A 57,671-nucleotide genomic window follows, 5' to 3' on the forward strand; every position below is an offset into this window, starting at 1 on the left:
GATTGCGAAAATTTGAGAGACTCGAACACACATGAGCTGTGTGTCGTTTCAATTTTCAGCTTGATCCAGATTTTTAAAGAGCAAAACTTCGCAGTGCACCTTTTCAGGTTCACTCTGAAGTTTTCTTGTGTTCGCAGTAAAGGATGGTGGAGCTATGCGGGATCGAACCGCAGACCTCCTGCGTGCAAGGCAGGCGCTCTCCCAGCTGAGCTATAGCCCCATCGTAGTTATCTCTCTACCGGTAATTTTTGTTGAGGCAAGGCGTGGTGACACGAAGCATACTCAGGTATGTGAGTGTCGCCGCAACGCAGCATCAGCAAAAATTTGGTAGGCCTGAGTGGACTTGAACCACCGACCTCACCCTTATCAGGGGTGCGCTCTAACCACCTGAGCTACAAGCCTGCAGAGATTTTTTACTGCTGTTTTTCATCAGACAATCTGTGTGAGCACTACAAAGGCAGGTTCTTTAAGGTAAGGAGGTGATCCAACCGCAGGTTCCCCTACGGTTACCTTGTTACGACTTCACCCCAGTCATGAATCACAAAGTGGTAAGCGCCCTCCCGAAGGTTAAGCTACCTACTTCTTTTGCAACCCACTCCCATGGTGTGACGGGCGGTGTGTACAAGGCCCGGGAACGTATTCACCGTGGCATTCTGATCCACGATTACTAGCGATTCCGACTTCATGGAGTCGAGTTGCAGACTCCAATCCGGACTACGACGCACTTTATGAGGTCCGCTTGCTCTCGCGAGGTCGCTTCTCTTTGTATGCGCCATTGTAGCACGTGTGTAGCCCTACTCGTAAGGGCCATGATGACTTGACGTCATCCCCACCTTCCTCCAGTTTATCACTGGCAGTCTCCTTTGAGTTCCCGGCCTAACCGCTGGCAACAAAGGATAAGGGTTGCGCTCGTTGCGGGACTTAACCCAACATTTCACAACACGAGCTGACGACAGCCATGCAGCACCTGTCTCAGAGTTCCCGAAGGCACCAAAGCATCTCTGCTAAGTTCTCTGGATGTCAAGAGTAGGTAAGGTTCTTCGCGTTGCATCGAATTAAACCACATGCTCCACCGCTTGTGCGGGCCCCCGTCAATTCATTTGAGTTTTAACCTTGCGGCCGTACTCCCCAGGCGGTCGACTTAACGCGTTAGCTCCGGAAGCCACGCCTCAAGGGCACAACCTCCAAGTCGACATCGTTTACGGCGTGGACTACCAGGGTATCTAATCCTGTTTGCTCCCCACGCTTTCGCACCTGAGCGTCAGTCTTTGTCCAGGGGGCCGCCTTCGCCACCGGTATTCCTCCAGATCTCTACGCATTTCACCGCTACACCTGGAATTCTACCCCCCTCTACAAGACTCTAGCCTGCCAGTTTCGAATGCAGTTCCCAGGTTGAGCCCGGGGATTTCACATCCGACTTGACAGACCGCCTGCGTGCGCTTTACGCCCAGTAATTCCGATTAACGCTTGCACCCTCCGTATTACCGCGGCTGCTGGCACGGAGTTAGCCGGTGCTTCTTCTGCGGGTAACGTCAATCGACAGGGTTATTAACCCTGTCGCCTTCCTCCCCGCTGAAAGTACTTTACAACCCGAAGGCCTTCTTCATACACGCGGCATGGCTGCATCAGGCTTGCGCCCATTGTGCAATATTCCCCACTGCTGCCTCCCGTAGGAGTCTGGACCGTGTCTCAGTTCCAGTGTGGCTGGTCATCCTCTCAGACCAGCTAGGGATCGTCGCCTAGGTGAGCCGTTACCCCACCTACTAGCTAATCCCATCTGGGCACATCCGATGGCAAGAGGCCCGAAGGTCCCCCTCTTTGGTCTTGCGACGTTATGCGGTATTAGCTACCGTTTCCAGTAGTTATCCCCCTCCATCAGGCAGTTTCCCAGACATTACTCACCCGTCCGCCACTCGTCAGCGAAGCAGCAAGCTGCTTCCTGTTACCGTTCGACTTGCATGTGTTAGGCCTGCCGCCAGCGTTCAATCTGAGCCATGATCAAACTCTTCAATTTAAGTTTGATGCTCGTGAATTAAACTTCGTAATGAATTACGTGTTCACTCAGAGACTTGGTATTCATTTAGTGTCCGGAGACATTAAGAATCCATGTCACTTTGAGTGCCCACACAGATTGTCTGATAAATTGTTAAAGAGCAGTTGCGACGCGCTTCAGCGCTCTGTCGCGAGGTGGCGTATATTACGCTTTCCTCTTTCAGAGTCAACCCGTTATTTCAGGATTTTTTCTCTTCAACCGACCGGGTAGTCTGTGAAGTGATTCACATCCGCCGTGTCGATGGAGGCGCATTATAGGGAGCCGCCGAGGAATGACAAGCGGAAAAATGCATTTTTATTTCAACCGCTCACCTTTTCACCAAAACGTCTATTTTTGGTGCTTTTTAATCTCTTTTGGCAGATCTGCCAGACTAGTTATCACCCAGTCAGCTGCATTTTCTGCTTCTGGGGTGACTGGTTTACCGGTCCGCACTAATACTTTGGTTCCCACACCTGCCGCCGCCGCTGCCTGCATATCTTCCAGTTTATCGCCCACCATAAAAGACGCGGCCATATCAATGTGCAGGAATTCCTGTGCAGAGATAAACATGCCCGGGTGTGGCTTACGGCAATCACATGTCTGACGATACGCTTCTACTGTTCCCTGTGGATGATGCGGACAATAATAGATGCCATCAAGATCGACGCCACGATCGGCCAGAGACCAGTCCATCCATTCCGTCAGCGTCTCGAACTGCGCTTCGGTGAATTTACCCCGGGCGATACCGGACTGATTAGTTACCACCACCAGCGCATAGCCCATCTCTTTCAGCTGGCGCATGGCATCTATTACGCCCTCAATAAATTCGAACTCATCAATCTCATGGACGTAACCGTGATCCACATTAATTGTGCCGTCACGATCGAGAAAAATTGCGGGTACAGATTTTGCCACCGGTTTGCTCCTGAAAAAGGCTTGTTCAGCTAGTATCTCATGAATCGCAGCGCAATAAAGTGCTCATCGCACAGAGGTGGATTGATTTAGACGTCTGGATGCCTTAACATCCATTTTGTTTACGGTCATTCCCCGTATCTGGCAGAAGAAAATGCCACGGCTAACTTACATACGATAAAAATAATCTAATGATTAAACTTTCCAATATCACCAAAGTGTTCCAGCAGGGGAACCGAACCATTCAGGCGCTGAACAACGTCAGCCTGCATGTGCCTGCTGGTCAGATTTATGGCGTCATTGGCGCATCGGGTGCGGGTAAAAGTACGCTGATCCGGTGTGTTAACCTGCTTGAGCGCCCGACCCAGGGCAGCGTAGAAGTTGGCGGCCAGGAGCTTACCGCTCTCTCAGAAAAAGAACTCACCAAAGCGCGTCGCCAGATTGGCATGATTTTCCAGCACTTTAACCTGCTGGCCTCACGCACGGTTTTTGGAAACGTGGCGTTGCCGCTGGAGCTGGATAACACACCAAAAGAAGAGGTTACCCGACGCGTCACCGAACTGCTGGATCTGGTTGGGCTGGGTGATAAGCATGACAGCTACCCGGCCAACCTCTCAGGCGGGCAAAAGCAGCGTGTAGCAATCGCTCGCGCGCTGGCAAGCAACCCAAAAGTGCTGCTGTGTGATGAAGCCACCAGCGCGTTAGATCCGGCCACCACGCGTTCTATCCTGGAACTGCTGAAAGACATTAACCGTCGTCTGGGCCTGACTATCCTCCTTATTACGCACGAAATGGACGTGGTGAAGCGTATCTGTGACTGCGTCGCCGTCATTAGCAACGGTGAGCTGATTGAGCAGGACACGGTCAGCGAAGTCTTCTCGCACCCGAAAACGCCTCTGGCTCAGCAGTTCATTCAGTCCACACTGCATCTGGATATTCCGGAAGATTATCTGGAACGTTTAAAAACAGACGCAACGCCTGACAGCGTCCCGATGCTGCGCATGGAGTTCACGGGCCAGTCCGTTGACGCACCGCTGCTGTCCGAAACCGCGCGTCGCTTTAACGTGAATAACAACATTATTAGCGCGCAGATGGACTACGCCGGTGGCGTGAAGTTCGGCATTATGCTGACGGAAATGCACGGCACACAGGAAGAAACCCAGGCGGCAATTGCCTGGCTGCAAGAACATCACGTAAAAGTAGAGGTGCTGGGTTATGTCTGAGCCGATGATGTGGCTACTGGTTCGCGGCGTTTGGGAAACGCTGGCAATGACCTTCGTATCGGGCTTTTTTGGTTTTGTGATTGGGCTGCCGGTCGGCGTACTGCTGTACGTCACGCGCCCGGGTCAAATTATTGAAAACGCGAAGCTGTATCGCACGCTCTCTGCGCTGGTGAACATTTTCCGTTCTATACCGTTTATTATCCTGCTGGTGTGGATGATTCCGTTTACACGCGTTATTGTCGGGACGTCGATTGGTTTGCAGGCGGCAATTGTCCCGCTAACCGTAGGCGCCGCGCCGTTTATCGCCCGTATGGTGGAAAACGCCCTGCTGGAAATCCCAACAGGCCTGATTGAAGCTTCCCGCGCTATGGGTGCGACGCCAATGCAGATCGTTCGCAAAGTTCTGCTGCCTGAGGCGCTGCCTGGGCTGGTGAATGCAGCAACCATCACGCTTATCACCCTGGTCGGTTATTCCGCGATGGGCGGCGCCGTGGGTGCTGGCGGTTTAGGACAGATTGGATATCAGTACGGCTATATTGGCTATAACGCTACCGTAATGAATACCGTTCTGGTATTGCTGGTTGTGCTGGTTTACTTAATCCAATTCTCTGGCGATCGTATCGTCCGGGCTGTTACGCATAAATAACGTTACAAACAACACAAACTCGACGAGTTAAGGATATAACATGGCGTTTAAATTTAAGACCTTTGCAGCAGTAGGCGCACTGATTGGTTCGCTGGCACTGGTGGGTTGCGGTCAGGACGAAAAAGATCCGAACCACATCAAAGTAGGCGTTATCGTCGGTGCAGAGCAGCAGGTTGCTGAGGCCGCGCAGAAAATCGCGAAAGAAAAATATGGCCTGGACGTTGAGCTGGTGACCTTCAACGATTACGTTCTGCCGAACGAAGCGCTGAGCAAAGGCGACATTGACGCTAACGCCTTCCAGCATAAACCGTACCTGGATCAACAGATCAAAGATCGCGGCTACAAGCTGGTTGCTGTCGGTAACACCTTCGTTTACCCGATTGCCGGTTATTCCAAGAAAATTAAATCTCTGGATGAACTCCAGCCGGGTTCACAGGTTGCCGTCCCTAACGACCCAACCAACCTTGGCCGTTCGCTGCTTCTGCTCCAGAAAGTGGGCCTGATTAAACTGAAAGAAGGTGTTGGCCTGTTGCCGACCGTTCTGGACGTGACCGAAAACCCGAAAAATCTGAAAATTGTTGAGCTGGAAGCCCCTCAGCTGCCACGTTCTCTGGACGATGCACAGATCGCGCTGGCCGTTATCAACACCACTTACGCCAGCCAGATCGGTTTGACCCCTGCGAAAGATGGCATCTTTGTTGAAGACAAAGATTCCCCGTACGTCAACCTGATCGTGACTCGCGAAGACAACAAGGACGCGGAAAACGTGAAGAAATTCCTGCAGGCATATCAGTCTGAAGAAGTTTACCAGGAAGCCAATAAGGTGTTTAACGGCGGCGCGGTTAAAGGCTGGTAATCTCACCTCAGTGTAATATCATCAAGACGGGCATTTGCCCGTCTTGTCATTTGTGCGGTCAACTGCTTCAATATCTGACGTTTTGATTATCCACTGAGGAACTATTATGCGTGCTTTACCGATCTGTCTTTTAGCACTGATGCTGAGCGGCTGTTCTATGCTAAGCAGATCTCCTGTTGAACCCGTTCAAAGCACTGCAACCCCGCCAAAAGCGGAGCCAGCAAAACCGAAAGCGCCTCGCGCTGCGCCGGTACGTATTATTACTAAAGCCGACGAGCTGGTCGGTAAGCCATTCCGTGAACTGGGCGAAGTGAGCGGCGAATCCTGCCAGGCAACGAATCAGGACTCCCCTCCAAATATCCCAACAGCCCGCAAGCGTATGCAAATCAACGCGTCGAAAATGAAAGCCAACGCGGTGCTGCTGCACAGTTGCGAGGTCACCAGTGGTACGCCGGGCTGCTACCGTCAGGCGGTATGTATCGGTTCTGCGCTTAACATCACGGCGAAATGAGTTCATTTCAGTTCGAGCCGATAGGCGTGATCCGCTCCCCTTATAAAGAAAAGTTCGCCGTGCCGCGTCAGCCGGGACTGGTCCTTAACGGCGGCGGCGAGCTGCATCTTGTCGCGCCGTATAATCAGGCCGATGCAGTGCGCGGGCTTGAGGCATTCAGCCATTTATGGGTGGTGTTTGTTTTTCACCAGACCATGGAAGGCGGCTGGCGTCCTACCGTGCGTCCTCCTCGTCTGGGCGGAAATGCCAGAATGGGAGTTTTTGCCACCCGCTCAACGTTCCGACCGAATCCAGTCGGGATGTCGCTGGTCGAACTGAAAGGGATACGCTGTCAGAAAGATCGGGTGATCCTGGAGTTAGGTAGCCTTGACCTGGTTGATGGCACGCCGGTCATCGATATTAAACCTTACCTGCCCTTCGCCGAAGCGCTGCCGGATGCCCGTGCAAGCTATGCTCAGGACGCCCCACAGGCAGAGATGCCGGTTTACTTCACATCTGAAATAACGACGCAAATCAGCCAGCTGGAAAAGCGCTATCCTCGTCTGCGTGACTTTATCGTCGAAGTCCTGGCGCAGGACCCTCGTCCCGCCTATCGCAAAGAGGAAGACGCAGGAAAAACGTACGCCGTCTGGCTGCTGGACTTTAACGTGCGCTGGCGCGTAACTGATGCAGGTTTTGAAGTGTTTGCCCTGGAACCCAGGTAATTTTGTTCTCCTCTCTTTTGGCATCTTTGCCACACTGGTAAACTAAACCACTTTTTTTGTGTCAGGCTGGTGTTTCAGCCTGTTCCAATCGTCGAAATGGAACCGTAACAACATGCGTACTAGCCAATATCTGCTCTCCACTCTGAAGGAGACACCTGCCGACGCCGAGGTGATCAGCCACCAGCTGATGCTGCGCGCCGGGATGATCCGCAAGCTGGCCTCCGGGTTATACACCTGGCTGCCGACCGGCGTGCGCGTCCTGAAAAAAGTCGAAAACATCGTGCGTGAAGAGATGAACAACGCCGGTGCTATCGAGGTGTTAATGCCGGTCGTTCAGCCCTCTGAACTGTGGCAGGAGAGCGGTCGCTGGGAGCAGTACGGTCCTGAACTGCTGCGTATTGCCGATCGTGGCGATCGTCCATTCGTCCTCGGCCCAACGCATGAAGAAGTGATCACCGATCTGATCCGTAACGAGCTGAGCTCTTACAAACAGCTGCCGCTGAACTTCTTCCAGATCCAGACCAAGTTCCGTGACGAAGTGCGCCCACGCTTTGGCGTGATGCGCTCTCGCGAATTCCTGATGAAAGATGCCTACTCTTTCCATACTTCTCAGGAATCACTGCAAGAGACCTACGACAAAATGTACGTGGCCTACAGCAAAATCTTCTCCCGCATGGGGCTGGATTTCCGTGCTGTACAGGCTGATACCGGTTCAATCGGCGGTAGCGCCTCTCATGAATTCCAGGTTCTGGCGCAGAGCGGCGAAGACGATGTAATTTTCTCTGACTCCTCTGATTACGCCGCCAACATTGAGTTCGCAGAAGCGCTGGCACCAAAAGAACCACGCGGCGCGGCAACGCAAGAGATGACGCTGGTTGATACGCCAAACGCGAAAACCATCGCTGAGCTGGTTGAACAGTTTAATCTGCCGATCGAAAAAACCGTGAAAACCCTGCTGGTGAAATCGGCTGAAGGCAGCGCTTACCCGCTGGTAGCCCTGCTGGTCCGTGGCGATCACGAGCTGAACGAAGTGAAAGCCGAGAAGCTGCCGCAGGTTGCCAGCCCGCTGACCTTCGCAACGGAAGCCGAAATCCGCGCCGTGGTGAACGCAGGCCCAGGTTCTCTGGGTCCGGTGAACATGCCTGTTCCTGTGGTCATTGACCGCACCGTTGCGGCAATGAGCGACTTCGCTGCGGGCGCAAACATCGACGGTAAACACTACTTCGGCATCAACTGGGATCGTGACGTGGCGACGCCGGAAGTGGCTGACATCCGTAACGTGGTCGCAGGCGATCCAAGCCCGGACGGCAAGGGTACCCTGATGATTAAACGCGGTATCGAAGTAGGCCACATCTTCCAGCTGGGCGATAAGTACTCGCGCGCAATGAACGCTGCCGTTCAGGGCGAAGATGGTCGTAACCAGGTTCTGACCATGGGCTGCTACGGCATTGGGGTAACGCGCGTTGTTGCGGCCGCTATCGAGCAGAACTATGACGAACGCGGAATCGTCTGGCCGGATAACATCGCGCCGTTCCAGGTGGCGATCCTGCCAATGAACATGCACAAGTCTTACCGCGTGCAGGAGCTGGCAGAGAAACTCTACGCTGAGCTGAGCGCGAAAGGTATCGATGTGCTGATGGATGACCGTAAAGAGCGTCCTGGCGTGATGTTTGCTGATATGGAACTGATCGGTATTCCACACACCATCGTCATCGGCGACCGTAACCTCGACAGCGATGAGATTGAATACAAGTACCGTCGCAACGGCGAAAAACAGATGCTCAAGACGGGCGACATTCTTGATTACCTGGTGAAAGCCATCAAAGGCTAAGAAACAAAAAAACCCCGCCAGTGCGGGGTTTTTTAATGGCTATAACTTATTTGCTTTCGCAGTCTTTACCCGCAGCAAACTTCGCGTCTTTATCTGCCACCAGCGTTTTCACCAGCTCACCGCTATCGGGGTTTGGCTCCAGCGTAAAATGCCCTTCAACCGTCAGCAACACTGGTTTGCTGTCGTTACCGCGCGCGACGGCATAGTCACGCTCCAGCTGGGCATTGTTCGCCACGCTGACTTTCTTCCCGGTTGCACAGTCCGTGAAGATCGCCGCATCCGCCATGTAGAAATACATCCCTCGCATCGCCATTGGGGTTGCAGGCAGGGTCGCTTTTACCGGGGCCAGCGTGTAGTTGAACTGGGATTCAATCGGATTGCCTTCGCGATCGAGCATCTCCATCCCCTCGCCTTTGGCGCGGAAATACGTTTTATCGCCCGTGGTATCAGTCAATACCAGCTTTTCAGCCGTACGCGCCCATGTTCCGTATGTTGCAAAAGAAGACGGCTCTTTCGCCCCCTGATAGCGCTGGTTCATCACCCAGGTGCCATCTTTTTGCAGGAACAGAGAGGTTTCGATGCCTTCACAATCTGCACATGGCAATACGCCGCGCCAGCTCTGCTGCATCGGCTTCAATTCTTCGTTTTGCGTTGGCTGTAGTACCTGTGTTTCTGAACGGTTGTTACAGCCAAAAAGCGCGAACAGGCTTGTCACGGCCAGCGCTGATAATAATGCTTTTTTCACAATACATTCCTTATGAAAAAGTGTGTCCCTTTCGTCACATTACGGGTGACGGACTTTGCCACGCAGTGACTTTACGGTGGATTTCTGCGCCTTCGATGACAACCGACGTTCTTTCGATGCCCGCGTTGGACGTGTTGCCCGGCGACTTTTTTGTACAGCCGTCAGCTCTTTTATGACCGCCGCCAGTCTGGAAAGTGCCGCTTCCCGGTTCATTTCCTGGCTGCGATATTCCTGCGCTTTAATCACAATCACACCTTCACTGGTGATCAGATGATGGCTGGCGGCAAGCAGACTTTCTTTATAATACTCTGGCAGGCTGGAGGCCCGGATGTCAAAGCGCAAATGGATAGCCGTTGAGGCCTTGTTAACGTGCTGCCCCCCTGCGCCCTGAGCACGGATGGCGGTGATCTCCAGCTCGTGATCAGGGATGCTGACGTTTCGGGACAACTCAATCATGATACGGGCTGCCAGGCCGTGAGATGAATTTCCAGATTATTCTGAGAATCGGAAAGCCAGATGGCGCCGTCCTGAATCGTTGCCTGAAGCGCCATTGTCCGGCTGGCGAATGCGCTCAGCTGTGCCAGTTGTTCATCATCCAGATACCAGACGGTAAGATTTTTGAACTGCGCACATTTATTTTTGTTTTGCTGCCACCAGATCTCCGCCGCGCGCTGGTTATAGGCAAACAACGCCACTTCAGCTGACTGGGTGCAAGCCTTTTTGATCCGGCGTTCATCCGGCAGGCCAAGCTCAATCCATAAATCGATACCCAGATGATCGTTGCGCAGCCAGGCTTCCGGTTCATCTTCCGCGCTTAAACCACGGGTAAATTGCAGACGCTCGTCGGCATACTTAATCCACGCCAGCAGGCGCAGCATCATGCGCTCCTGGGTTTCAGAAGGGTGACGCGCCAGCGTCAATGACGCATCCAGAAACTGGTTACGGTCAAGATCCGCCACATTGACCACAGCTTTATAAATTGTCGCTTTCAGCGCCATGAGAGAACTCCTTTCGAATCAGGCGTACATTGTAGCGAAAACCGCAGCAAAAGGCTGTTACGAGGTGGTGGCACCCCGTTATCAAGGCGCTGATATTGCTTAAATGAGTATGGTATAGTCACCTTGCTAAACCGAGTTTAACTTCGTAGGCTTAATGATATCTCACAGTAAGTCAGTACGCTGGCAGGAGGTGATGTGAATAATTATTGTGAGTTGATTCGCAGACGGTATGCGGAAATTGCCAGCGGAGATCTGGGGTACATCCCGGATGCGTTGGGCTGTGTATTGAACGTGCTGAATGAAGTGGCCTCTGATGAGAGCCTTTCTGAATCGGTCAGGGAAAAAGCAGCGTATGCTGCGGCGAATTTACTGGTGAGCGATTATGTCGATGAATGATATCTATCAACCCATCAATTGTGATGACTATGACAACCTCGAACTCGCCTGCCAGCATCATTTAATACTGACGCTGGAGCAAAAAGATGGCGAAGTGCTAAAGGCAAAGGCCAGCGATCTGGTTTCCCGTAAAAATGTGGAATACCTGGTTGTGGAAGATGCAGGTGCAACGCGTGAGCTACGCCTCGACAAAATTGCCAGTTTCAGCCATCCGGAAATCGGCACCGTCGTGGTGAGCGAATCCTGATAACCAACGGGCAGCCAGGCTGCCCGTTACGCTTTCCATTCAAAATTGACACCCGCTTCAGCCCACCCTTCCTGGGTAATAAACACACCTGCCGCCGCGATGAGCGTGTCGCCGTAAAACAGAAGCGGCGTGGTATCACGTTGCCAGGGCGGAACGTTCTGTTCCTGCCAGATTTTCTTCAGTTTACGCCCGCCGTTACGCCCAACGATATGCAGCATGCCGCTGGCCCTGAAGCGTATGGTGACGTTCTCGTCCGGCTCAGGTAGACGCACATTGCCCGAATGGCTTAACGCAACGACACCGGCATTCAACGGTAGCGTTAATGCTTTTTCCGGCGACGGCCAGTCAAGCACAACGTCAGCCAGCGACGGCACAGATTTCACCCACCAGAGTTGCTCTTTATAGCGCCTGACGTCATAACCATTCAGGCGTATACACGGTGCGGCATCTTCCCGCGCCTGTGCAACTTCTTCCCAGATACGGTTGAGCATCGCCCGGGACGGCATAACCGCACGGTGGGAAGCCAGCCAGCGACGAATCAGAGCAGCCCGACGCACGGGGCTCATCACTTTCAACGGCGCAATGTTAAGGGCACCGTCAGCGGTAGTCAGCGTATTCAGCTCCCCGCTCAGCAACTCATCCAGCAAGCTTTCCTGTTCAGCACAAAGCATGGCACTTCTGGCCACCGCTTCGGAAAAATGGGCCCAGCGCTCACTCAGCAGCGGTAAGACGCGCAGGCGCAGGAAGTTACGGTCGTAACTGTCGTCCTGATTGCTTTCGTCTTCAATCCAGCGCAGATGATGTTGCTGCGCCCAGGCTTCCAGTGATGCGCGCGTCTCACCCAGTAGCGGGCGGATGAGCTCTGTTTCAGCAAAACCAGCACGCTCAGGCATGGCGGATAAACCCGCAGGCCCGCTGCCCCGCTTGAGCGCCAGTAAAAACGTCTCGCACTGGTCGTCCAGATGCTGCGCGGTGACCAACGCTTCTCCAGGCTGTAACGCGCCGGAAAACGCGGCGTAGCGGGCTTTGCGCGCCTGCGCCTCAATACCCAGCCCTTCATCCTCAAGCGTGACGCGTTCAACGATTAGCGGGATCGCCCACCCTGAGCACACCGCTTCGCAGTGCGCCACCCAGTCGTCGGCATGGGGGCTTAAGCCGTGATGGATATGCATCGCCCGCAGCTGGACGTCAGGCTCACGGTCGCGCCAGAGCTTAAGACGGTGCAGCAAAACGGTGGAATCCAGGCCACCGCTGAACCCCACCAGCAGCTGGCGGTAGGGTGAAACGGCGTGCGCGATAGCGGGTAAGGTCATAGGAAATTACACATAAAAAATGCCCGAACTGAACGGGCATTATCACACATGACGGCGATTACTGCTGATAAAGCTCCAGCGGCAGACCGTCCGGATCGTTGAAAAAAGTGAAACGTTTATCGGTGAAGGGATCGATGCGAATTGCTTCACAGGCCACGCCGTGGGCTTCCAGATGCTTTACCGCGCTGTCCAGGTTATCGACGCTGAAGGCCAGGTGGCGCAGGCCGCAGGCTTCCGGGCGCGAAGGACGCGCTGGCGGGAAAGGAAAAGAGAACAGTTCAATCACATATTGTCCGTTTAACTCCAGATCGCCTTTCCAGGAATCGCGCTCCTCGCGGTAGGCCTCGCTCAACAGCGTAAAGCCGAGAATGTCGCAGTAAAAGGCCTTACTTTTCGCGTAATCGGTGGCAATGATCGCAATATGATGAACAGCTTTTAAACCCAGCATAGTTTCTCCTTTTTATGGTGCCCTGAACGTTACAACCGACAACCCGCCCCTGGCAAGCGGCCCCTTTTATTTTAGGACTCTCACCCAGTACACGCCGTTATCATCGCGTTTCGCACCGTGAATATCCGTCTCAAAGCCCGGATAGTGGCGCCCTATCGAACAAAGCATCAGCAGGAAATCGAGCACCGCCCGGCTCTCCTCGGTGATCATCTCGCCCGGCATCAGCAGCGGTACGCCCGGTGGATAAGGCAGGATCATGTTGGCTGATACCCGCCCGACCAGGTTCTCCAGCTCAATGGTTTCAACCTCCCCTTTCACCTGGCGCTGCCACGCCCTGTGCGGCGTCAGCTTCATTTCAGGCAGAACATCAAATGCCTGCAGCATCAGGCGCGGCAGATCGTGCTGGCGGATCAGCCTGTGGATCCCCTGGGCCAGATCCTGAATACGCATATTGCGGTAGAAGTCAGGATCTTCCGCGTAGAGATCCGGCAGCATATTCTTCACCCGCAGGTTAAGATCGTATGCGCGCTTAAACTCCATCAGTCCGCGCAGCAGCCCCATCGCGCGGGTTTTATCGATCCCGATACTGAACAGGAACAGCAAATTATAGGGGCCGGTTTTCTCCACCACCACGCCGCGTTCATCAAGGAACTTCGCCACCAGCGCAGCCGGGATCCCTTCCTCACCCATCACACCCTGCTCATCCATACCCGGCGTCAGGATCGTCACCTTAACCGGATCGAGGAACATGTGGTCTGCATCAGCATCCCGAAAACCGTGCCAGCTCTCCCCCGGCGCGACGGGCCAGCATTCTGCTTCATCAATCTCTTCCGGCTGCCAGATATCAAAGAACCAGCCGTCCGCTTCATCTTTAAGTCGCTGAACCTCTTTTCGGAAATGCAGCGCCCGCTCCACCGAACGATTAATAAGGCGTTTCCCGGGATTGCCGCGCAGCATCGCCGCCGCCGTTTCGATGGACGCCACCAGCGGGTAGCTGGGCGACGTGGTCGTGTGCATCATGAAGGCTTCGTTGAAGGTGTCCTCGTCGTACTCACCCTTGATGTGAATGAGAGACGCCTGGGAAAACGCGGCCAGCATTTTGTGCGTCGACTGCGTCTCGAAGAACACCTTACCCGGCACCCGCTCGCCGCTCATCCCACTTTTACCCGAGTAAATCGGGTGGAAATTGGTGTAAGGCACCCACGCGGAGTCAAAGTGAATCGACGGCACGTCCAGCGTCTGCTTGATCCAGTTCGTGTTGTAAAGCAGCCCGTCATAGGTGGAGTTGGTGATCACCGCATGCACAGGCCAGCTTGCCTCGGGGATCGCCGCGATCTTATTTTCAATGGCTTCATGCGCGAACTCACGGCGAGGAATGCCGCCGAGGATCCCCAGCGCATTACGCGTGGGAGACAGCCAGAGCGGCACGACGTCACTCATCATCAGCAAATGCGCCAGTGATTTATGGCAGTTTCGGTCAATCAGCAACGTGCTACCGGCAGGCGCGGCATACATCCCGACGATCTTGTTCGATGTCGAGGTTCCGTTGGTCACCATGTAGCTCTGCTCGGCACCAAAGGTCCGGGCGATGTACTCTTCGGCTTCCAGATGCGGGCCGGTATGATCCAGCAGAGAGCCTAACTCGGTGACCGAAATCGACACGTCCGCCTTCAGCGTGTTACCGCCAAAGAAATCATAGAACAGGCATCCCACCGGGCTTTTTTGATAGGCCGTTCCCGCCATGTGGCCTGGCGTACAGAAGGTGTACTTCCCTTCATTCACATAGGTGAACAGCGCACGCGTAAACGGCGGGGTGATGTTATCCAGATATTCGCCGGTGTACTGCTGAATGCGGGTCGCAATGTCCTCAGCCACGCCGAGCGCGTATTCGAAGAACCACAGCGCCATACGCATATCGTGGGCGCTGACGTCCATGGTCGAGTGAGTGTTGATAAAGGCGTACAGCGGAAGATATTCGTTGAGCTTATTGATCTCGCTGCACAACTCCATGTCGTATTCGTCCCAGTCGAATATCACGCCACAGATGCGCGGATTGTGTTCGATGAATTTCAGCAGGTCGGCGCTGTTTTGCGGCCAGATTAGCTGATATCCGCGTGCTTTAAGGGCCTGCTCAAGCTCCTTGATGGGTTCGTCTTTATAAAAGACGCCGTGTGGCCCCATGATGGCAATGATGTTCATGGTTTACCTCCTTGAAAAACATCAGATAAGCATAGTTAAGGTAAACGGCAGGTATAAAAAAAGCCGCAACAATGTGCGGCTTTTAGGATAATTGTGAGGCTTACGCGTAACCGTAGGTCATCAGACGCTGATAACGACGGTTGAGCAGATCTTCTGTGCTCAGCACGTCCAGATCCGCCAGATCTGCCAGCAGCTGCGCTTTCAGGGAAGCAGCCATCACTTCCGGCTTACGGTGCGCGCCACCCAGCGGTTCAGGGATAACGGTGTCGATCAGCTTCAGCTCTTTCAGACGTGGGGCAATGATGCCCATCGCTTCCGCAGCCAGCGGCGCTTTATCGGCACTTTTCCACAGAATGGAGGCACAGCCTTCCGGAGAGATAACGGAATAGGTGCTGTACTGCAGCATATTCACTTTATCGCCCACGCCAATTGCCAGCGCACCGCCGGAACCACCTTCACCGATAACGGTACAGATGACCGGCACTTTCAGGCGAGACATCTCACGCAGGTTGCGTGCGATGGCTTCAGACTGACCGCGCTCTTCTGCGCCAACACCCGGGTAAGCACCCGGTGTGTCGATGAAGGTGATGATTGGCATATTGAAACGCTCAGCCATCTCCATCAGACGCAGGGCCTTACGGTAGCCTTCTGGTGCTGGCATACCGAAGTTACGACGGATCTTCTCTTTGGTTTCACGGCCTTTCTGGTGACCAATGATCATCACCGGACGTCCATCCAGACGCGCGATACCGCCGACGATAGCTTTATCGTCAGCGTATGCGCGGTCGCCTGCCAGTTCGTCAAATTCGTCAAACGCCAGGCGGACATAATCCAGGGTGTACGGACGCTGTGGATGACGCGCCAGCTGGGCGATCTGCCATGCGCCGAGATCGGCAAAGATTTTGCGCGTCAGTTCTACGCTTTTTTCACGCAGACGATGCACTTCTTCGTCGATGTTAATATCCAGTTTTTCATCCTGACGGCTTACGGCTGTCAGAGAATCGATTTTCGCTTCCAGCTCTGCAATCGGCTGTTCGAAATCAAGGAAATTCAGACTCATAGTATTCCTGTATTAGTCAAACTCCAGTTCCACCTGCTCCGAACCAATGAGGCCACGGAGATCGTTCAGTAAACGATCGCTCGGAGAGACACGCCACGTTGCACCAAAGCGCAACCGCGCACGTGCATCCGCCCTCTGATAGTAGAGATGTACTGGAATGGTCCCCGAGCGGTGGGGTTCCAGAGACTGACGGAGTCGGTTTAAAAGCTGGTCATCAATTTGCCTGTCCGTCAGCGAGATAGCAAGCCCGCGAGCATATTTTTCCCGGGCTTCGTCAATGTCCATCACTTCGCGGGCGGTCATTTTAAGCCCCCCGCTGAAGTCATCAAAGCTGACCTGTCCGCTGACGATAAGTATGCGGTCTTTTTCCAGCAATTGCTGGTATTTATCCAGCGCGTCGGTGAACAACATCACCTCCAGACGCCCGGAACGGTCATCCAGGGTACAGATGCCGATACGATTGCCGCGCTTGGTGACCATTACCCTTGCAGCAATCACGAGCCCCGCAGCCGTGGTGATTTTACCACGTTCTGTCGGATGCATGTCTTTAAGCCTGTGGCCGCCGACATAGCGCTCAATTTCTTTCAGATACTGGTTGATCGGGTGTCCCGTCAGGTACAGGCCTAACGTCTCACGCTCCCCATCCAGCACCACCTGTTCTGGCCACGGCTGGCAGTTGGAATAGGACTGCTCGATCTGCTCTGGCTCTTCCGCCAGCACACCGAACATATCCGCCTGACCAATGGCTTCCGCTTTAGCATGCTGATCGGCCGCTTTCAGCGCATCGCCGAGCGAGTTCATCAGCGCGGCGCGGTGTGGCCCCAGCCGGTCAAACGCACCGGACATGATCAGTTTTTCCAGCACGCGCCGGTTCAGTTTTTTGGTATCGGTGCGGGCGCACAGGTCGAACAGCTCGCGGAAATAGCCGCCGTTGTTACGCGCTTCGATGATCGCCTCGATCGGCCCCTCACCCACGCCCTTGATCGCGCCGATCCCATAGACGATTTCCCCGTCATCGTTGACGTGGAAATGGTACAGGCCCGAGTTAATATCCGGCGGCAGGATCTTCAGCCCCATGCGCCAGCACTCGTCCACCAGGCCAACCACCTTTTCGGTGTTGTCCATATCGGCGGTCATTACCGCCGCCATAAACTCAGCGGGATAGTGGGCCTTGAGCCACAGCGTTTGATACGACACCAAAGCATAAGCGGCGGAGTGGGATTTGTTAAATCCGTACCCGGCGAATTTCTCCACCAGGTCGAAGATTTTCATCGCCAGTTCGCCATCGACGCCGTTTTTCTTCGCCCCATCTTCAAAGATAGAACGCTGCTTGGCCATCTCTTCCGGCTTTTTCTTACCCATCGCACGACGCAACATATCTGCGCCGCCAAGGGTGTAACCAGAAAGCACCTGGGCGATCTGCATGACCTGTTCCTGATACAGGATGATGCCGTAGGTTGGCTCCAGTACCGGCTTCAGGCTTTCATGCTGCCACTGCACATCCGGATAGGAAATCTCTTCGCGCCCGTGCTTACGGTCGATAAAGTTATCTACCATCCCCGACTGCAACGGGCCCGGACGGAACAGGGCCACCAGCGCGATCATATCTTCGAAGCAGTCTGGTTGCAGACGCTTAATCAAATCTTTCATGCCGCGGGATTCAAGCTGGAAGACGGCTGTCGTCTCGGAGCGTTGCAGCATGTCGAAACTTTTCTTGTCATCAAGCGGGATAGCCGCAATATCCAGCGGCGGCTCGCCGTTCTTCTCACGGCGGGCGTTGATCATCTCCAGCGCCCAGTTGATGATGGTCAGCGTACGCAAACCAAGGAAGTCGAACTTCACAAGCCCGGCGTATTCAACGTCGTTCTTGTCGAACTGGGTGACCGGATGCTGGCCCGCTTCATCGCAGTACAGCGGCGCGAAGTCGGTGATTTTGGTCGGGGCAATAACCACGCCCCCCGCATGCTTACCGGCGTTACGCGTGACGCCCTCCAGCTTGCGCGCCATGTCGATCAGCGCTTTCACCTCTTCGTCGGCTTCGTAGATTTCCGGCAGCTGAGGTTCAGCTTCAAAGGCTTTCGCCAGAGTCATGCCCGGATCGGGCGGCACCAGCTTAGAGATTCGATCGACAAAACCGTAGGGGTGGCCCAGAACGCGGCCCACGTCGCGGATAACCGCTTTCGCCGCCATCGTACCGAAGGTAATGATCTGTGAAACCGCATCACGACCGTACATATCGGCCACGTGCTCAATCACCTGGTCGCGTTTTTCCATGCAGAAGTCGACGTCGAAGTCGGGCATGGAGACACGTTCCGGGTTAAGGAAACGTTCGAACAGCAGGTCGAATTCCAGCGGATCGAGGTCGGTGATTTTCAGCGCATACGCCACCAGCGAGCCGGCACCTGAACCACGGCCCGGGCCAACCGGTACGCCGTTATCCTTCGACCACTGGATGAACTCCATTACGATCAGGAAGTAGCCAGGGAACCCCATCTGGTTGATCACCTGGAGTTCAATATCCAGACGCTCGTCATATTCAGGACGCTTCTCTTTACGGACCGCTTCATCCGGGAAGAGGAATTCCAGACGCTCTTCAAGGCCCTCTTTCGATTTCATGACCAGGAAATCTTCCGTGGTCATGTCGCCCGTCGGGAACTGCGGCAGGAAATATTCGCCGAGACGCACGGTGACGTTGCAGCGCTTGGCAATCTCTACGCTGTTTTCCAGCGCTTCCGGGATGTCGGAGAAGAGCTCACACATTTCCTCTTCGCTGCGCATGTACTGCTGCGATGAGTAGTTGCGAGGACGTTTCGGATCGTCGAGGGTGAAGCCGTCGTGGATAGCGACGCGAATTTCATGTGCGTCAAAATCGCCCGGCTCAAGGAAGCGCACATCGTTGGTGGCTACCACAGGCAGGCCACGCGCTTCCGCCAGGGCGACGGCCGCATGCAGATAGCTCTCTTCATCCGCACGCCCGGTACGGATTAGCTCCAGGTAATAGCGATCCGGGAAATACTCTTCGTAGAACGAGACGCACTGATCCACCAGCACGTTGTTCCCGCGCAGCAGACATTTGCCGACATCACCCATACGGCCACCGGAGATCAGCAGCAGACCTTCGTTCAGCTCCGCCAGCCAGTCGCGGTCAATCCATGGACCCAGCGCGCCGTAGCCGCGCTGGTAGGCTTTTGAGATCAGCAGAGTGAGGTTCTGATAGCCCGTGTTATTCATGGCTAACACGGAAATTTGCGTCATCTCATCGCCGAGCAGGTCGCTCTGCACGTGGAAATCCGCGCCGACGATGGGCTTTAATCCTGCGCCATGCGCCGTTCCGTAGAACTTCACCAGGCCACACAGGTTGGTAAAATCGGTGATCGCCAGCGCTGGCATGCCAAGCGAGGCCGCCTTCTTTACCAGCGGCCCGGTCTTTGCCAGCCCATCGATCATGGAGTAGTCGCTATGCACCCGCAGGTGTACGAAACGTGGTTCAGCCATCTTCAGATCCCGCGTTACTTAATTGCTTGCGTCTTGATTCAGGACACCAGTCCCAGCGCGCGTTTCACCGGGCCAAAGCTGCGCCGATGATGTTCAGTTGCGCCATGTTCAGCCAGCTTTTCCAGATGGAAAGCCGTTGGATATCCCTTGTGCTGGGCGAAACCATACGCGGGATAAGTGAGGTCCAGCGCGGCCATTTCGGCATCGCGCGTCACTTTGGCAATGATTGACGCCGCACTGATTTCTGCGACGCGGCTATCGCCTTTAACAACAGCCATTGAAGGCATCGGCAGCGTCGGGCAACGGTTACCGTCGATCAGCACATACTCAGGCACAATCTTCAGGCCCGCAACGGCACGCTGCATCGCCAGCATGGTGGCGTGCAGAATGTTCAGATCGTCGATCTCATCCGGCTCTGCGCGCCCGAGACTCCAGGCCAGCGCCTTCTCTTTAATTTCATCGAACAGCGCCAGGCGGCGCTTTTCGCTCAGTTTTTTCGAGTCGTTCAGGCCAGGGATCGGGCGGGCTGGATCGAGGATCACCGCCGCGGTCACAACGGCACCCACTAACGGACCACGACCGACTTCATCCACACCGGCAACGAGGTGGGTATGGGGATAAATAAATTCCATCATTGTGCTAACTCCAGCACCGCATCGGCCGCCTGCTCATCAGCATTACAGCGGATCAGTTGATGCAGTTCACGGAAAGTATCATGCATCTGGTGGCTGGTTTTACCGTTGGCCAGCAGCGGCAGTAATGCATCAGCCAGTGCCTGCGGCTGGCATTCATCCTGCAAGAGTTCTTTCACCAGCTCGCGACCTGCAAGCAGGTTTGGCAGGGATACGTAGTCTGTTTTTACCAGACGTTTTGCCAGCCAGAAGGTAAACGGTTTCATGCGATAACCGACCACCATTGGGCATTTTGCCAGCATACACTCCAGCGCAGCCGTGCCGGAAGCCAGCAGTGCGGCATCGCTCGCAAACATAGCTTGCCGCCCTTTCCCGTCCAGCAGGCGGACGTGAAGATCCGGGGCAACCTCGGCTTTGATACGCTCAAACTGCTCGCGGCGTTTGGCATTCACCAGCGGCACGACCACTTCAAGGTCTGGGTACGTCTTGCGGAGAATTTGCGCCGTTTTCAGGAAATCGGCACTTAGCATTTCAACTTCCGCACCCCGGCTCCCTGGCAGCAGCGCCAGACAGTGCACATCATGCGGGATGCCCAGTTCGTCACGCGCCGCATTTTTATCAGGGTCCAGCGGCATGGCATCCGCCATGGTATGACCGATAAAACGGCACGGGACATTAAACCTGTCGTAAAACGCTTTTTCGAAAGGCAGAAAAGCCAGCACCAGATTGGTGGACCGTCCGATTTTGAAAACGCGTTTCTGTCGCCACGCCCACACGGACGGGCTGACGTAATGGATAGTTTTGATCCCCTGCTTTTTCAGGTTCCCTTCAAGGGTAATATTGAAATCAGGTGCATCAATGCCGACAAAGACATCGGGCTTGAGGTCGGTAAAGCGGCGGGTAAGATCGGCGCGAATATGCAGCAGGCGACGCAGGCGGCCCAGCACCTCGACGATGCCCATCACAGCCAGCTCTTCCATTTCATACCAGGCTTCACAGCCTTCGGCCTGCATCAGCGGCCCAGCCACGCCCACAAAGCGGGCATTGGGTACACGGGCTTTAAGCGCGCGGATAAGACCTGCACCAAGAATATCGCCGGAGGTTTCTCCGGCGACCAGGGCGATAGTAAGCGGACGACTGTCGACCATTAACGAATCAGACCACGGGTTGAACGTTCAAAGAATTCCATGAACGTTTTCACTTCAGGGTGCTTATTCGCCAGCTCGGCAATTTCCGGCTTCGCCTCTTCCAGCGTTTTACCGCTACGGTACAGCAATTTGTACGCGTTGCGGATCGCGGTAATCGCTTCGCGGCTAAAGCCACGACGCTTAAGGCCTTCAATGTTCACGCCAAACGGCGTGGCATGGTTGCCCTGCGCAATCACAAACGGTGGGACGTCCTGCGCCACACCGGAGCACCCGCCGACCATCACGTGTGCACCGATGATGCAGAACTGATGGACTGCGGTCATGCCGCCAATAATTGCGAAATCATCGACCGATACGTGCCCCGCCAGCGTTGCGTTGTTGGCGAGAATACAGCGGCTACCCACGGTACAGTCGTGCGCAATATGCGCATTAACCATAAACAGGTTGTCGCTGCCCACCTTCGTCAATCCACCGCCTTGCGTTGTACCACGATGAATGGTGACGCTTTCGCGAATGCGGTTACGATCGCCGATTTCCACGCGGGTCGGTTCGCCAGCATACTTAAGATCCTGGTTAACTTCGCCGATGGAGGCGAACTGATAGATCTCATTGTTACAGCCAATGGTGGTATGACCATTCACGACAACGTGAGATTTCAGTACTGTACCCTCACCAATTTCGACATGGGGTCCAACAATACAAAACGGGCCAATGTGGACGTTTGCGCCAATGATGGCACCCGTTTCCACAATGGCGGTAGGATGAATAAAGGCGGATTTATCAATCACGTATCAGGCCTCCCGGCTACGCGCACACATCATTGTCGCTTCGCAAACAACTTTGCCGTCAACCATAGCTACGCCTTTGAAGCGAGTCAGGCCGCGACGCGTTTTTTCAAAAGTGACTTCCATGATCATTTGATCACCAGGCACGACCGGACGCTTGAAGCGCGCCTCATCGATACCCGCGAAGTAATAGAGTTCACCCGGCTCCAGTTTACCTACGCTTTTAAACGCCAGAATACCGGTAGCCTGTGCCATCGCTTCCAGGATCAACACACCCGGGAAGATAGGTTTACCAGGGAAGTGCCCCTGGAAGAATGGCTCGTTAACGGAGACATTTTTCACTGCGCGCAGAAAACGACCTTCTTCAAAATCCAGCACACGGTCTACCAGTAAAAACGGGTAGCGGTGCGGCAGAAGTTCTAAAATCTCTTCAATATGCAGAGTATGAGTGTCAGTAGTCAAAATACTCTTCCTGTCAAATGTACTAAGTAGCAATAATAACACGGCCTGCCGGTTTATAAACAAAGCCGACAGGCCGGGAAATTTAGCGTTAAACGGATGAACGCTTAGTCTTGTTGATCGATTTTGCGCTCAATCGCTTTGAGTCGCTTGCTCATATCATCAATATTCATCACCAGTGCAGCTGTTTTACGCCATACCTTGTTCGGTTGCAGCGGGATACCGGAGGAATAAACGCCGGGCTCAGTGATGGGACGCATCACCATACCCATCCCCGTCACCGTGACTTTGTCGCATATTTCCATATGGCCATTGATCACGCTGGCACCGCCTATCATGCAGTAACGGCCTATTTTCAGGCTGCCTGCCATGATAACACCACCCGCAACTGCGGTATTGTCGCCAATCACAACGTTATGTGCAATCTGGCACTGGTTGTCTATGATAACACCGTTACCAATAATGGTGTCGTCAAGTGCACCACGGTCAATGGTTGTGCAAGCGCCGATCTCAACGCGATCGCCGATAATCACGCGACCCAGCTGCGGGATCTTAACCCAGTTACCCCGATCGTTGGCGTAACCGAATCCGTCAGAACCAATCACCGTGCTGGACTGTACGAGGCAATTCTCGCCAATCTCAACCTCATGGTAGACAGAAACATTGGCCCACAGACGAGTCCCTGCGCCAATTTTCGTATTTTTTCCAACAAAGCAGCCTGGCCCAATCACCACGTTATCACCCAGCACAACGCCGGATTCGATAACGGCGTTTGCGCCGACTGCCACGTTGTTACCCAGCTGAGCCGTTGGATCAATCGCAGCGCTGGCTGCAATGTTCTGCGCCGGCTGCGGCGTGGTATCAAGAATTTGGGCCATGCGTGCATAGGTCAGGTAGGGATTTTTCACTACCAGTGCAGCGTTAGTGGCAAACGGAAGATCGTCCTGCGTCAGAACAACGGCAGACGCCTGGCACTGAGCCAGGTGTTCACGGTACTTAGGGCTTACCATGAAGGTAATAGTGCCTGCTTTAGCAGATTGCATGGACGCAACAGCGGTGATGACGATATCGCCATCACCGTGTAATTCTGCATCCAACTGCTGAGCTAAATCAGCCAGTCGAATTGAAGGCATTACTTATTTAACCTGTTTCAGAACATCAGCGGTGATGTCTTTAACATCGCTGCTGTTGAATGCAACGGCGTTCGCATCAACAACCAGATCGATGCTCTGATCGGCTGCTACTGCTTTAACGGCAGACTGAATACGCGTCACCAGCTTGCCACGCTCTTCGTTAGAACGACGCTGACGATCCTGCTCGAAAGCCTGCGCTTTCTGAGAGAAGGTCTGGCGCTGAGACATGACATCTTTTTCCAGTTTGCTGCGCTCGCTCGCTTTCATGGTAGAACCATCACGCTGTAAACGCTGCATCTTGGACTGAAGATCACCTTCCATACGTTGCAGTTCGCTCGCACGGCCTTTGAATTCGTTTTCCAGCGTTGCAGAAACGCCCGTTTTCTGTGCAACCTGCTGGAACAAATTACCCATGTTGACGATTGCAATTTTGTCCGCTGCCTGAGCAGAAGTTGCCATCGCTAAACCGAGACCTGCAGCTAATAACCACTTTTTCACAATTAACTCCTTACCATCCCATTGGCACCCGAGGGGTGCCGTTCTTTGCGTGGCAAGGCGACCGTTTTACCGATCGCCGGTTGTCAGCGCTACACTGCCAACGCATTCCATTGCAGCGGATTATTACCAGGTTTTACCAATGTTAAACTGGAACTGCTCCGCTTTGTCTCCATCGTATTTCTTGAACGGCTGGGCGTAGGAGAAGACCAACGGCCCCAGCGGTGACATCCATTGTAATGCGATACCTGCGGACATGCGAATGTTGCCCGGATCGCTGTAGTCCGGAACGCCCGCTGCACGCATCTGGGCGGTATTCTCCCAGTTGGTATCCCACACCGTACCTGCATCCATAAAGAAGGAGGTACGGACAGAGTTCGCGTACTTATCACTGATAAACGGCGTCGGCGTGATGAACTCGAGGCTCGCCACGGCCATGGCGTTACCGCCTACCGCATCATCAGAGCTACAGACTTGTTTTGAATCGCGGCTTGCGCAGTTATCTTCGTCATTACCGCCGTAGTAAACCGCTTTCGGACCAATGTTATTGGACTGGAAGCCACGAACGGTGCTTGAACCACCGGCGTAGAAGTTCTCATAGAACGGCAGCTCTTTGCTTCCGATACCGTCACCATAGCCCCAGCGGGTACGACCCAGTACGACCCACTTGTGGTCGTCATCAATTGGGAAGTAGGACGCCGTATCCAGCGTGACCTTGTAGAACTCGTTATCCGAGCCAGGGATCGTCACCTTACCGTTCAGGTTAACGCGTGAACCTTCCGTCGGGAAGTAGCCACGGTCAAGACGGTTGTAGGTCCAACCGTAGTTGAAGGTGAAGTCATCCGCGGCGAAACCGTTGTCATCGCTGGACGTACTTGCAGACTGACCGATGGAGTCCAGGTAACGCCACATCGCCACCTGCGGTTGCATGTTAGACAGGTCGTTATGCACGTACCCTAAACCTGCACGCAGGGTGTTGTATTCGTTAACCGGGAAGCCGAGCGTACCATCCAGACCGTAACTCTTGTTGGTATACGAGGAGAGGTCCGCGTCGTCCGCTTTAAAGTCGTTATAGAAGATACGACCACCCAGGCTTACACCGTCCACGGTGAAGTATGGGTTGGTAACGGAGAACTCAGAGTAGGTCTGGTAGTCGTTTTTCGTCCCGTTGATACCGACAGAGTAACCCGTACCCAGCCAGTTATCCTGCTGAACGCCGACCTGGAAGCTCACGCCACTTTCAGTACCGTAACCAATACCGAAGTTGAAACTACCGGTATTACGTTCTTTAACTTTATAAACAACATCCACCTGATCCGGACGACCTGGTACACGCTGAGTATCGGTATCGACCGTTTCGAAGTAGCCCAGACGGTTCAGACGCTCTTTACCCTGGTCGACCAGATCGCTTCCCAGCCATGCCCCTTCCATCTGGCGCATTTCACGGCGCAGAACGGAGTCTTTAGAGGTATCGTTACCTTCGAAGCGGATTTTACGCACGTAGAAACGGTTGCCCGCATCAACGTTAACGTGAAGCTTAACAGTCTTATCCGCGTCGTTAATTTCCGGCTGCGTTTGCACACGCGGATACGCATAACCATAGCGGCCGAGCAGCTTCTTAATGCTGTCTTCCATTTTGGTGACTTTAGATCCGCTATACAGATCGCCCGGCTGGATTTTGGTCAGAGATTCAATTTCAGCAGAATGTCCTGCCAGGTTGCCGCTGACTTCAACACCTGAAAGCGTGTATTTATCGCCTTCTGTGATGTTAACGGTAATGTAGATACCTTTCTTGTCCGGAGTCAGACTCACCTGAGTTGAATCGATGTTGAAACGGGCGTAACCGCGATCCAGATAGTAGCTGCGCAGGGTTTCAAGGTCACCCGCCAGTTTCTGTTTCTGGTATTTACGATCGCCTACCACGTTCCACCACGGCACTTCGTCACGCAGTTGGAAGTTGGAGATCAATTCGTCGGTGCTGAACGCGTGGTTACCCACGATGTTGATCTGCTGGATCTTCGCAGAAACACCTTCCTGGAAGACCAGTTTCAGGTCAACACGGTTACGTGGCAGCGGTGTAACAACCGCTTTAACGCTCGCGCTGTATTTACCGACGCTGTAATAGAAATCTTCCAGACCTTTTTCAATGTCTGCAAGGGTTGTGCGGTCCAGAGATTCCCCCACACGAACACCCGATGCCTCAAGGTTCTGCTTGAGCATGTCATCTTTCACCGACTTGTTGCCGGAGAAAGTGATGCTGGCAATCGTTGGACGTTCTTTTACCTGAACCACCAGCGTATCACCATCGCGCAGGACGCGGACATCCTCAAAGTTGCCAGTGGCAAACAGAGCACGGATGGTGTTACTGATATCTTCATCATTAACCGTATCGCCGGGGCGCACAGGCATACTGAGGAGGGCCGCACCAACGGCGACACGCTGAAGGCCTTCGAAATGAATATCTTTCACTACGAACCCGTCAGCACCGTATACGGTCGCGCTGCTAAACAGCAGCGACGCTATGAGCAACTTTTTCATCGCCATCGTTATTATGCGTTCTTCCTAACTAACTCTCTTACAACCGAGAGAAATCATTGAAAAGTGCAAGCCCCATTAACAGCACCAGCAAAATCGAGCCAATGCGATAACTAAAGTCTTGAACTCGCTCGGATACCGGTCCGCCTTTTAGCTTTTCAATCGCTAAAAACAGCAGATGGCCCCCATCTAATACGGGAAGCGGGAACAGGTTGATTATCCCCAGGTTCACGCTAATCAGCGCAAGGAACATGAGATAGTAAATCACCCCGAACTCCGCTGACATCCCAGCCCCCTGAGCAATCGAAATTGGCCCACTGAGGTTGTTCAGTTTCACATCACCGGTTATCAATTTCCCCAACATGTTGACCGTAAGCTTCATCAGCTGCCATGTTTTATCCGTGGCCTCAACGATGGCGCTAAACGGCCCATACTGGCGTATTGTCTTGTACTCATCTGGCAGTGGGATCACTTTCGGCACAACGCCGGCAAACCCTTCTGCCTTACCGCCGCCCGATTTGGTATCCGGGGTGAGGGTCAGTGAGAGCGAACTCCCCTGCCTTTCCACTTCCAGCGCGAGCGGCTTGCCTGGATTATCGCGCACCAGAGTAACAAAGGTCATCCATTGTGTTAATGGCTGACCATCGACTTTAACGATCCTGTCACCCGCTTGTAAACCTGCTTTACTCGCTGCCGAATTAGACTGTACTTCGGCTAACACCGGCTCGATCTGCGCGCTGCGCGGGCGAATCCCCAGTGTAGCGACTGGATCCTCTTTGTCTGGCTCAAAGCGCCAGTGGCGTAAATCCAGCACTTTTTCCTGCCGCTGGTCGGAACCAAAAGGCGATACGCTGACGGTTGTCTGCTCATCACCGATTTTCGCAACCAGTTGTAACCTCACGGCATCCCAATCAGGGGTTTCGATACCATCAATCGCTTTAAGTTCCATTCCCGGTGTAATTTGCGCCGTTGCCGCAATGGAACCCGTGGTGATTTCACCCACAACTGGGCGTACGCCAGGCACGCCGATAATAAACACCAGCCAGTAGGCGAAGATAGCGAAGATGAAATTGGCTACCGGTCCGGCAGCGATGATGGCAGCACGTTGGCCAACAGTTTTATTGTTGAACGCGCTATGTCGAAGTTCCGGGGCGACAGGCTCAACGCGTTCGTCGAGCATTTTGACATAGCCGCCCAGGGGGATCAGAGCAATGACAAACTCGGTGCCATGCTTATCGGTGCGCTTCCAGAGCGATTTGCCAAAGCCAATCGAGAATCGCTCTACCCGCACACCACAGCGCCGGGCAACCCAGAAATGGCCAAATTCATGCACGGTAATCAGTACACCCAATGCAACAATGAACGCCGCCAGATTCCAGAGAATGCTCAGCATAAAACCTTCCGTTATATCGTCCCAAACACCAGTAAAAGCAGGCAAGCAAATACGGGAACAGCCGCGGTAAGGCTGTCAATGCGATCCAGTATTCCGCCATGTCCTGGAATCAGGTGACCACTGTCCTTAATCCCTGCTTCACGCTTAAACATGCTCTCGGTTAAATCACCCAGTACCGATGCCAGCGCCGCGAAAATCGAACATACCAGCAGCGTGGAGGGGGCAACCTCAAGATTCGCCCAGACGCCATAGCCCCAGGAGATAATCGCTGCCGTAAACAGGCCGCCGATGAAGCCTTGCCAGGTTTTGCCCGGAGAAACCTTTGGCGCCAGTTTATGTTTGCCAAACAGTTTACCAAACATATAGGCTCCGGAGTCAGCCCCCCAGACGAGAATCATCACATAAAGCAGCCATATTGCGCCGCTGTAGTGGTTTTCGTCATAGTGCCAGGCGCGCAGCGCAACCATACCCCAGAAGAACGGAACAATCGTGAGCAGACCAAAAATAAGGCGCAACACTTTAGAGTTACGCCAGATCGCCGCAGAGCCCGGGTAGAAAAGCACTAAAACAAGCGCAGCAATCCACCAGGCCAGCGATATCCATAAGGATCCGGCAACCAGCGGCTGGTGAACATCGTGATGATATTCAGGCAAGGTATACAGCATCAGGGCCAGTAAAAAACCACAGAGTACCGCCAGCCATACCCGCTGAGTGCGCGAGGTAAAGCCGCTAAGCTGCCCCCATTCCCACGCGGCGAGCATACACACCACCAACGTAACAATAGCGAATCCCACCGGAGGCAGTAAAAACAGCGCTGCGATAACGACGGGTATTAATACAAAAGCGGAAATCAGGCGATACTTCAGCAAAAGCTACCCCCATCAGGCGTTATCGCCACCAGGCTCGGTGCCGCCGAAACGACGCTCTCGATTGGCAAAGGCATGCAGCGCACCTTCAAAGTCTTGTTCATCAAAATCTGGCCAAAGAACATCCGTAAAGTAAAGTTCAGCGTAGGCAATTTGCCACAGCAAAAAGTTACTTATGCGATGCTCCCCCCCTGTCCTTATAACCAAATCCACGGGAGCCAGTTCATTCATGCAGATTTGCTGACTCAGCGCCTCTTCATCAATCTGGTCGGGTCTTAACAGCCCTTCCTGAACCTGCTCAGCCAAATGCCGAACCCCCTGGATAATATCCCAGCGTCCACCGTAATTCGCCGCGATATTGAGCGTCAGGCCGGTATTATTTTCCGTCAGCGCTTCAGCTTTGCGAATCCGTTCCTGCAAACGTGAGTTAAAACGACTGGTTTCGCCAATAATACGCAAGCGGACGTTGTGGCGGTGCAGGCTTTTTACTTCACTATCGAGCGCCCACACGAACAGTTCCATCAACGCAGTCACTTCTTGCGCAGGTCGATTCCAGTTTTCACTGCTAAAAGCATAGAGCGTTAACGCATCAATGCCGTTATTGGCGGCAAAAGAAACGGCGCGGCGAACAGATTTCGCCCCGGCTTTATGCCCAAAGGCTCGTATCTTCCCTTGTCTTTTCGCCCAGCGGCCATTGCCATCCATGATGATTGCAACATGGCGACAGCCATGTGCTGGCAAGTTTTCGCTTATTGGTTGATTCGCAGACAACATAACGCGTTTTTAGTCCCTGAAAGGATTTAACGGTACACAGGAATACTGAAGCCTATACATAAAAAAGCCGTGTCATACCACGGCTTACCTGACCACTTAAAGCCAAATACCTGCGATCAGGTGGCGCAGACTATATCACTGAAGCCCAACGCTAACAAATAGCACGACGACTAGTGCTTGCTTTATCACCAGCTTGCGAGACGTGTCACCTGTTTACGCGCAACAATACGTGCCTGTTCATCCACGGACAGCACCTCTTCCACACTCTGCGGCTCACGCAAATCCATCATCTCCAGCACGGATAAATTCAACGCGGCGATATCAGTAAAGCGGATCTGCTGATTCAGGAATGCTTCAACGGTCACTTCATTGGCTGCATTAAGCGCCGTTGTCGCCGCCTGCCCCTGATCGAAGGCCGTCATCGCCAGTTTCAGGCAGGGATAACGGTCGTAATCAGGCTCGCTAAACGTCAGTGAACTCAGCTTGCAAAAATCGAGAGGCTTAACGCCCGATTTTACGCGGTTTGGCCACGCCATCGTATGAGCAATAGGCGTACGCATATCCGGCTCGCCCAACTGGGCCAGCACGCTGCCGTCCTGATAGCGCACCATCGAGTGAATCACCGACTGCGGGTGGATCAGCACTTCCATCTGTTTCGCCGACGCATTGAACAGCCAGCGAGCTTCAATGTATTCCAGACCTTTATTCATCATGGTGGCCGAATCGACGGAGATCTTACGCCCCATTGACCAATTCGGATGACGACACGCCTGATCCGGCGTCATTGCGCTCAATTCAGACAGTGGCGTTTCACGGAACGGGCCACCAGACCCGGTAAGCAGAATCGACACAACGCCATTCTGCTCAAGGTCAGCGTACCCCAGGTTTTGTTGAAAAGGTTGGGGTAAACTCTGAAAAATCGCGTTGTGCTCGCTATCGACCGGCAAAAGACGCGCCCCACGCTGTTTTACCGCCTCCATAAAGAGGCGTCCGCAGGTGACCAGCGACTCTTTATTTGCAAGCAGAACATCTTTTCCCGCATCAATAGCGGCAAGCGTCGGCAGAAGACCCGCCGCCCCGACGATTGCCGCCATTACCTGATCAACTTCATCAAGCGAGGCCATATCGCAAGCCGCCTGTTGCCCGCTGAGCACTTCGGTACGACAGCCCTTCTCCTGCAACAGCGCTTTCACCTGGCGGGCGCTCTCTTCATCATCCATCACCGCAAAACGAGGGGTAAACTCCATGCACTGTTCGACCATTCGCTGCACGTTTTTTCCGGCCACAAGTGCGGTCACGGTGTAGCTGTCGGGATTATGACGTACGACGTCGAGAGTGCTGCAACCGATAGAGCCGGTCGAGCCGAGGAGAGTGAGATGCTTCATGAGATGCCCAAAAGTTAGACCAGATAAAAGCAAAACGCCGCCAGCAAGACTCAATGTCCTTCTGAACGGCGTTTATCAGTGTATAGCGAAAATCAGAACTGCATCAGTTCCGCTTCTTTTTCTGCCAGCGCCGCATCAATTTTTTTGATCGCCGCGTCGGTCATTTTCTGAATGTCGTCCTGAGAACGACGATCGTCATCTTCGCTGATCTCTTTTTCTTTCAGCAGGGCTTTCACTTTATCGTTCGCATCGCGACGCACGTTACGCACGGAAACGCGACCCTGCTCTGCTTCACCGCGAACGACTTTGATCAGATCTTTACGACGCTCTTCCGTCAGCGGAGGCAGTGGAACGCGAATATCCGCGCCCGCTGAGCTTGGGTTCAGACCCAGGTCAGATGCCATGATCGCTTTTTCAACGGCCGGGCTCATTGAGCGATCGAACACGTTGATTTTCAGGGTACGGGTATCTTCTACCGTCACGCTCGCCAGCTGACGCAGTGGCGTAGGCGTACCGTAGTATTCTACGATGATGCCATCCAGCAGGCTTGGGGAAGCACGGCCAGTACGGATTTTGCTGATTTGGTTTTTGAACGCTTCTACGCATTTGTCCATGCGTACTTCAGCATCTTTTCTGATGTCGTTAATCACGATACGAATCCTTGAAAACTTGTCTCAGGCAGACTATCCGCCAGCACAGCGCTACAGGTGTGCTAAGTATAGTCGCGTTTAATTCATGACAGCGCCAAAGGCGCGTCCAGGTAAGATACCACTACAAAGTAAAGCGGAATCTTACCTGTATTTATCGCCGACGGAAATTATTCCGTGATCAAAGTGCCTTCTTTTTCGCCCATCACGACGCGACGCAGCGCGCCAGGCTTGTTCATGTTGAAAACACGGATCGGCAGTTTATGGTCGCGAGCCAGCGTGAAGGCGGCAAGATCCATCACTTTCAGCTCTTTATCCAGCACTTCGCTGTAGCTCAGCTGATCGTACATGGTCGCTGAAGGATCTTTTGCCGGGTCGGCAGTAAACACGCCATCTACTTTGGTCGCTTTCAGCACCACATCGGCTTCGATTTCGATACCGCGCAGGCAGGCTGCGGAATCGGTGGTAAAGAACGGGTTACCCGTACCGGCGGAGAGGATCACCACGCGGTTGTTGCGCAGCAGGCTGATAGCCTCTGCCCAGCTGTAGTTATCGCATACGCCATTCAAAGGAATAGCGGACATCAGGCGAGCGTTCACATAGGCGCGATGAAGCGCATCACGCATCGCCAGGCCATTCATCACGGTTGCCAGCATCCCCATGTGGTCGCCCACTACGCGGTTCATCCCCGCTTTCGCCAGACCAGCACCACGGAAAAGGTTGCCACCGCCAATGACCACGCCAACCTGAATACCCAGTTCGACCAGTTCTTTGATTTCCTGTGCCATGCGATCAAGGATGCTTGCGTCAATACCGAAGCCTTCCGATCCTTGCAGCGCTTCGCCACTCAGCTTAAGCAGAATGCGTTTGTACACGGGTTTTGCATTGGTAGCCATGTTTCTTTCCTGAGACTGTCAACGATTAAGATGGGGTTAATTCTGGCGACATGATATGTCGCAAATCAGCACAGCGATACTGGAGCCTGTCTGATTTCGTGAGACGGGTGACAAAAAGAAGCCGCCCTCAGGCGGCTCCTTTTCAATCATTAAGACTGCTTGGACATGGCAGCAACTTCTGCTGCGAAGTCAGTCTCAACTTTCTCGATGCCTTCGCCCACTTCGAAGCGGATGAAGCCAGTCACGTCAGCGTTGTGCTCTTTCAGCAGCTGAGCAACAGACTTGCTTGGATCCATTACGAAAGGCTGGCCAGTCAGAGAAACTTCGCCGGTGAATTTCTTCATGCGGCCTTCAACCATTTTCTCTGCGATTTCTTTTGGCTTACCAGACTGCATCGCGATGTCCAGCTGAACCTGGTACTCTTTCTCTACCACTTCAGCAGACACGTCTTCTGGCTTAACGAATTCTGGTTTGCTTGCAGCGATGTGCATTGCCAGCTGTTTAACCAGCTCTTCGTCAGCGCCTTTAGCCGCAACCAGAACACCGATACGCGCGCCGTGCTGGTAAGAGCCCAGAACATCGCCTTCCAGGGAAGAAACGCGACGGATGTTGATGTTCTCACCGATTTTAGCAACCAGCGCAACACGCTCTTCTTCGAACTGTGCTTTCAGCACTTCAACGTCAGTGATTTTGCCTGCAACCGCTGCGTCCAGAACTTTGTTAGCAAATGCCTGGAAACCAGCATCTTTAGCAACGAAGTCAGTCTGGCAGTTAACTTCCAGAATGATGCCGTAGTTGCCGTCGATTTTGGTGATGATCACGCCGTCAGCAGCAACGTTGCCTGCTTTCTTAGCTGCTTTGATCGCACCGGATTTACGCATGTTTTCGATTGCCAGCTCGATGTCGCCGTTCGCTTCGGTCAGCGCTTTTTTGCAATCCATCATGCCTGCGCCAGTACGCTCACGCAGCTCTTTTACCAGGGATGCGGTAATTTCAGCCATTCTTAAATCCTCGGGAGATGTGAACTGCCCGGCCGGGAGCCAAACAGTATAAATTGAAAAAAGGGGCCGATAATGGGCCCCTATTCATACACGGTACTAATAAGGGGTAAAACCTTATTATTCAGCTTCTACGAAGCTTTCTTCCGCCTGAGAAGCCAGATCCTGGGAACGGCCTTCACGAACGGTAGCAGCTACAGCGCTCAGGTACAGGCTAACAGCACGGATTGCGTCGTCGTTACCCGGGATAACGAAGTCAACACCGTCCGGATCGGAGTTGGTATCAACGATAGCGAATACCGGGATACCCAGGTTGTTAGCTTCTTTGATTGCGATGTGCTCGTGGTCTGCATCGATTACGAACAGCGCGTCTGGCAGGCCGCCCATATCTTTGATACCGCCCAGGCTGTTTTCCAGCTTGTCCAGTTCACGAGTGCGCATCAGCGCTTCTTTTTTAGTCAGCTTATCGAAAGTACCGTCCTGAGACTGGGTTTCCAGATCTTTCAGGCGCTTGATGGACTGACGAACAGTTTTCCAGTTGGTCAGCATGCCGCCCAACCAGCGATGGTTCACGAAGAACTGGTCGCAGCTGTTAGCAGCATCTTTCACAGCTTCGCTTGCAGCGCGCTTAGTACCAACGAACAGAATCTTACCTTTACGGGAAGAGATCTTGCTCAGCTCAGCCAGGGCTTCGTTGAACATTGGTACAGTCTTCTCAAGGTTGATGATGTGAACTTTGTTACGTGCGCCGAAGATGAAAGGCTTCATTTTCGGGTTCCAGTAACGGGTCTGGTGACCGAAGTGAACACCAGCCTTGAGCATGTCGCGCATGGAAACAGTTGCCATGTTTAAAACCTCTATATTGAAAGTTGGGGTTATGCCTCCACGTATCCCATATTACCGACCCCGAAGGGCACCCCGGAATATGTGCCGATACGTGTGTGTTGTTACACAAAGTGAGATTTGTCGCTCCCGTCCAGCCTGTGTATCTGAGATGGATCGGAAGTCCGGCGCGCTTTATATCACAAAACACGGCCAGAAACCAATAATTGTTGGCGGAGTGTGCTGTTAATGATTCTCAATTTGGCACGGGGTGCGCCTGACTGATACCATTGACAACACTTACACTAGTATTGTCGAAAAAATCGACACCGATGGACAGATTACATGGCTATCTCTATTAAGACACCTGAAGAAATTGAAAAGATGCGCGTCGCCGGTCGTCTGGCCGCTGACGTGCTGGAAATGATCGAACCGTTTGTGAAACCGGGCGTCAGCACTGGCGAACTGGATCGCATCTGTAACGACTATATCGTCAACGAGCAGCACGCGGTCTCCGCCTGCCTTGGCTATCACGGTTTTCCAAAATCCGTCTGCATCTCTATTAATGAAGTGGTTTGCCACGGCATTCCGGATGACGAGAAGCTGCTGAAAGATGGCGATATCGTCAACATCGACGTGACCGTCATTAAAGACGACTACCACGGTGACACCTCTAAGATGTTCATCGTTGGCAAGCCAACGATTCTGGGCGAGCGCCTGTGTAAAGTCACCCAGGACAGCCTCTACCTGGCGCTGAAAATGGTGAAGCCAGGCATCCGCCTGCGCACCATCGGCGCCGCAATCCAGAAGTTTGTGGAAGCGGAAGGTTTCTCCGTGGTGCGTGAATATTGCGGTCACGGTATTGGTCGTGTGTTCCATGAAGAACCGCAAGTTCTGCACTATGATGCAGACGACGGTGGCGTAGTGCTGCAAAAGGGCATGACCTTCACTATTGAGCCAATGGTCAACGCGGGCGATTACCGCATCCGTACCATGAAAGATGGCTGGACGGTAAAAACCAAAGACAGAAGCTTGTCTGCCCAGTACGAGCATACTATTGTGGTTACAGACAACGGCTGCGAAATTATGACGTTGCGCAAGGATGACACCATCCCGGCGATACTGACGAACATTGAGTGATAAGAAGCCGGCGAATGCCGGCTTTTTTAATGGCGATAGCTTTTTCTTATGGGTGGCGCACGATGAGTAATCTCTTACCCGAACAGTATGCTAACACAGCACTTCCCACCCTCCCCGACCAGCCTGATAACCCGGGCGTCTGGCCACCGCATGAGCTGACCTGCGCACATATCAAATCCCATATGGCGGTTTTCCATCGCTGGCTGGGTAGCGCATTTGATGCAGGCGTCTCAGCCGAACAGCTCATTGAAGCGCGCACCGAATTTATCGACCAGCTCCTGCAACGTCTGTGGATCGACTACGGTTTCGGGCAGGTGAGCGACGTCGCGCTGGTTGCTGTCGGCGGATATGGCCGGGGTGAACTGCATCCGCTCTCTGATATCGACCTGCTAATCTTAAGCCGTAAAAAACTGCCGGACGATCGGGCGCAGAAAATCGGTGAGCTGTTGACCCTGCTCTGGGACGTGAAGCTGGAAGTGGGTCACAGCGTGCGCACGCTGGAAGAGTGTCTGCTGGAAGGGTTATCTGACCTGACCGTCGCCACCAATTTAATTGAAACCCGCCTGCTGATTGGCGACGTGGCGCTGTTCCTCGAACTGCAAAAGCACATCTTTAGCGACGGCTTCTGGCCTTCAGAAAAATTCTTCGCCGCGAAAGTCGAAGAACAAAACCAGCGCCACCAGCGCTATCACGGCACCAGCTATAATCTCGAACCGGATATTAAAAGCAGCCCCGGTGGCCTGCGCGATATCCACACGCTGCAATGGGTCGCCCGTCGCCATTTTGGGGCCACCTCGCTGGACGAAATGGTCGGTTTTGGTTTTCTGACCGAAGCCGAACGTAACGAACTCAACGAGTGCCTGCATCTGCTCTGGCGCATCCGTTTTGCGCTGCACCTGGAGGTCACCCGCTACGATAACCGCCTGCTGTTTGACCGGCAGCTTAGCGTGGCGCAGCGCCTGAATTACCAGGGCGAGGGCAACGAGCCGGTCGAGCAAATGATGAAGGATTTCTTCCGCGTCACTCGCCGCGTCTCTGAGCTGAACCAGATGCTGTTACAGCTGTTCGATGAGGCGATCCTCGCGCTGACGGCAGACGAAAAACCGCGTCCGATTGATGACGAATTTCAGCTGCGCGGCACGCTGATCGATCTTCGCGACGAAACGCTGTTCATCCGCGAACCGGAAGCGATCCTGCGAATGTTCTATACCATGGTGCGCAACAGCACGATCACCGGGATCTACTCCACCACCCTTCGCCATTTACGCCACGCGCGGCGTCATCTGAAGCAGCCGCTGTGTTACATCCCGGAGGCGCGCTCGCTATTCCTGAGCATGCTTCGTCATCCGGGCGCCGTCAGCCGCGGTCTGCTGCCGATGCACCGACACAGTGTATTGTGGGCCTATATGCCACAGTGGTCGCATATTGTCGGGCAGATGCAGTTCGACCTGTTTCACGCCTATACGGTGGATGAGCACACGATCCGCGTCATGCTGAAGCTGGAAAGTTTTGCCAGAGAAGAGACGCGATCCCGCCATCCGCTGTGCGTTGATTTGTGGCCGCGCCTCTCTCACCCCGAACTGATCCTGATCGCCGCCCTGTTCCATGATATCGCCAAAGGTCGCGGCGGCGACCACTCCGTACTCGGTGCCCAGGACGTGCTGAAATTTGCCGAGCTGCACGGCCTGAACTCACGTGAGACGCAGCTTATTGCCTGGCTGGTTCGCCATCATCTGCTGATGTCGGTTACCGCTCAGCGTCGTGATATTCAGGATCCGGAAGTGATCAAACAGTTCGCCGAGGAAGTGCAAACGGAGAACCGCCTGCGCTACTTGGTCTGCCTGACGGTAGCCGATATCTGCGCTACCAACGAAACCCTGTGGAACAGCTGGAAGCAGAGCCTGCTGCGCGAACTGTACTTCGCCACCGAAAAACAGCTGCGTCGCGGGATGCAGAACACCCCGGATATGCGCGAGCGCGTGCGCCACCACCAGTTGCAGGCGCTTGCCCTGTTGCGCATGGATAACATTAACGAAGAGGCACTACATCAGATTTGGGCGCGCTGTCGCGCCAACTACTTTGTGCGCCACAGCCCAAACCAGCTTGCCTGGCACGCCCGGCATCTGCTGAAGCACGACCTGACGAAACCAATGATTCTGCTCAGCCCGCAGGCCACGCGTGGCGGGACGGAGATCTTTATCTGGAGCCCGGACCGGCCTTATTTGTTTGCGGCGGTCTGCGCCGAACTGGACAGGCGTAACCTGAGCGTTCACGACGCGCAGATTTTTACCACCCGCGACGGCATGGCGATGGACACCTTTATTGTACTGGAGCCGGATGGCAGCCCGCTGTCGTCGGACAGGCATGAGGGGATACGCTTTGGCCTCGAGCAGGCGATTACGCAGCGCAGCTGGCAACCTCCGCAGCCGCGACGTCAGCCAGCAAAACTGCGCCACTTTACCGTCGATACCGAGGTCAATTTCCTGCCGACCCATACCGACCGTAAATCGTTCCTTGAGCTGATTGCGCTCGACCAGCCAGGGCTGCTCGCCCGCGTCGGCCAGGTTTTTGCCGATCTGGGAATTTCGCTTCACGGCGCCCGAATTACAACCATTGGCGAACGAGTAGAAGATTTATTTATAATCGCGACGGCCGACCGGCGTGCCCTTAATAATGACCTGCAACTTGAAGTGCAACAACGGTTGACAGCAGCCCTCAATCCAAACGATAAAGGGTGACGTGTTTTTTAGTGAAATGGAAAGAGTAAACAATGCAGCAGTTACAGAACGTTATTGAGTCCGCTTTTGAGCGTCGCGCCGACATCACTCCGGCAAATGTGGATACCGTGACCCGTGAAGCGGTAAACCAGGTTATTTCCCTGCTGGATTCCGGCGCGCTGCGCGTGGCAGAAAAAATCGACGGTCAGTGGGTTACTCATCAATGGCTGAAGAAAGCTGTGCTGCTCTCTTTCCGTATCAACGATAACCAGGTTATCGACGGAGCAGAAAGCCGCTACTTCGATAAAGTGCCAATGAAATTTGCGGATTACGACGAAGCGCGCTTCCAGAAAGAGGGCTTCCGCGTAGTACCACCCGCAGCCGTTCGTCAGGGTGCATACATCGCACGCAACACCGTGCTGATGCCATCCTACGTGAACATCGGCGCCTACGTTGACGAAGGCACCATGGTGGACACCTGGGCTACCGTCGGCTCCTGCGCGCAGATCGGTAAAAATGTTCACCTGTCCGGCGGCGTCGGCATTGGTGGCGTTCTGGAGCCACTTCAGGCTAACCCAACCATCATCGAAGACAACTGCTTCATCGGCGCACGTTCCGAAGTGGTTGAAGGCGTGATCGTCGAAGAAGGTTCTGTGATCTCAATGGGCGTGTACATTGGCCAGAGCACCCGTATTTACGATCGCGAAACCGGTGAAATTCACTACGGCCGCGTTCCAGCCGGTTCCGTTGTGGTTTCCGGCAACCTGCCGTCTAAAGATGGCAAATACAGCCTGTACTGCGCGGTCATCGTGAAAAAAGTGGATGCGAAAACGCGCGGTAAAGTGGGCATCAATGAACTGCTGCGCACCATCGATTAATCGGGTATAACAAAAAGCGGGGGCAACCCCGCTTTTTTTATATCCGAAGGTGGCGAAAATAGATTTTTTCGTTAATTATTCATAGGTTATGTTGAGATCAAGGGTACCGCTATGTACGATAATCTGAAAAGTCTGGGCATTACCAATCCTGATGAAATTGATCGTTATAGTCTCCGCCAGGAAGCCAATAACGATATTTTGAAAATCTATTTTCACAAGGACAAAGGAGAGTTCTTCGCCAAAAGCGTGAAATTTAAATACCCACGCCAGCGTAAGACCGTTGTCGCTGACGGTATCGGTCAGGGATATAAAGAAGTACAGGAAATCAGCCCTAACCTGCGCTACGTTATCGACGAACTCGATCAAATCTGCCAGCGCGATCGCAGCGAAGTCGATCTGAAACGTAAGATCCTTGACGACCTGCGTCACCTGGAAAGTGTTGTTACCCATAAGATCAGCGAAATTGAAGCTGATCTTGAGAAATTGACGCGTAACAAATGAGCCGTTTTATTGCCCGGTGGCGCTTCGCTTACCGGGCCTACGAACGCATGTAGGCCGGGTAAGGCGAAGCCGCCAGCCGGCAAAAAGCATCATCTTTGTTCATCCAGCTGCAACGCCACATACAGCAGTAGCCGGTCGTCAAAATTCCCTAAATCCAGCCCCGTCAGTTCCGAGATCCGGTTTAGCCTATACTCCAGCGTATTACGGTGAATAAACAGCGCTTTTGACGTTGCCAGCGGCTGCACGTTATGCCGGAACCACGCCTGCAACGTACGGCGCAGCAGCCCGTTGTTGTCCATCGCTTTCAGACGCACCAGCGGGCGCGCCAGCTCGTTGGCCTGCCAGCCACCGCGCAGGCTGTCGAGCAGGACCGGCAGCATCAGATCCTGATAGAAATAACTGCGGCTCTCCGGCATGCGCTGTTTACCCACCATCATGGTAGTGCGCGCCGTTCGCCATGAACGGGCGATACTTCCCGGCCCGGTAAAGTAATTTCCCAGCGCGACGCGAAAACGGAGCTGTCCGTTCTCCTTCATGCGCTCGATGAGCAGCTCAACGCGGCGACGATGATCTTCCGCGTCCCAGCGACCAAACTGATTAAGCGCAGGCTTGAGCACCACCATTTCCGTCAAAGAGACGATTGCCACCAGGTTGTTACGCTCCGGCGTCGCCAGCATATTTTGCAGCTGCTGTAGCTCCACCATGGCGCTATCCACGCCAAGCTGGCCGCTATCCACCTCAATAACGGCGACCACGCGCGGCTGATTCAGGTCGATACCCAGACGCTGCGCCCACTCGCTCAGGGCAGGCGTGTGCTCCTCCGCCTGGATCAAATTCATCACCAGCTCTTCACGCAGGCGGCTGTCCTGGGCGAGCAGGTGCATCAGACGCGACTGCTCCAGCATCATCTCCGCCGTCATGCAGACCAGCTCGCCGTATTTACGCAGCGATTCAGGATCGCCGGTCAGACCGATAACGCCAACAATCTCTCCTTCCAGACGCAGCGGCAGGTTGATCCCCTGACGGACCCCGTGCAGATGTTTCGCCACGGCGTCATCAATGTCGACCACGCGCCCCTGAGAGAGCACCAGCAACGCCCCTTCGTGCAATTCACCAATACGCTCACGATCGCCGCTGCCGATAATGCGCCCTCGGGCGTCCATTACGTTGATATTGGTATCGATGATTCGCATGGTGCGCGCCACGATATCCTGCGCCATTTTGGTATCAAGATGCCAGCCAGCCATATAACCCTCCCGTGAGCAGAGCTCAAGCATAGGGAAGTTCAGCTAAGGCCGCATTGTGCAAATGCCCAAAGGCAGAGCGAGATGTATGGAGTTGTGGGAAAGGTCACAGAAAAGAGAAAGCCCCTGCGAACAGGGGCTTAAGAAGATTACTGCATCAGGAGATAAATAGAGGTATCACCACGCTGAATATTCAGTGCCAGCACGGACGGCTTGCTGTCGAGAATTTTGCGCAGTTCAGCGATGTTTTTCACCGGCTGCTGGTTAGCGCCCATGATCACATCACCTTTTTTCAGGCCGATACGGGCAGCAGGTGAGTTCGCTTTCACGTTGTTCACCACCACGCCTTTATCTGCCCCTTTGTTGCTCATCTCAGCACCTTCAATACCGCTGAAGATGGTGCTGGAATCCACCTGATTCTGACTGCTCTGTTGCAGTTCCAGGCTCACGTTAACTGGCTTACCTTCACGCAGCAGGCCGAGGGTCACTTTACTGCCGATTGGCATAGAACCCACTTCCGCACGCAGGGCGGCAAAGCTGCTGATCGGTTTACCGTTCAGAGAGGTGATCACGTCACCCGCTTTAATGCCGGCTTTCGCCGCTGAAGAGTTCGGCATGACCTGGCTCACGAATGCGCCGCGCTGAGCGTCCACTTTCATCGCTTTCGCCAGCTCAGAGTTCAGCTCGGTCCCCATGATACCCAGCTCACCGCGTTTCACCTGTCCATATTGCACCATCTGCGCAGTCAGGTTTTTCACCATGTTGCTCGGGATAGCAAAGCCGATACCGATGTTGCCACCGTCCGGTGCCAGGATAGCGGTGTTGATACCGATCAGTTCACCGTTCAGGTTAACCAGCGCACCGCCGGAGTTACCGCGGTTAATGGCCGCATCCGTCTGGATGAAGTTTTCATAGTTTTCCGCATTCAGGCCGCTACGTCCCAGCGCGGAGACGATACCCGAGGTCACGGTTTCGCCCAGACCAAACGGGTTACCGATGGCGACAGTGTAGTCACCCACGCGCAGCGCGTCAGAGTCGGCAAGCTTAATCGCCGTCAGGTTCTTCGGATCCTGAATTTGAATCAGTGCGATATCGGAGCGCGGGTCTTTACCGACCACTTTGGCATCGAATTTACGGCCATCGCTCATCTGAACCTTAATGGTGTTAGCATTATCTACCACGTGGTTATTGGTCACCACGTAGCCTTTCGCTGCATCAATAATAACGCCCGAGCCGAGTGCCATGAATTTCTGCTGCTGGCCGCCGCCCTGACCGTCATCCCCTGCGCCGCCGCCCTGACAGAACGGGGAGCTCTGGAATGGCGAACCGTCCTGGCAGAATGGCGAATTGTCGCCGAAGAACTGCTGGAAATTACGCGGCATACGCGGCGTATTGACGGTTGTGCTGCCCTCAACGTTAATACTCACCACCGATGGCATCACTTTTTCGAGCATCGGGGCCAGGCTTGGCATCTGCTGCGCAGTCGCTGCCGAGGAAGCTGTCTCGGCCGCCGTCGCCAGAGGGGACAACGCTAAACCTAAACTCAGAGCCAGTGCACTCATTGCTAATGTGGTTTTTTTCATGTTTCTCAATCTCGATTTACCAGATAACGCAAAATTGCTGTGTAACTCAGATTCGTTTTATACCGCTTAGTTCCGGGATTAAGTTTATGGAAAAAGTAAAAATTTATTGGTCGTCTTTACAAAACTCATGGCTTATTCAACGGCCATAAGCTTGCGGTATTCATCCCAGGCATACAAATCTGTCATCCCGCTGATATAGTCCTGGATAAGACGACAGCGATAATAATATTCCATGACTGGCCATTGGGAAGAATGACGATCTATTTTACTGACGGCCTCAATGTATGCCAGCCGGTGACGGGTTGAAAGCTTCTGATAGAGACGAGATTCAATCGGCAGGCGGCGAACACGTTCATTTTCGACCAGCTCGCAAAACTCATCGACCGTCAGCTGGAGCAGCGGGCCATAAATTTCCAGCAACCCGCTGATAACCCGGTATCCTTGCAGCTCCAGCTGTTCGACATCCGGGTGGCTGAAAACATGGCGAACAGCCACGTTTTTATATAATTCAAGCAGCTGACTAAAACTGCTCTCATCTTCCAGCAGGGCGTGATTAAATTCCCCGCTAAATATCATCGGCAAATTATCAATGAAACGGGCGGCCGCATACGGCACCAGTTTATTCAGCGTATTGACCCGCAAATACATAAAGAACTGATCTTCGGTACTGCGGCTCAGCGAATTTGAACGCGATTTATCCCAGGCATTCTCGACGACCTGTGCAAACAGAGAACCTTTTTCATGCTCTCCCCAGGCATCGTGAAGATGCTGATACAGCTCCTCGACGCTGAATATTCTTTTTTCCACTGCGTCTTCCAGATCGGCCACGCAATAAGAAATGTCATCAGCCGCTTCCATAATCCACGTCAATGGAAAACGGCCATTCGGCGTTAGCGAAAGTTCTTTACGCAACCGTTCAATGTACGCTTCTTCCGACAGGTAATAGCCCGGTTTTTTCATCAGGTAGCTATGGGTGGCAGGCGTTTCCCCCATCCACCACGCGGGACGCGTGTATTTAAGAATACAGCCCACCTGCGCCCAGGTCAGATTCATGCGCATCAGGGAGTGCACCAGACGGATCCCCTGCGCGTTACCTTCGAAATGACACAGATCCTGACGCACCTTGCGGCGCAGATCGTTCAGGCTATCTTCGCCCTCACGCAGGCGTAAATCGCGTACCACACAGCGGTCATCGCTGAGCGGCTGGCTTATGGCGTCAGAGGGAAAAAGCCGCTGTTTAAACCAGTCATTGATGGCGGCCTCGCCGAAATGACCAAAGGGAGGATTGCCGATATCGTGCATCAGGCAGGCCATCTCAACGATGCTTTCGAACGGCCCGGTCAGTTCATCCAGCCCGTAGGTTTCCAGCAGACGTTGCTCTTTGAGACGGCTGAGGATCTCTTTTGCAATGTAGCGCCCCACCTGCTGCACTTCCATGGAGTGCGTTAACCGCGTACGCACCGCGGCGTTACGCTCCAGCGGGAACACCTGGGTTTTTTGCTGTAACCGGCGGATGGCGGGCGAATTGATGATGCGTCCGCGATCGCTTTCAAAAATGCGCAGGATCTCATGTTCGCTCTTATCGCCCTGTGGCGAACGGAAACGTCGGTGCCAGTTAATTTTGGTGCGAAAATCGATTGGTGCCATGTGCTCCCCCGCGTGAGAATGCGTTTCCCCTTAACCGCATGATAGACTATGCATCTTAACAAGGCACATCGCGAGTAAATCTATGAAAATCGGCATTATTGGTGCAATGGAAGAAGAAGTTACGCTGCTGCGTGACAAAATTGAGAACCGTCAGACCCTCTCCCTTGGTGGCTGTGAGATCTACACCGGCCAGCTGAACGGCGTTGACGTGGCTCTGCTGAAATCAGGCATCGGTAAAGTTGCAGCGGCACTGGGCGCGACCCTGCTGCTTGAGCGCTGCAAGCCTGACGTTATCATTAATACAGGTTCGGCGGGCGGTCTGGCGCCGACGCTGAAAGTGGGCGATATCGTGGTTTCCGACGAAGCGCGTTACCACGATGCAGATGTCACCGCATTCGGCTACGAATATGGTCAGCTTCCGGGCTGCCCGGCCGGGTTTAAAGCGGATGATAAGCTGATTGCCGCCGCTGAAAGCTGCATTAACGAGCTGAACCTCAATGCGGTGCGTGGCCTGATCGTCAGCGGCGATGCCTTTATCAACGGCTCTGTTGGTCTGGCGAAAATCCGTCATAACTTCCCGCAGGCTGTGGCCGTTGAGATGGAAGCCACGGCCATTGCGCACGTGTGCCATAACTTCAGCGTGCCGTTCGTGGTCGTTCGCGCGATCTCTGACGTGGCGGACCAGCAGTCCCACATCAGCTTCGACGAGTTCCTGGCCGTTGCGGCCAAACAGTCCACCGTGATGGTGGAAACCCTGGTGCAGAAACTGGCGCGTGGGTAAGGTTTCATTCAGGGCGCTGGTCGCCCTGCTTCTGCTCGCCCCGGCCTGGCTCATCGCCGCGCCGCGGGTGATCACACTCTCCCCTGCCAATACGGAACTGGCGTTTGCCGCCGGGATTACGCCCGTTGCGGTGAGCAGCTTTTCCGATTATCCACCGCAGGCCGCCCATCTCGAACAGGTTGCCACCTGGCAGGGAATGAACCTGGAACGCATCGTGGCGCTGAAGCCCGATCTGGTTCTTGCCTGGCGCGGCGGTAATGCCGAACGACAGGTGGACCAGCTCTCTTCGCTGGGAATAACGGTAAAATGGGTAGATGCGGTGAGCATCGAACAGGTGGCGCAAACCCTCCGTGACCTCGCTCCCTTCAGCCCTACCCCCCAACGCGCCGAGCACGCTGCACAGCAGATGCTCAACGACTATGCTGCGCTAAAAACCCGATACGGCACGCAACCGAAACAACGCGTTTTTCTGCAATTTGGCAGCCAGCCGCTGTTCACTACCGGGAAAGGCTCGATCCAGAACCAGGTGCTTGAGATCTGTGGAGGTGAAAATATCTTTGCTGAAAGCCGGGTCCCCTGGCCGCAGGTCAGTCGTGAGCAGGTTCTGGCGCGACAACCGCAGGCCATTGTGGTGGTCGGAAATGCGAGCGAGATTCCTAAAATAGAACAATTCTGGCATCGGCAGCTTAAAATTCCGGTCATCGCACTCAACAGCGACTGGTTTGAACGCGCCAGCCCGCGTATTATCCTCGCCGCAAAACAACTCTGCGCCGAACTGGCAGAGAGTCACTCAAACAGATAAATACCCTATTCGAGGATTTAACGATGCTCGTGTATTGGCTGGATATTCTTGGCACAGCCGTTTTTGCTATCTCCGGCGTTTTGCTTGCCGGAAAACTACGCATGGATCCTTTTGGCGTACTGGTGCTCGGCGTCGTTACGGCGGTAGGCGGCGGAACGATTCGCGATATGGCGCTGGCAAACGGCCCGGTATTCTGGGTAAAAGATCCAACGGATCTGGTGGTGGCGATGGTCACCTGCCTGTTAACCATCGTGCTGGTTCGTCAGCCTCGCAGACTACCAAAATGGATATTGCCAGTGCTGGATGCCGTCGGTCTGGCGGTCTTTGTGGGAATAGGCGTGAATAAAGCCTTTATTGCCGGGACTGGCCCGCTGGTGGCGATCTGTATGGGCGTGTTGACCGGCGTGGGCGGAGGGATTATTCGCGACATTCTGGCGCGAGAAGTCCCGATGATCCTGCGAACGGAAATCTACGCGACGGCCTGTATCATCGGGGGGATTGTTCACGCCACGGCGTATTACACCTTTGCTGTCCCGCTGGAAAACGCGGCGATGCTGGGGATGGTGGTAACGCTGGTGATCCGTTTAGCGGCGATACGCTGGCACCTGAAGCTGCCGACGTTTGCACTGGATGAAAATTCAAGATAGGTATCGTTTATAAGCCCGGTGGCGCTTCGCTTACCGGGCCTACAATTTGCATTCAGGTTAAATACTGAATGAAGAACCACACCCGCAGGTGCTGGTCGCATTCGGGTTAGTCACCACAAAGCGCGAACCTTCCAGACCTTCAGTGTAGTCCACTGAACCGCCCACCAGATATTGCAGGCTCATCGGATCAACCACCAGCGCGACGCCCTGTTTCTCGATAGTCATATCACCATCGTTAACCTGGTCGTCAAAGGTAAAACCATACTGGAAGCCACTACAGCCGCCGCCGGTAATATAAACACGCAGTTTCAGATCCGGATTGTCCTCGTCGGCAATCAGGGTTTTCACTTTTTTCGCTGCTGCTTCGGTAAATTCCAGCGGCAACGCTACGTCATCACTCATCTTATGCTCCCATGAATACTGCGACTGCTATTGGGTAAAAATCACCCAATTCTTTTTGTCATTATCTAATACCCTGGTAATTCATTCAAGTATTCTGCTTCAGGGCCTGTTCAGCTTCCTGTTTCGCCAGGGTACGGGCAAGAATGGTGGAGTATAGCGGTTTTCCACCCAGGAATTGGGCTAATAGTGTCGCGCCGAGGCAGGTAATGATCATTGGCAAAATGAGCTGGTAATTGTCGGTCATTTCCAGCACCAGCACGATCCCGGTCAGCGGCGCACGCAGGGAGGCCGCCAGCAGCGCCCCCATTCCCGCAACCGCAAACGTCCCCGCATCCAGATGGTAGGCCGGGAAGCCTGCCGCCGCCGCCATCCCGAACGCCGTACCCAGCAGCGTCCCCAGCGCCAGCATCGGGGCGAAAATGCCGCCCGGGGCACCAGAGGAGAAGCACAATACCGTGGTGATGACGCGTGAAATAAACATAAACAGCAGCAGGCCTACGCTGAAATTCCCCGCCGCGGCAATGGGAATCAGACCGAAACCGCCGCCCGCCGCATTCGGTTCGATAAAACCGAGGATCCCGCACACGCCACCAAGCAGGCCCCCCACCAGCACCCATTTCGTGGTATTTCCGCCATGGATGCGCTGAAACATATCCTGCGCCCGTAAAATCAGGGTGTTAAAAAGCGGGCCAACGACGCCAAAAATCATCCCAAGAATCAGATACAGCCACAAAGTATTGACCGGCGCATTAGTTAGCTTGCCAACTTCAATCACCGCCCCTTCGCCGTTAAAGACGCGAAAGACAATGCTCGACATAATCACGCCGGTAAACACCGCTTTAATGGAGATCAGGTTGTAGCGGAACTGGGCGCGCATCTCTTCAATGATAAACAGGATACCTGCCAGCGGCGCGTTAAACGCGGCAGACAGCCCGGCCGCCGCCCCCGTTGCCAGCAGCGTATGGCGCGCTTCGGCGCTGCGCATACGGAACAGATCGCCGACCATGCGCCCGACGTTACCGCCCAGCTGTACCGTTGGTCCTTCCCGACCGAGCACCATGCCCGCCCCGAGCGTTCCCATCCCGCCGATAAATTTCACAGGAAGCACGCGCCACCAGCGAACCGGGCGTAGCTCTTCCAGCGCCCCCTCAATTTCAGGGATCCCCGAGCCACCTGCTTCAGGTGCGAATTTACGCACCAGAAAATAGCCCACCATGGCAAACAGGGCCGAAAGGCCAAAGGCCCACACCCAGACCAGCCATTCACGATCCGCAAAGCTGGCGACGGTACCTATGCGCCAGTTGAGCACCGCATTGACGGCTTTCTCAAACGCGACGCCTACCAGCCCGGCCAGCGTGCCCACAACGGCGGCTGCCACCAGAATGGCTAACGGGGTTTTGTCACGGTTGAGCAGCCGCCGGATACTGACCCGGTGCTTCGCGCGCGTAAACTGTTGTTGTTCAAAAGAAGGCGTGTTCTCGTTCATTACCTGTTCTGTTTCGTCATACAAAAGGCCGCAGGGATTCTACCAGAGACAATCCCCTCGTCCCCTGAAAAATACTTAACAATTGTTAAGCCTTCTATGGGGCAAAAATTTTATAACCTCTTCCGAATCACTTAGAATAGTTGCCTTAACTCATTTCTACGAACCAGGAACGACGCCATGAGCAAGTCTGAAAACCTCTACAGCGCAGCCCGCGAGCTAATCCCAGGCGGCGTGAACTCACCCGTGCGCGCCTTTACCGGCGTGGGTGGCACCCCGCTGTTTATCGAACGTGCGGATGGCGCATATCTGTATGATGTGGATGGTAAAGCCTATGTCGATTACGTCGGCTCCTGGGGCCCGATGGTACTGGGGCATAACCACCCAGCGATCCGCAACGCGGTGATTGAAGCCGCTCAGCGCGGCCTGAGCTTCGGTGCGCCAACCGAGATGGAAGTCAAAATGGCGGAGTTGGTCACCGAACTGGTGCCAACGATGGACATGGTGCGTATGGTGAACTCCGGTACCGAAGCGACCATGAGCGCTATCCGTCTGGCGCGCGGTTTTACCGGCCGTGACAAGATCATCAAGTTCGAAGGTTGTTATCACGGCCATGCCGACTGTCTGCTGGTGAAAGCCGGTTCCGGCGCGCTGACCCTCGGCCAGCCAAACTCTCCGGGGGTGCCGGCTGATTTCGCGAAACACACGTTGACCTGCACCTATAACGATCTGAACACCGTTCGCGCCGCGTTCGAGCAGTATCCGCAGGAGATCGCCTGCATCATCGTTGAGCCAGTTGCGGGCAACATGAACTGTATCCCACCGCAGCCTGACTTCCTGCCGGGCCTGCGCGCCCTGTGCGATGAGTTCGGCGCGCTGCTGATCATCGACGAAGTGATGACCGGCTTCCGCGTGGCGCTGGCGGGGGCGCAGTCATACTACGGCGTGGAGCCGGATCTGACCTGCCTCGGCAAAATCATTGGCGGCGGCATGCCTGTCGGCGCGTTCGGTGGACGTAAGGACGTCATGGACGCGCTGGCGCCAACCGGTCCGGTTTACCAGGCGGGTACGCTCTCCGGTAACCCGATTGCGATGGCGGCGGGCTTTGCCTGTCTGACCGAAGTGGCGCAGCCGGGTATCCACGAAACCTTAACGGACCGGACGACGCAACTGGCAAACGGTTTGCTGGAAGCCGCAGAAGATGCGGGTATTCCACTGGTGGTGAACCACGTGGGCGGGATGTTCGGGATTTTCTTCACCGATGCGAAAACCGTGACCTGCTATCAGGACGTGGTGAAATGCGACGTGGAACGCTTCAAACGCTTCTTCCACCTGATGCTGGAAGAAGGCGTGTATCTTGCCCCGTCAGCGTTTGAAGCGGGCTTTATGTCCGTGGCGCACAGCGAAGAAGATATCAATAACACCATCGACGCAGCGCGTAAGGTATTTGCGAAGCTGTAAAATGTGCGGCTTGATGCCCTCACCCCAACCCTCTCCCACAGGGAGAGGGAGCAAACACTAAAACGGCAATCTAAGGATTGCCGTTTACTTTTATTACCGACTCTGCTTTCTCAACAGATAAATAAAGTAAGGCGCGCCGATAAAGGTCGACAGGAGGCCCGCCGGGATCTGATACGGGAACAGCACCATCCTTCCGCACCAGTCAGCAAAGACCAGGATCGCCCCGCCCGTCAGCGCAGAGATCACGATATGCGGCAAAGTCCTGCGGAAACCCATCATACGGGCGATATGCGGCGCCATTAATCCGACAAAACTGAGCGGGCCGATAGTCATGGTGGCCGTCGCCGTCAGGCACGCGGCCAGCAGCAACAGCGCAATGCGCGTTGGCGTCAGCGCCACCCCGACCGCGCGGGCGGTATCCCCACCCAGCGGTAGAATGGTCATCCAGCGGCGGCACAGCGGCACAATCGCCAGCAGCACGATCATCACAATCCCGGTATGCACCACCTGACTGCCGGTGGCGTTGTATGTTGAACCGGAAATCCATGTCAGGATCTGCGCCATGCGCGGATCGCCGCTCGCCTGCAACATCATCAGCAGCATAGTAAACGCGGTGCTGAGCGCCATCCCGGCCAGCAGCATGCGGTGAGGTGAGAAACCACCTCGCCCGGAGGCGATCAGGATAATCATCAGCGTGACTGCCGCACCGATACTCCCGGCAGGCATCAGCCAGCCGAACGCATTTCCCGGTACGAGGAACAACATCAACACTACGCCAAACGCGGCCCCGGAGCTGATCCCTAAAACTTCCGGGCTTGCCATCGGGTTGCCGGTGAGACGCTGGATAATACAGCCCGCCACCGCCAGCATGACGCCCGCAATCAGCGCGGAGAAAATCCGCGGCCAGCGCCACTGCATGAGTTCATGCAGCAAATCCCCCGTTGCCCAGTGCCAGCCCGTGGCGTCGCGTCCCAGCGAGAGTGCGGCAAACGAGGCGATAACCAGCACGGCCAGCCCGGCAAGGCTGAACCACACCACCGACTGACGCTCGGCATGCACTTTATCGCCGGCATCCATCGCCGGAGCGCTAATGCTGCGCAGGCGCGGCAGCAGCCACAGCAGCAGCGGCGCGCCGATCAGGGCCGTCACCGAGCCCGTGGAAACTTCCATCCAGACGCGCGCCAGCCAGAGAATGAGCTGATCGGAAAGCCAGAGGATCAGCGCACCAATCAGCGGCGCCAGCATCAGACGCGCCAGCAGACGGCGCGCGCCGAGCATTTTTGCCAGCAATGGCGCAAACAGGCCGATAAAACCGATGATGCCGACGGCGTTAACCAGTAACGCGCTCAGCACAATCGCCAGGGTCAGGGCCGCCAGACGGGCCAGCGACAGCGCCAGCCCGAGATTGCGCGCCACGCCGTCATCGAGGCCCATCAGCGTGAGCGGACGCAGCAGCAGCAGCGTCAGCACCACGCCGCCGAACAGCTGCGGCCACAGACGCTGGACGATACTCCAGTCGGTCTGGGTGAGCGTGCCGGTACTCCACATAAACATGCTTTGCAGCTGGTCGTGGTGAAACAGCACCAGCAGCTGGTTGATCGCCCCACAGTAGAGGCTGACGACCAGCCCCGCGAGGATCAGCGTGACCGGTGAGAGACGTTTTCCCCAGGCTACGCCAAAGACCAGCGCACCGACCACGCATGCGCCTGCCAGCGCGGCAAACTGCGAGGTTAACGCTCCCGGCAGGGTCCAGAGCGTGGTGATGGTGATCCCCAGCTGAGCCCCCGTCGCCACGCCCAGCGTGGTTGGCTCCGCCAGCGGGTTACGTAGCACCTGCTGAAACAGTACGCCCACCAGTCCCAGTCCCGCCCCGACCAGCAGGGAGATAGCCAGACGCGGCAGCAGGCTGTAGTGGAACAGCATTTGCTGAATATTGTCGATATCCGGTGCGACAAACGCGGCTGCCCACTGATCGCGCGGTAATGCCGTGGTCAGGTTAAAGCCGGTTAATGCCAGGGCAGCCAGAAAAATGAGCGCTAACAGTAACATCGGGAAACGGGCCATACGCGTGCTCATGCCTTGCCTCCCAGTGCATTGTCCAGCACGCGGGCAAAATGCATGGCCGACAGCGTCGCGCCGTAGAACCATACCGCTGGCGCGCGCAGGAAGCGCTGCTCGCGGACGAACGGCATTGCCTGCCAGAGCGGAGTCGCCATCAGGGTTTGCATCTCGCGCTCATTGCCGTGGTCAAAGCACAGCACGTCCACATCACGAAACGCCGCCAGACGGTCAATCCCCACGGCGGTACTGCCCCAGAACGTCATCTCGCCTTCCCAGGCATTGCGAATGCCAAAGCTGTCGAGAACTTCCTGGAATAGACAGTTATTTCCAAAGACCAGCATATGGCGGGCATCCAGCAGGGTCACCATCAGCAAAGGCCGATCGCCACGGTGGGCAAAGCGCGGCTTAAGGGAATCAATCAGCGCATCAAATTCATTGAGATGTTTTTTCGCCTCAGCCTCACGGTTGAGGAACTGCGCCATCTCGTGGATGGAATTTTTTGCCATGGTCAGCGGCTTTTTACCGTCGCTAAAGGAAAAGCCCCGTCCGGGCGCAATCTTCGCCATGGTCTCTTCCGACGGGCCATACCCCGCAGACCAGAATAAATAAGACGGTTTCATCTGGGTGAGAAGCTCAAGGTTCGGCTCCGTACGCAGACCGATGTCGATGACGGAGTCCGGCAGTTTTGGCTCATTCACCCACAGGGTGTAGTTAGGAATATCGGCCACGCCGTAAGGCGTCACGCCCAGCGCCATCATCAGTTCGACGGGCAACCACTCCAGCGCCACGATGCGGTGCGGATCGACTGCGGCAGCCCGGGCCGGGCCCATCTTTAACAGCAGCGGTGAGAGCGCCATGGCCGTTAGCAGGCGACGGCGGCTAATTAATGTTGGATCCAGCATCAGTAGACAAAGCTCACGGGTGCAGCCCCGGCCGGGTGAGGCAGAATGCCCATAGGAATACCGTAGATATGTTCCAGCGTTTCGCTGCGCATCAGTTCGGCAGGCGTACCCTGAGCGATCATTTCACCGCCGCGCAGCGCTACCAGATAGTCGCAGTAGCGTGCCGCCATGTTGATATCATGCAGAACGGCAATCACAGTCAGGCCGCGCTGCTGGCTTAAGCGATGCACCAGCGCCAGGACGTCAACCTGATGAGCAATATCCAGCGCTGAAGTGGGTTCGTCGAGCAGCAGGCAGCGGCTGTCCTGCGCTACCAGCATCGCGATCCATGCGCGCTGACGCTCGCCACCGGACAGGCTATCCACCAGACGGTGCGCCAGCGGTTTTAACCCAACCAGCGCGATCGCCTCTTCCACTTTCTCTCTGTCAGCAACGCCAAAACGCCCGAGCGCACCGTGCCACGGATAACGTCCAATCGCCACCAGCTCGCGCACCGTCATCCCCTCCGCCTGCGGCAACTGCTGCGGCAGATAGGCCACCTTGCGGGCAAAGGCCTTACTGCTCCAGCTCGCCAGCGGCTGGTCATCCAGCAGAATGTCGCCCTCGGACGGCGGCTGATGACGGCCCAGCATCTTCAGCAGCGTCGATTTACCGGAACCATTGTGCCCGATTAAACCGGTCACTTTACCTGCGGGAAACGTCAAAGAGAGCGGATGCAGCAAGGTGCGCCCGGGTACGCGAAAGGAGAGATTGTTGAGCGTGAAGGTGGAGTCGGATTGCGTTTTAGTATCCTGCATGTCAGCCAACTTAAATAAAAAGGGCACGGCGAACCGTGCCCATAAAGAGGTTAGAAGCGGAAGGTCGCCGTGGCAACAACCTGGCGTCCTGCTCCCCAGTAGCATGCATACTCGCTGTAGCAGCTGGAGACGTATTCACGATCAAAGATGTTGTTCACGTTGACGCCGACGGAAGAGCCCGGCAGACCGAAGCGCGCCAGATCGTATTTCACGGTCGCATCCGCCAGGGCATAACCCGCGACGTTAAAGGACTCATAGGCTTTAGGCGACGCTGAGGAGTAGTACGTCACCGTGTTACCGATGTAGCGAGCACCCGCACCAACGGTCAGGCCACTTAGCGCCGTCTCGTGGAAGGTGTAATCCGCCCACAGTGATGCCATGTTGCGCGGTACTTCTGCCGGACGACGACCTTCATACCAGGTATCGTGGGTGTATTCCGCATCGGTGTAGCTGTAGGCCGCCGTCACGTTCACGTTAGCCGACACCGCCGCTTTCGCTTCCAGCTCAAAGCCTCGGGAGCGAATTTCACCGCCCTGCACGCTAAAGCCGCTGGTCGGGTTCGCCGGATCGGCGGTCAGGTTATTGTTCTTGGTCAGCTGGTATACCGCTGCCGTCACTACAACAGGCAGATCTTTTGGAACATACTTCACGCCCGCTTCATACTGCTTGCCGCGTGCCGGATCGAACGGTTTGCCGCCCTGGGTGGTGCCAGAGAGCGGTTCGAAAGATTCACTGTAGCTGAAGTATGGTGTAACCCCGTTGTCGAACAGGTAGTTAATCCCCCCGCGCCAGGTAAATGCCTGATCGTTAATTTCCGCGGTGGTTCCGTTATTACGGTTAAAGGCAGACGTTTTCGCAAAGTCATAGCGGCCACCCAAGGTGAGTACCCACTTATCCCATTCAGCCTGATCCTGCGCATAGAGCCCGGTCTGCTCCTGACGATTGAGCATGGCATACGGGAAGTTCACATTGACGTTCGCATTGCCGTGCTGAGGATTGTTCATGCTGATCGGATCGGCGGTGCCGTAGTCAGCATCAATGTCATTTCGCATACGAAGGTAATCCACACCCGTCAGCAGGGTATGGTCAACGGCGCCGGTCGCGAATTTCGACTGGAGCTGTGTATCAACCGTGAACGAGTTGAGATCTTCATCTGAGCGCACGTAGGCACGGCTGATCTGGGCCGGGGCGATATAGCCGTTACCGTAAACTGAACGGTACAGCGTGTTGATTTTGGTATAACGCAGGTTCTGACGCACGGTGAAGGTGTCGTTGAATTCATGCGCGAAGCTGTAACCCACCATTTTCTGACGACGGGAGATCTTATTGTCTTCATCACCTTCGTTGAAGTCGGTCGGCAGTTTGTGCGCTTTTCCGTTAGCATCATAGTAAGGCACAACGGTACCTTCACGTGGCAGCCAGCCGTAGTAACCCGCATCCGGATCGCTCTGGAAGTTGCTCAGGAAGGTGAAATCGGTTTTATCATCAGGACGCCAGCTGAAAGACGGCGCAATCGCGTAACGAGTAGACTTCACCATTTCCTGCTGCGCGTTCTCACTACGTCCCAGACCGGTCAGACGGTAGGACCACACGCCGTCATCGTCAATCGCGTCGCTGAAATCAAACCCCGTCTGCCAGAGGTTATCCGTCCCCATTTTGAACTGAATTTCTTTCAACGGTTCCGTGGTTGGACGCTTACTGACCATACTCACTACGCCGCCCGGATGGCTTTTGCCATACAGTACAGACGTCGGGCCACGCAGCAGCTCTACGCGCTCAAGGAAGTACGGGTCCATGGACGCTTCAGAGTAGTTGTCTCCCTGCAACTTCATACCATCCAGATACTGGTTGGTATTCACGGTGCTGGAGGTCGTGAAACCACGAATCGAAACCACATCGTAAGTTGTTGAGGCGCCGCGCGTTGCGAAAACGCTTGGGGTGTAGGCCAGGGCCTGTTTAACCGTCCCCGGCTGTTTCATGTCCATCTCTTCACGAGTCACAACAGAAATAGACTGCGGGGTTTTCTCAATGGGTGTATCGGTTTTCGTCGCCGTTGCAGTGCGTTTTGCCGCAATCGTCGGTGCAGGACCCCAGGCACTTTCCTGTGCAGCCGGTGCGGCAGTCACGGTGATGGTTTCTTCTTTCTTGGGGGTTTCAGCGGCCTGTGCATAAGCAGACATGCCAGCAACCGCTGTGGCTACGACGGCTGCGATTTTACGCAGCGACGTGTTAATTGGCTGAGCAGTATTGGAAAGCGCCATGATGGATCTCTGATGAAAAAGGTGAATGATAACGTAAACGAGAATTATTATTATGACCGCAGAATAATATGCGAAACGCTGACGGCATAGCAAGCGATATGCGGCCCTACAAGAATTGAGGGTTTAAGAAATAATCAACGGAAAACGGGTCGTTAATAAGGATTGAAAACAGGGTTAAGGAAATGAGTTGCTGAGGTGAAAAAACACCCCCTTCCAGGGAAGGGGGTGTCATAAGGGCTAGTTGCCGCCGAACATATCCTTGATCCAACCGGCGACGCCGTCGCTGTCTTTCTTCTCTTCCTGCTGCTGCGGCTGTTGCTGCTGCGGCTGCTGAGGCTGAGAAGACTGATCGAACGGGTTACCTGTCGGTTCTTCTGGCTGGCTTTGCTGGCACAGCGCATCCGGGTTGGTCGTCCAGACCGGCAGCGAACGCACGCCGCCGCCACAGATGAAGTTACCCGAGCTGTCCACGCCCATATCGACGATATCTTCCGGGGCAACGAGGTTCAGCGGCACCGGAGACTGATTGGCCAGATAACGCTGGTAAATCGACATCGCGCCGCTCGCACCATACAGTTTGGTCGGCTGGTTGTTATCGCGGCCCACCCAGGTGATCACCACTTCACGGCCATCAATACCGGCGAACCAGGTATCGACGTTGTTGTTGGTAGTCCCGGTTTTACCCGCCAGATGCAGACCAGGATACTTCGCCCCCAGCTGACGCCCGGTACCGCGCTGGACCACCTGCTGCATGGTCCACAGCGTCATATAGGCCGCCTGCGCCGGAACAGCGCGCTCCGCCTGCGGGAAGCTCTGATACAGCACGGAGCCATCTTCGGCAATCACCGAACGCAGGGCGGAAAGCGGCGCTCGGTTACCGCCGCTGGCGATGGTCTGGAACGCCTGGGCCACTTCGATTGGCGTCAGGTTAAGCGCCCCCAGGATCATCGCTGGCACAGGGTGCAGCTGATCTTTCGGTACGCCCAGCTTCTGCCAGGTGTCGGTGATGGCGGGGAGGCCCAGCGCCATGCCGAGGTTAACCGTTGGCACGTTCATGGAACGGGTTAACGCATCCACCAGCATCACCTGACCGCTGAACTGCTTATCATCGTTCTGCGGAGACCACACCTGGCCGTTAGGCTGGCGCAGGGAGATTGGCGCATCGGCAATCCAGGTGTTCAGTCGATAGAGATTCGGCTGGCTCAGCGCGGTCAGGTAGGTTGCCGGTTTTGCCAGAGAACCAATCGAACGACGCGCCTGCATCGCGCGGTTATAGCCCGCATACTGCGGCTCGGCGCCGCCCACCATGGCGCGAACTTCGCCGGTGTTGCGATCAACTACCACCATCGCGGTTTCCAGATCGCTCAGCTTACGCTGCTTCTTCAGAACCGGAATACCTTCAACCGCCGCTTTTTCTGCCGCATCCTGCGCCACGGAGTCAAAGGTGGTGAAGATCTTCACCCCGGAGAGATCTTTCACTTTATCTCCGAGCTTAGACTGCAACTCCTGACGTACCATCTGCATAAAGGCAGGCTGCGGAGAGATCACCCCACCGCGCGGCTGAACGCCCAGCGGACGCGCGCTCAGCATGTCGTACAGCTCCTGGTCAATCACCTGCTGTTGTTGCAGCAGACGCAGCACCAGGTTACGACGCTCCAGCGCCAGTTTCGGGTTACGCCACGGGTTGTAGATCGACGCGCCTTTTACCATGCCCACCAGCAGCGCCTGCTGGTCAAGGCTCAGCTCTTCTACCGGACGGCCAAAGTAGTACAGGCTCGCC

At 54.8% G+C, this 57,671-nt stretch carries 50 protein-coding genes, 2 tRNA genes and 1 rRNA gene (1 of these 53 running past the window's edge); 16 read left to right on the forward strand and 37 right to left on the reverse strand.

The genetic code is table 11. The features are described from left to right. Positions 1 to 144 precede the first annotated feature (144 nt). The 4 genes from SK51_RS00005 to gmhB form a co-directional block, all read right to left on the reverse strand. A tRNA-Ala gene (locus SK51_RS00005) sits at positions 145 to 220 on the reverse strand. 105 nt (positions 221 to 325) lie between these two features. Next, positions 326 to 402: transfer RNA gene (locus tag SK51_RS00010), tRNA-Ile, on the reverse strand. Between the two features lie 70 nt (positions 403 to 472). Next, a 16S ribosomal RNA gene (locus SK51_RS00015) occupies positions 473 to 2,014 on the reverse strand. Positions 2,015 to 2,380: 366 nt separating this feature from the next. Beyond that, positions 2,381 to 2,947: a D-glycero-beta-D-manno-heptose 1,7-bisphosphate 7-phosphatase gene (gmhB, locus tag SK51_RS00020; RefSeq protein WP_022647122.1), complete on the reverse strand. Its 567-nt coding sequence runs from the start codon at positions 2,945 to 2,947 to the stop codon at positions 2,381 to 2,383. Between the two features lie 188 nt (positions 2,948 to 3,135). On the opposite strand from gmhB, the gene metN reads away from it, so the two are divergent. The 6 genes from metN (at position 3,136) to proS (ending at position 8,715) form a co-directional block, all read left to right on the forward strand. Beyond that, a complete protein-coding gene (gene metN / locus SK51_RS00025) occupies positions 3,136 to 4,167 on the forward strand; it encodes a methionine ABC transporter ATP-binding protein MetN (RefSeq protein ID WP_006810022.1) in 1,032 nt (343 codons plus the stop codon). Then, positions 4,160 to 4,813 carry a methionine ABC transporter permease MetI gene (locus SK51_RS00030; RefSeq protein ID WP_003856130.1) on the forward strand — a complete coding sequence of 218 codons (654 nt, stop codon included), beginning with the start codon at positions 4,160 to 4,162 and terminating at the stop codon, positions 4,811 to 4,813. Before metN ends, SK51_RS00030 begins: the two co-directional genes overlap by 8 nt. A gap of 40 nt (positions 4,814 to 4,853) precedes the next feature. Continuing rightward, positions 4,854 to 5,669: a methionine ABC transporter substrate-binding lipoprotein MetQ gene (gene metQ / locus SK51_RS00035; RefSeq protein WP_006810023.1), complete on the forward strand. Its 816-nt coding sequence runs from the start codon at positions 4,854 to 4,856 to the stop codon at positions 5,667 to 5,669. Between the two features lie 106 nt (positions 5,670 to 5,775). Beyond that, on the forward strand, positions 5,776 to 6,180 hold the full coding sequence (gene rcsF / locus SK51_RS00040) for an Rcs stress response system protein RcsF (protein ID WP_003856133.1): 405 nt from the start codon (positions 5,776 to 5,778) through the stop codon (positions 6,178 to 6,180). Continuing rightward, a complete protein-coding gene (gene tsaA, locus SK51_RS00045; RefSeq protein WP_023299375.1) occupies positions 6,177 to 6,884 on the forward strand; it encodes a tRNA (N6-threonylcarbamoyladenosine(37)-N6)-methyltransferase TrmO in 708 nt (235 codons plus the stop codon). The genes rcsF and tsaA overlap by 4 nt, the downstream gene beginning before the upstream one ends. Before the next feature lie 112 nt (positions 6,885 to 6,996). Continuing rightward, on the forward strand, positions 6,997 to 8,715 hold the full coding sequence (gene proS / locus SK51_RS00050; protein WP_023305473.1) for a proline--tRNA ligase: 1,719 nt from the start codon (positions 6,997 to 6,999) through the stop codon (positions 8,713 to 8,715). A gap of 46 nt (positions 8,716 to 8,761) precedes the next feature. Here proS and nlpE read toward each other — a convergent pair whose 3' ends face one another. Genes nlpE through SK51_RS00065 form a run of 3 tightly spaced genes read right to left on the reverse strand, consistent with a single transcriptional unit; the run spans position 8,762 to position 10,458 of the window. Continuing rightward, positions 8,762 to 9,460, reverse strand: a complete 699-nt coding sequence (gene nlpE / locus SK51_RS00055; RefSeq protein ID WP_006810026.1) for an envelope stress response activation lipoprotein NlpE — start codon at positions 9,458 to 9,460, stop codon at positions 8,762 to 8,764. 39 nt (positions 9,461 to 9,499) lie between these two features. Further along, positions 9,500 to 9,916: an alternative ribosome rescue aminoacyl-tRNA hydrolase ArfB gene (arfB, locus tag SK51_RS00060; RefSeq protein WP_022647119.1), complete on the reverse strand. Its 417-nt coding sequence runs from the start codon at positions 9,914 to 9,916 to the stop codon at positions 9,500 to 9,502. Beyond that, positions 9,913 to 10,458 (reverse strand): YaeQ family protein, encoded by a 546-nt coding sequence (locus tag SK51_RS00065; protein ID WP_022647118.1) that lies wholly within the window; start codon positions 10,456 to 10,458, stop codon positions 9,913 to 9,915. Before SK51_RS00065 ends, arfB begins: the two co-directional genes overlap by 4 nt. A gap of 195 nt (positions 10,459 to 10,653) precedes the next feature. On the opposite strand from SK51_RS00065, the gene SK51_RS00070 reads away from it, so the two are divergent. Both SK51_RS00070 and rof read left to right on the forward strand, forming a co-directional pair. Continuing rightward, entirely contained in the window at positions 10,654 to 10,854 is a 201-nt protein-coding gene (locus tag SK51_RS00070) for a YaeP family protein (protein WP_003856146.1), read from the forward strand. Continuing rightward, positions 10,841 to 11,101, forward strand: coding sequence for a Rho-binding antiterminator (rof, locus tag SK51_RS00075; protein ID WP_048206560.1), 261 nt, complete (start codon positions 10,841 to 10,843; stop codon positions 11,099 to 11,101). Before SK51_RS00070 ends, rof begins: the two co-directional genes overlap by 14 nt. Positions 11,102 to 11,127: 26 nt before the next feature. Here the strand turns inward: rof and tilS are convergent, their stop codons facing one another. From tilS to rpsB, 20 genes are all read right to left on the reverse strand, one after another. Further along, a complete protein-coding gene (tilS, locus tag SK51_RS00080; RefSeq protein ID WP_023305470.1) occupies positions 11,128 to 12,414 on the reverse strand; it encodes a tRNA lysidine(34) synthetase TilS in 1,287 nt (428 codons plus the stop codon). Positions 12,415 to 12,472: 58 nt separating this feature from the next. Further along, positions 12,473 to 12,862, reverse strand: coding sequence for a VOC family protein (locus SK51_RS00085; protein WP_048206561.1), 390 nt, complete (start codon positions 12,860 to 12,862; stop codon positions 12,473 to 12,475). Positions 12,863 to 12,928: 66 nt separating this feature from the next. Beyond that, a complete protein-coding gene (locus tag SK51_RS00090) occupies positions 12,929 to 15,061 on the reverse strand; it encodes a lysine decarboxylase LdcC (RefSeq protein ID WP_022647114.1) in 2,133 nt (710 codons plus the stop codon). A 100-nt stretch (positions 15,062 to 15,161) separates the two neighbouring features. Continuing rightward, complete coding sequence (accA, locus tag SK51_RS00095; protein ID WP_003856154.1) at positions 15,162 to 16,121, reverse strand: acetyl-CoA carboxylase carboxyl transferase subunit alpha; 960 nt, start codon at positions 16,119 to 16,121, stop codon at positions 15,162 to 15,164. Between the two features lie 12 nt (positions 16,122 to 16,133). After that, positions 16,134 to 19,616 (reverse strand): DNA polymerase III subunit alpha, encoded by a 3,483-nt coding sequence (dnaE, locus tag SK51_RS00100; RefSeq protein ID WP_023305469.1) that lies wholly within the window; start codon positions 19,614 to 19,616, stop codon positions 16,134 to 16,136. A gap of 38 nt (positions 19,617 to 19,654) precedes the next feature. Then, on the reverse strand, positions 19,655 to 20,251 hold the full coding sequence (gene rnhB, locus SK51_RS00105) for a ribonuclease HII (RefSeq protein ID WP_023305468.1): 597 nt from the start codon (positions 20,249 to 20,251) through the stop codon (positions 19,655 to 19,657). Further along, on the reverse strand, positions 20,248 to 21,396 hold the full coding sequence (gene lpxB / locus SK51_RS00110) for a lipid-A-disaccharide synthase (protein WP_023305467.1): 1,149 nt from the start codon (positions 21,394 to 21,396) through the stop codon (positions 20,248 to 20,250). Before lpxB ends, rnhB begins: the two co-directional genes overlap by 4 nt. Next, positions 21,396 to 22,184 carry an acyl-ACP--UDP-N-acetylglucosamine O-acyltransferase gene (gene lpxA / locus SK51_RS00115; RefSeq protein WP_003856164.1) on the reverse strand — a complete coding sequence of 263 codons (789 nt, stop codon included), beginning with the start codon at positions 22,182 to 22,184 and terminating at the stop codon, positions 21,396 to 21,398. Before lpxA ends, lpxB begins: the two co-directional genes overlap by 1 nt. 3 nt (positions 22,185 to 22,187) lie before the next feature. After that, positions 22,188 to 22,643, reverse strand: a complete 456-nt coding sequence (fabZ, locus tag SK51_RS00120; protein ID WP_003856165.1) for a 3-hydroxyacyl-ACP dehydratase FabZ — start codon at positions 22,641 to 22,643, stop codon at positions 22,188 to 22,190. Between the two features lie 104 nt (positions 22,644 to 22,747). Then, complete coding sequence (lpxD, locus tag SK51_RS00125) at positions 22,748 to 23,773, reverse strand: UDP-3-O-(3-hydroxymyristoyl)glucosamine N-acyltransferase (protein ID WP_022647110.1); 1,026 nt, start codon at positions 23,771 to 23,773, stop codon at positions 22,748 to 22,750. Positions 23,774 to 23,776: 3 nt separating this feature from the next. Beyond that, positions 23,777 to 24,271: a molecular chaperone Skp gene (skp, locus tag SK51_RS00130; RefSeq protein WP_006810039.1), complete on the reverse strand. Its 495-nt coding sequence runs from the start codon at positions 24,269 to 24,271 to the stop codon at positions 23,777 to 23,779. Positions 24,272 to 24,394: 123 nt separating this feature from the next. After that, positions 24,395 to 26,812, reverse strand: coding sequence for an outer membrane protein assembly factor BamA (gene bamA / locus SK51_RS00135; RefSeq protein WP_022647109.1), 2,418 nt, complete (start codon positions 26,810 to 26,812; stop codon positions 24,395 to 24,397). Positions 26,813 to 26,843: 31 nt separating this feature from the next. After that, entirely contained in the window at positions 26,844 to 28,196 is a 1,353-nt protein-coding gene (gene rseP, locus SK51_RS00140; RefSeq protein ID WP_022647108.1) for a sigma E protease regulator RseP, read from the reverse strand. 11 nt (positions 28,197 to 28,207) lie between these two features. Then, complete coding sequence (gene cdsA, locus SK51_RS00145) at positions 28,208 to 29,065, reverse strand: phosphatidate cytidylyltransferase (protein WP_003856175.1); 858 nt, start codon at positions 29,063 to 29,065, stop codon at positions 28,208 to 28,210. 12 nt (positions 29,066 to 29,077) lie between these two features. Beyond that, positions 29,078 to 29,836: a (2E,6E)-farnesyl-diphosphate-specific ditrans,polycis-undecaprenyl-diphosphate synthase gene (gene ispU / locus SK51_RS00150; protein ID WP_003856176.1), complete on the reverse strand. Its 759-nt coding sequence runs from the start codon at positions 29,834 to 29,836 to the stop codon at positions 29,078 to 29,080. Between the two features lie 185 nt (positions 29,837 to 30,021). After that, positions 30,022 to 31,221, reverse strand: a complete 1,200-nt coding sequence (gene ispC, locus SK51_RS00155) for a 1-deoxy-D-xylulose-5-phosphate reductoisomerase (protein ID WP_023305466.1) — start codon at positions 31,219 to 31,221, stop codon at positions 30,022 to 30,024. 92 nt (positions 31,222 to 31,313) lie between these two features. Further along, positions 31,314 to 31,871 (reverse strand): ribosome recycling factor, encoded by a 558-nt coding sequence (gene frr / locus SK51_RS00160; protein ID WP_003856180.1) that lies wholly within the window; start codon positions 31,869 to 31,871, stop codon positions 31,314 to 31,316. A gap of 167 nt (positions 31,872 to 32,038) precedes the next feature. Further along, the gene (gene pyrH, locus SK51_RS00165) at positions 32,039 to 32,764 is read right to left on the reverse strand and encodes a UMP kinase (protein WP_008501910.1); all 726 of its coding nucleotides are present in this window, start codon (positions 32,762 to 32,764) and stop codon (positions 32,039 to 32,041) included. 149 nt (positions 32,765 to 32,913) lie between these two features. Continuing rightward, entirely contained in the window at positions 32,914 to 33,765 is an 852-nt protein-coding gene (gene tsf, locus SK51_RS00170) for a translation elongation factor Ts (protein WP_015572722.1), read from the reverse strand. Positions 33,766 to 33,882: 117 nt separating this feature from the next. Beyond that, positions 33,883 to 34,608, reverse strand: a complete 726-nt coding sequence (gene rpsB / locus SK51_RS00175; protein ID WP_022647105.1) for a 30S ribosomal protein S2 — start codon at positions 34,606 to 34,608, stop codon at positions 33,883 to 33,885. Between the two features lie 321 nt (positions 34,609 to 34,929). Between rpsB and map the strand changes: the two genes are divergently transcribed. From map to SK51_RS00195, 4 genes are all read left to right on the forward strand, one after another. Next, positions 34,930 to 35,724 carry a type I methionyl aminopeptidase gene (gene map / locus SK51_RS00180; RefSeq protein ID WP_022647104.1) on the forward strand — a complete coding sequence of 265 codons (795 nt, stop codon included), beginning with the start codon at positions 34,930 to 34,932 and terminating at the stop codon, positions 35,722 to 35,724. A gap of 62 nt (positions 35,725 to 35,786) precedes the next feature. Continuing rightward, positions 35,787 to 38,462: a bifunctional uridylyltransferase/uridylyl-removing protein GlnD gene (glnD, locus tag SK51_RS00185; RefSeq protein ID WP_032676702.1), complete on the forward strand. Its 2,676-nt coding sequence runs from the start codon at positions 35,787 to 35,789 to the stop codon at positions 38,460 to 38,462. Positions 38,463 to 38,494: 32 nt separating this feature from the next. Beyond that, complete coding sequence (gene dapD, locus SK51_RS00190) at positions 38,495 to 39,319, forward strand: 2,3,4,5-tetrahydropyridine-2,6-dicarboxylate N-succinyltransferase (RefSeq protein WP_023299365.1); 825 nt, start codon at positions 38,495 to 38,497, stop codon at positions 39,317 to 39,319. Positions 39,320 to 39,430: 111 nt separating this feature from the next. Continuing rightward, positions 39,431 to 39,820 carry a DUF3461 family protein gene (locus SK51_RS00195; protein ID WP_022647102.1) on the forward strand — a complete coding sequence of 130 codons (390 nt, stop codon included), beginning with the start codon at positions 39,431 to 39,433 and terminating at the stop codon, positions 39,818 to 39,820. Between the two features lie 89 nt (positions 39,821 to 39,909). On the opposite strand, the gene SK51_RS00200 is transcribed toward SK51_RS00195, so the two are convergent. The 3 genes from SK51_RS00200 to dgt form a co-directional block, all read right to left on the reverse strand. Continuing rightward, complete coding sequence (locus SK51_RS00200; protein ID WP_003856217.1) at positions 39,910 to 41,067, reverse strand: CdaR family transcriptional regulator; 1,158 nt, start codon at positions 41,065 to 41,067, stop codon at positions 39,910 to 39,912. Between the two features lie 146 nt (positions 41,068 to 41,213). Then, a complete protein-coding gene (gene degP, locus SK51_RS00205; protein WP_022647101.1) occupies positions 41,214 to 42,647 on the reverse strand; it encodes a serine endoprotease DegP in 1,434 nt (477 codons plus the stop codon). A 132-nt stretch (positions 42,648 to 42,779) separates the two neighbouring features. Next, complete coding sequence (dgt, locus tag SK51_RS00210; protein ID WP_023299363.1) at positions 42,780 to 44,294, reverse strand: dGTPase; 1,515 nt, start codon at positions 44,292 to 44,294, stop codon at positions 42,780 to 42,782. An 82-nt stretch (positions 44,295 to 44,376) separates the two neighbouring features. On the opposite strand from dgt, the gene mtnN reads away from it, so the two are divergent. Genes mtnN through SK51_RS00225 form a run of 3 tightly spaced genes read left to right on the forward strand, consistent with a single transcriptional unit; the run spans position 44,377 to position 46,524 of the window. Then, the gene (mtnN, locus tag SK51_RS00215) at positions 44,377 to 45,075 is read left to right on the forward strand and encodes a 5'-methylthioadenosine/S-adenosylhomocysteine nucleosidase (RefSeq protein WP_003856223.1); all 699 of its coding nucleotides are present in this window, start codon (positions 44,377 to 44,379) and stop codon (positions 45,073 to 45,075) included. After that, on the forward strand, positions 45,068 to 45,877 hold the full coding sequence (btuF, locus tag SK51_RS00220; RefSeq protein WP_023305464.1) for a vitamin B12 ABC transporter substrate-binding protein BtuF: 810 nt from the start codon (positions 45,068 to 45,070) through the stop codon (positions 45,875 to 45,877). The genes mtnN and btuF overlap by 8 nt, the downstream gene beginning before the upstream one ends. Before the next feature lie 23 nt (positions 45,878 to 45,900). Further along, positions 45,901 to 46,524: a TRIC cation channel family protein gene (locus tag SK51_RS00225; protein WP_003856227.1), complete on the forward strand. Its 624-nt coding sequence runs from the start codon at positions 45,901 to 45,903 to the stop codon at positions 46,522 to 46,524. Positions 46,525 to 46,581: 57 nt separating this feature from the next. Here SK51_RS00225 and erpA read toward each other — a convergent pair whose 3' ends face one another. Both erpA and clcA read right to left on the reverse strand, forming a co-directional pair. After that, positions 46,582 to 46,926, reverse strand: coding sequence for an iron-sulfur cluster insertion protein ErpA (gene erpA / locus SK51_RS00230; RefSeq protein ID WP_003856230.1), 345 nt, complete (start codon positions 46,924 to 46,926; stop codon positions 46,582 to 46,584). A gap of 85 nt (positions 46,927 to 47,011) precedes the next feature. Continuing rightward, positions 47,012 to 48,412, reverse strand: coding sequence for a H(+)/Cl(-) exchange transporter ClcA (gene clcA / locus SK51_RS00235; protein ID WP_022647097.1), 1,401 nt, complete (start codon positions 48,410 to 48,412; stop codon positions 47,012 to 47,014). 177 nt (positions 48,413 to 48,589) lie between these two features. On the opposite strand from clcA, the gene hemL reads away from it, so the two are divergent. Continuing rightward, the gene (gene hemL, locus SK51_RS00240; RefSeq protein WP_015572714.1) at positions 48,590 to 49,870 is read left to right on the forward strand and encodes a glutamate-1-semialdehyde 2,1-aminomutase; all 1,281 of its coding nucleotides are present in this window, start codon (positions 48,590 to 48,592) and stop codon (positions 49,868 to 49,870) included. Positions 49,871 to 49,963: 93 nt separating this feature from the next. Here the strand turns inward: hemL and fhuB are convergent, their stop codons facing one another. From fhuB to mrcB, 5 genes are all read right to left on the reverse strand, one after another. Continuing rightward, the gene (gene fhuB, locus SK51_RS00245) at positions 49,964 to 51,946 is read right to left on the reverse strand and encodes a Fe(3+)-hydroxamate ABC transporter permease FhuB (protein ID WP_032676695.1); all 1,983 of its coding nucleotides are present in this window, start codon (positions 51,944 to 51,946) and stop codon (positions 49,964 to 49,966) included. Beyond that, positions 51,943 to 52,833 (reverse strand): Fe(3+)-hydroxamate ABC transporter substrate-binding protein FhuD, encoded by an 891-nt coding sequence (gene fhuD, locus SK51_RS00250; RefSeq protein ID WP_023299359.1) that lies wholly within the window; start codon positions 52,831 to 52,833, stop codon positions 51,943 to 51,945. Before fhuD ends, fhuB begins: the two co-directional genes overlap by 4 nt. Then, positions 52,833 to 53,630, reverse strand: coding sequence for a Fe3+-hydroxamate ABC transporter ATP-binding protein FhuC (gene fhuC / locus SK51_RS00255; protein ID WP_022647093.1), 798 nt, complete (start codon positions 53,628 to 53,630; stop codon positions 52,833 to 52,835). The genes fhuD and fhuC overlap by 1 nt, the downstream gene beginning before the upstream one ends. 50 nt (positions 53,631 to 53,680) lie before the next feature. Beyond that, a complete protein-coding gene (gene fhuA / locus SK51_RS00260) occupies positions 53,681 to 55,891 on the reverse strand; it encodes a ferrichrome porin FhuA (RefSeq protein ID WP_023305461.1) in 2,211 nt (736 codons plus the stop codon). A 237-nt stretch (positions 55,892 to 56,128) separates the two neighbouring features. Further along, positions 56,129 to 57,671, reverse strand: partial view of a bifunctional glycosyl transferase/transpeptidase gene (gene mrcB / locus SK51_RS00265; protein ID WP_023305460.1) — the 3' portion only. Its footprint extends 983 nt past the window's final position; only the last 1,543 of its 2,526 coding nucleotides appear in the window; its start codon lies beyond the right edge, outside the window; its stop codon occupies positions 56,129 to 56,131.

The organism is Enterobacter sp. MGH85, assembly GCF_001037655.1.
Classification (GTDB): domain Bacteria; phylum Pseudomonadota; class Gammaproteobacteria; order Enterobacterales; family Enterobacteriaceae; genus Enterobacter; species Enterobacter intestinihominis.

Bases quoted from the DNA above. Each gene is read 5' to 3' on its own strand.
- metN (WP_006810022.1), top strand. From the start codon at position 3,136: ATGATTAAACTTTCCAATATCACCAAAGTGTTCCAGCAGGGGAACCGA.
- SK51_RS00030 (WP_003856130.1), top strand. From the start codon at position 4,160: ATGTCTGAGCCGATGATGTGGCTACTGGTTCGCGGCGTTTGGGAAACG.
- metQ (WP_006810023.1), top strand. From the start codon at position 4,854: ATGGCGTTTAAATTTAAGACCTTTGCAGCAGTAGGCGCACTGATTGGT.
- rcsF (WP_003856133.1), top strand. From the start codon at position 5,776: ATGCGTGCTTTACCGATCTGTCTTTTAGCACTGATGCTGAGCGGCTGT.
- tsaA (WP_023299375.1), top strand. From the start codon at position 6,177: ATGAGTTCATTTCAGTTCGAGCCGATAGGCGTGATCCGCTCCCCTTAT.
- proS (WP_023305473.1), top strand. From the start codon at position 6,997: ATGCGTACTAGCCAATATCTGCTCTCCACTCTGAAGGAGACACCTGCC.
- arfB (WP_022647119.1), bottom strand. From the start codon at position 9,916: ATGATTGAGTTGTCCCGAAACGTCAGCATCCCTGATCACGAGCTGGAG.
- SK51_RS00065 (WP_022647118.1), bottom strand. From the start codon at position 10,458: ATGGCGCTGAAAGCGACAATTTATAAAGCTGTGGTCAATGTGGCGGAT.
- rof (WP_048206560.1), top strand. From the start codon at position 10,841: ATGTCGATGAATGATATCTATCAACCCATCAATTGTGATGACTATGAC.
- tilS (WP_023305470.1), bottom strand. From the start codon at position 12,414: ATGACCTTACCCGCTATCGCGCACGCCGTTTCACCCTACCGCCAGCTG.
- SK51_RS00085 (WP_048206561.1), bottom strand. From the start codon at position 12,862: ATGCTGGGTTTAAAAGCTGTTCATCATATTGCGATCATTGCCACCGAT.
- SK51_RS00090 (WP_022647114.1), bottom strand. From the start codon at position 15,061: ATGAACATCATTGCCATCATGGGGCCACACGGCGTCTTTTATAAAGAC.
- accA (WP_003856154.1), bottom strand. From the start codon at position 16,121: ATGAGTCTGAATTTCCTTGATTTCGAACAGCCGATTGCAGAGCTGGAA.
- dnaE (WP_023305469.1), bottom strand. From the start codon at position 19,616: ATGGCTGAACCACGTTTCGTACACCTGCGGGTGCATAGCGACTACTCC.
- rnhB (WP_023305468.1), bottom strand. From the start codon at position 20,251: ATGATGGAATTTATTTATCCCCATACCCACCTCGTTGCCGGTGTGGAT.
- lpxB (WP_023305467.1), bottom strand. From the start codon at position 21,396: ATGGTCGACAGTCGTCCGCTTACTATCGCCCTGGTCGCCGGAGAAACC.
- lpxD (WP_022647110.1), bottom strand. From the start codon at position 23,773: ATGCCTTCAATTCGACTGGCTGATTTAGCTCAGCAGTTGGATGCAGAA.
- bamA (WP_022647109.1), bottom strand. From the start codon at position 26,812: ATGGCGATGAAAAAGTTGCTCATAGCGTCGCTGCTGTTTAGCAGCGCG.
- rseP (WP_022647108.1), bottom strand. From the start codon at position 28,196: ATGCTGAGCATTCTCTGGAATCTGGCGGCGTTCATTGTTGCATTGGGT.
- ispU (WP_003856176.1), bottom strand. From the start codon at position 29,836: ATGTTGTCTGCGAATCAACCAATAAGCGAAAACTTGCCAGCACATGGC.
- ispC (WP_023305466.1), bottom strand. From the start codon at position 31,221: ATGAAGCATCTCACTCTCCTCGGCTCGACCGGCTCTATCGGTTGCAGC.
- pyrH (WP_008501910.1), bottom strand. From the start codon at position 32,764: ATGGCTACCAATGCAAAACCCGTGTACAAACGCATTCTGCTTAAGCTG.
- tsf (WP_015572722.1), bottom strand. From the start codon at position 33,765: ATGGCTGAAATTACCGCATCCCTGGTAAAAGAGCTGCGTGAGCGTACT.
- rpsB (WP_022647105.1), bottom strand. From the start codon at position 34,608: ATGGCAACTGTTTCCATGCGCGACATGCTCAAGGCTGGTGTTCACTTC.
- map (WP_022647104.1), top strand. From the start codon at position 34,930: ATGGCTATCTCTATTAAGACACCTGAAGAAATTGAAAAGATGCGCGTC.
- glnD (WP_032676702.1), top strand. From the start codon at position 35,787: ATGAGTAATCTCTTACCCGAACAGTATGCTAACACAGCACTTCCCACC.
- dapD (WP_023299365.1), top strand. From the start codon at position 38,495: ATGCAGCAGTTACAGAACGTTATTGAGTCCGCTTTTGAGCGTCGCGCC.
- SK51_RS00195 (WP_022647102.1), top strand. From the start codon at position 39,431: ATGTACGATAATCTGAAAAGTCTGGGCATTACCAATCCTGATGAAATT.
- SK51_RS00200 (WP_003856217.1), bottom strand. From the start codon at position 41,067: ATGGCTGGCTGGCATCTTGATACCAAAATGGCGCAGGATATCGTGGCG.
- degP (WP_022647101.1), bottom strand. From the start codon at position 42,647: ATGAAAAAAACCACATTAGCAATGAGTGCACTGGCTCTGAGTTTAGGT.
- dgt (WP_023299363.1), bottom strand. From the start codon at position 44,294: ATGGCACCAATCGATTTTCGCACCAAAATTAACTGGCACCGACGTTTC.
- mtnN (WP_003856223.1), top strand. From the start codon at position 44,377: ATGAAAATCGGCATTATTGGTGCAATGGAAGAAGAAGTTACGCTGCTG.
- SK51_RS00225 (WP_003856227.1), top strand. From the start codon at position 45,901: ATGCTCGTGTATTGGCTGGATATTCTTGGCACAGCCGTTTTTGCTATC.
- erpA (WP_003856230.1), bottom strand. From the start codon at position 46,926: ATGAGTGATGACGTAGCGTTGCCGCTGGAATTTACCGAAGCAGCAGCG.
- clcA (WP_022647097.1), bottom strand. From the start codon at position 48,412: ATGAACGAGAACACGCCTTCTTTTGAACAACAACAGTTTACGCGCGCG.
- hemL (WP_015572714.1), top strand. From the start codon at position 48,590: ATGAGCAAGTCTGAAAACCTCTACAGCGCAGCCCGCGAGCTAATCCCA.
- fhuB (WP_032676695.1), bottom strand. From the start codon at position 51,946: ATGAGCACGCGTATGGCCCGTTTCCCGATGTTACTGTTAGCGCTCATT.
- fhuD (WP_023299359.1), bottom strand. From the start codon at position 52,833: ATGCTGGATCCAACATTAATTAGCCGCCGTCGCCTGCTAACGGCCATG.
- fhuC (WP_022647093.1), bottom strand. From the start codon at position 53,630: ATGCAGGATACTAAAACGCAATCCGACTCCACCTTCACGCTCAACAAT.
- fhuA (WP_023305461.1), bottom strand. From the start codon at position 55,891: ATGGCGCTTTCCAATACTGCTCAGCCAATTAACACGTCGCTGCGTAAA.